The sequence below is a fragment of the Acinetobacter sp. YH16053 genome (genome assembly GCF_013417035.1).
In the GTDB taxonomy this organism is placed as follows: domain Bacteria; phylum Pseudomonadota; class Gammaproteobacteria; order Pseudomonadales; family Moraxellaceae; genus Acinetobacter; species Acinetobacter towneri.
Genome location: NZ_VPEP01000004.1, coordinates 115,344 through 173,014, shown reverse-complemented (window position 1 = coordinate 173,014; position 57,671 = coordinate 115,344). Strand labels below are relative to the sequence as shown.

The window sequence follows — 57,671 nt, the reverse complement described above, 5'->3', positions numbered from 1 at the left end:
TTGTGGATCATGAACGACGTGCCATGAGTACCGACCATCGACTGGATTCAGCTTGGTTCGGTGCAGGTGCAGGTCTTAAGCAACGTGGACTGGAACAGGCTTTATCTTTGATAGCCTAAGCTCATGTAATCCATCCAACCTTAACCCCGCAAGTCTCAACAATCGCTGAGTACAGCACACACGTAACTCTCTCTACTTACTACTCACAATCAACAATCTGAATCAGCATGCATATCGCCATACCCGACCTCGTGTCGGGTATGGCTTTTTATGCATTTCTTTTACAGAGATCAGAATTAATAAGGATAATTCCATGAATCAAATTGTACCTATTTCCCATCAGCCTACGACGGTAGGATCAAAGATCGTAGTCAATCCAACCGTCACCACCAAACGCTCAACAGCAGCCAAGCGACTAGTCAATACCAAAGGAATGGAATATCAGGACTGGCTTGAAGTTCGTAAACAAGGTATCGGTAGCAGTGATGCCGCGACTGCCTGTGGTCTTAATCCATATATGTCGATGCTGGAACTCTGGCTGATCAAAACCGGACGACAGGCTCAATCCATAGAAGATGAAAGCTCAGGTGTAGCACCGCTATATTGGGGTAAGCAGCTGGAACCTTTGGTGGCAGAGTTCTATAGCATGCACACTCATAACAAGGTGCGACGGATCAATGCAGTACTTCAGCATCCTGATCCCGATAAACACTTTATGTTAGCCAATCTGGATTACAGCGTGGTCGGCAGTGATGAAGTCCAAATTTTGGAATGCAAAACAGCAGGTGAGCATGGGGCTAAGCTTTGGCGTGATGGTGTGCCTTTATACGTGCTTTGTCAGGTGCAACATCAACTGGCGGTGACTGGTAAACAGGCAGCGCATGTTTGTGTCTTGATCTGTGGGCATGAAACCAAGATCTTCAAAGTGACACGATCAGAATCCGTGATTGAACATATTGTTAAAGCAGAACGATATTTCTGGGAATGCGTGGAAAAGGATACACCACCATCAGTCGATGCCAGTGAATCCGCAGCTAAAGCGATTCAACAACTCTATCCAGCGCATGTGCCTTTAACGGTAGAGGATCTTTCGCAAAATGAAAATGCCAATTTGATGTTCGACCAGCTCATCAAAATGAAGGAAGAGATTCAGCATCAGCAGGAACGCTTTGACCAGCTTAAACATGAAATCCAGATGATGATGCAAGACAAGGAAAGGGCAGTCTTTGCTCATGGCTCAGTAGTCTGGAAGAAAGCCAAGGATTCTATCAGCCTCAATACCAAAGCATTGCTTCAGCACCAGCCTGAACTCATTGAGCTTTATCCACTTGAAAAGCAGGGCAGTCGTCGATTCAACATCTATACCTACTAAGTCCTATTTACACAGCACCAAATCAAAAATTCACAAAAATCGCTCCCCGCTCTCTACCCTTCGGTAGAGAGCAAATCGGTCGCGATCTCTGTAGCACTTTATCTGGCTCTACATTCTTTGGGTAACTTATTTGGTCATTGTTCCGACCTACATATATAGACCCAAATTTGTAAGGTAATACATTAAGGAATATCAACATGATTAAAGGTTTAGCAATTACTCCTCCAATACTCGGACGGATCAGTATTGGTCGGATGGTTGAAAAGAATGGCAAACGCCTACCGGAAAAGGATGACCAGTTCACCATTACTTCCCAGATTCAAAGCAAAGAAGGCTGGGTTAAACATCCACTGGATGATCAGCTGCGAGCGAATGCTCCGAATCAGAAGCTACGTTCAATCCCTGTCAGAATGATCTTTAATGATCCTGATTTAAACCTGCGTGCAGAATACAGCCTGTTTGACCGACAGACTGGAAGACCTATCTGTGTCGGTAATGGAGAAACCTGCCAGCGTTTAACCAATCAAGGGGTCGAGCAACATCCCTGCCCATCCCCTGATTTATGTCCATTGGCTCAAGGTGGCAACTGCAAACCTTATGGACGTTTACATGTGAACTTAGATGAATCGGATGAGTTTGGCACCTTCATCTTTAGAACTACAGGCTTTAATAGTATTCGGACTTTGGCTGCACGGCTGAGTTATTACCATGCAGCATCAAATGGCTTGTTGTCATGTCTACCCTTGCAGTTGATATTGCGGGGCAAGAGTACGACACAAAGTTATCGTCAGCCTGTGTATTACGTGGATCTGACTTTAAGAGAAGGGATTAGCTTGAATGAGGCGATTATTCAGGCGAAGCAAATTGATGAGCAGAGTAAGCAGGCGGGGTTTTATCAGGAGGCTTTAGACTTTACCGCAAGGAAGGGTTTTGCCAATGCACGGTTTGAAACGGATATAGAGGAAGGGTTAGAGGTGCTGGAGGAATACTACCCTGAACAAGAACAAAACCGTTCGGTGGAGCAACAAGCTTCGCCTGAAGGGTTTGTGCAGGATATTCAGCAAGGGTTGCAGCGATCAGTCAGACCCGTCAATTAATCGATTGGTTGGAAAAGAGCAACTTTCTAGGTTGCTCTTTTTTTACGACATTATAAGACGTAGCAGTTGTTAAAGGACTATATTCGCTATGGTTATCTCGTTAAAATGACAAGCCTGAATTAATTCCTAATTTTTTTGTTAAGTGCATGACTTTTAATAAGTCATAGATATGCTAACTTAGCAACATTGTTTAACATTAAGTATAAAACCAAAGCGGTTGATCGTGGATTGAGGAAATAAAATGCATTCATTGGAACAAAAATTTCTAAATGACTTAGATGACAAGCTTTGGAAAGCCGCCGATAAATTACGCAGCAGTCTAGATGCAGCCAATTATAAGCATATTGTTTTAGGACTGATTTTCTTAAAGTACGTATCAGATGCTTTTGATGAACGGCAATCTGAACTCAAAGAATTGTTTGCACAAAAAGACGACCACAACATCTATTACATGCCGCGTGATCAGTACGACAGCGAAGAAGAATACCAACAGGCTATTGCTGATGAACTAGAAATACTGGATTACTACCAAGAAAAAAACGTATTTTGGGTGCCCAAAGCAGCACGTTGGTTAAGTATCCGTAATGCAGCAGCACAAGCGATTGGCTCTATCATTTGGCAGGATGAACAAGGGCAAGATGTCAAACTACGCTCTGTATCCTGGCTGATTGACAATGCCTTTGATGAAATTGAAAAAGCCAATCCAAAACTTAAGGGCATTCTGAATCGCATTGGTCAGTACCAGCTGGACAATGACAAGCTACTTGATCTGATCAATACTTTTTCTGACACCAGTTTTACTAATCCAGAATATAACGGTGAGCAACTCAGTCTGCACAGTAAAGATATCCTTGGGCACGTCTACGAATACTTTTTGGGACAGTTTGCCTTGGCTGAAGGGAAGCAAGGTGGGCAGTACTACACGCCTAAAAGCATCGTCACCTTAATCGTTGAAATGTTGCAGCCTTATAAAGGGCGAGTGTATGACCCTGCAATGGGTTCAGGTGGATTCTTTGTATCCAGTGAAAAGTTTATTGAACAACATGCTCAGGAAAAGCATTACAAAGCCTCCGAACAGAAAAAGCATATTTCTATTTATGGGCAGGAAAGCAACCCGACCACATGGAAACTGGCCGCCATGAACATGGCAATTCGTGGGATTGATTTTAATTTCGGTAAGAAAAATGCTGACAGCTTTTTAGAGGATCAGCATCCAGACTTGCGTGCTGACTTTGTCATGGCCAATCCGCCTTTTAATATCAAGGATTGGTGGCATGCTTCTCTAGAAAGTGATGTGCGTTGGAAGTATGGTACACCGCCACAAGGCAATGCTAACTTTGCTTGGATGCAGCACATGCTGCACCATCTATCACCTACAGGCAGTATGGCATTGTTACTTGCCAATGGTTCAATGAGTTCCAATACCAACAATGAAGGTGAGATCCGTAAAAACTTGATCGAAGCCGATCTGGTGGAATGTATTGTTGCATTACCAGGACAACTGTTCACCAACACGCAAATTCCAGCCTGTATCTGGTTTCTAACCAAGGACAAAAAGAATGGCTTGTCTTTAGATAAAAAGAAAGCCAACCGTGAAGGCAAGACTCTGTTCATCGATGCCCGTAATTTGGGCTATATGAAAGATCGCGTACTGCGTGACTTTACCGATGCAGATATTGCTAAAATCACCAATGCTTTACATGCTTGGCAACAAGGCGAAAATTTTGAAGGCGAAGCGTATCAAGATGAGAAAGGTTTCTGCTTCTCTGCTGAGTTAAAAGATATTCAGAAGCACGACTATGTATTGACCCCAGGGCGTTATGTAGGTGCAGTCGAGCAGGAAGATGATGGCGAACCATTTGCTGAGAAAATGCTACGTTTGACTGCTCAGCTCAAAGAGCAATTTGCTGAAAGTGCGGTCTTGGAAAGTGAGATTAAAAAGAACCTAAAGGGCTTGGGTTATGAGTTCTGATCATCCTTTATTGCAAGAAATTCAGAAGGGTGAAAGTCAAACCCTTGAATTTAAAGAGCAGTTACCGAAAGGGCAACAGGTCGCAAAGACCCTGATTGCTTTTGCCAATACCAGTGGTGGTAAATTGGTAGTGGGTGTAAGTGATGATCGCCAACTCGTAGGTATTCAAGATGATATTTTTGAGTTGCAAGATCAGATCACTTCGATGATCAATGAGCTGTGTGCGCCTAATATTCTGCCTTACATTTATATCGAGAATATCCAAGGCATTGAGTTGCTGGTGATTGAAGTCAGCCGTGGTTCATTATTGCCTTATTATCTCAAGCCGCAAGGCAAGGCACAGGGAACCTATATCCGTTTAGGTGCAAGCAATCGTGTGGCATCGCCTGAATATATTCAGCAACTTGAATTGCAGCGTCTGAACCAGACCTTTGATGAGCAACCGAATCCACAATACAGTTTAGATGACATAGATTTACAGCCTTTAAAGCAAGCCTTTGCTGAGGTGGGTAAAGAGCTGTCTTTGCAGAAAATGCGTAATCTTAAATTGATCATTCAGCAGAATGGACAGGATTACCCAAGTCATGGGTTACTCATTTTGTTGGGGCTTTATGAGCAGGTTGAGATTAAATGTAGCCGCTTTAAAGGTACGACCATGACGGTGTTTTTGGATAAAAAAGAATACCGTGGCGACTTGTTTAGCCAGTTGAAGCAAACTGAGCAATTCATCAAGAATCATCTACATCTACGGGCAGAAATTTTAGGGTTACAACGTACAGAAAGCTATGAAATCCCCATTCCTGCAATTCGTGAAGCCTTGGTGAATGCAGTGTTACATCGTGACTATAGCAATGCAGGGCGTGATATTAAGGTTGGCATTTATGATGACATTCTGAATATCGTATCGCCAGGTGGATTGCCAAATGGACTGACTGAAGAAGATTTGGCACAAGGTCGTTCTGAGATTCGTAACCGTGTCTTGGCTCGTGTGTTTAAAGAGCTGGGTTATATCGAGCAGTGGGGCAGTGGTATTGCTCGTATCAAAGACCTTTGTTTACAGGCAGGCAATGCAGAACCTCAACTGAAAGCCCAAGGTGATTTTGTGGATTGGGAGTTTTACCGTCCTTCGACTGAGAAAATAGGTGGCTCAATAGGTGGCTCAATAGGTGGCTCAATCCAAGAAGATATGCTGACAGATCGGCACAAAGAGATTTTAGTTTTGATTCAACAGAACCCGAAAGTTTCCTATCGTTCTATGGCAGAGCAGCTTGGGATTAATGAGTCAGCGGTGAAAAAGCATTTGAACAACTTAAAAGATGCAGGTTGGCTTGAGCGTGTGGGTGGAACTCGTGGTTATTGGATGATTAGGAAAGAATTTGGGGGTGAGGTGTGAGTGATGATTGGAAAATATATAGACTAGGACAAATAACGGATTGGTTTTCTGGTGGGACACCAAGAAAAAATATTGATAGATATTGGAATGGTGATATTCCTTGGATTAGTGCCTCTTCAATGTCAAATAATAGAATTTCCACATCAGATATGAAGATCACAAATGAAGGATTAAAGTCTGGTTCTAAATTAGCAAACAAAGACGATATATTGTTGTTAGTTAGAGGAAGTATTTTACATCAAAAAATTCCTGTCGGAATTGTGATGAACGAGGTTTCGTATAATCAAGATGTTAAAAGAATTAAAGTTAAAGATAATTTAAATCCATGGTTTTTATTATATTGGTTCATAGGTAACGAAAAGACACTTTTACGAAAAGTGGATGTTACAGGAATAGGAGCCGGTAAGTTTGATACAGATTTTTTGCAAAATTATCCAATTAGTCTTCCATCTTTAAAAGAACAGAAAATAATTGTAGATATTGTTAAGAGTCTGGATGACAAAATCTACCTTAATAACCAAATCAACCAAACCCTTGAATCTATTGCTCAAGCCATGTTTAAAAGCTGGTTTATCGACTTTGAGCCCGTGCGTGCAAAAATTGCAGCCAAGCAAGAAGGGAAAAATTCTGAACTTGCTGCGATGTGTGCAATTAGCGGTACAAGTGAAGCAGAAATTGAGCAAATGGCTGAAGAAAATTTGGCTGAATTGCGAGCAACTGCTGCGCTGTTCCCTGATGAGTTGGTAGAGAGTGAGTTAGGGGAAGTGCCGAAGGGGTGGGAAGTTTCGACTGTTGGCGATCAAATTCAAACAGTTGGTGGTGCAACACCCTCAACTAAAAATGTTGAGTTTTGGGATAATGGGACACATCATTGGACGACACCTAAAGATTTATCCAATTTAACTGATAAAATTTTGTTAAATACGGACAGAAAAATAACTAATGCTGGGCTAAAAAAAATCAGTTCAGGTTTATTGCCAAAAGATACTGTATTGATGTCATCTCGTGCGCCAGTTGGTTATTTGGCTTTGGCGAAAATTGAAGTAGCCATTAACCAAGGTTATATAGCAATTTTGCCAAACACGAAATATTCGGCTGAATATTTAATTCAGTGGTGTGAGGCTAATATGGCTGAAATTAAAGGGCGTGCATCAGGTACGACCTTTCAGGAAATCAGTAAGAAAAATTTTAGAGAAATCAATTTTATTTGTCCTGATGAAAAAATAGTTGCTAGTTATACTAAAACAGTTAGAACGCTATATGATGAAATTGCTTTAAAGGCAAAGGAAAGCCAAAGTTTAGTTGATATTAGAGATACTTTATTGCCAAAGTTGTTATCGGGTGAGATTGATGTATCAGATCTAGGTAGTGAGACTGAATATGAGTATTCAACAGAATGAGACACTAGGTTTTATACGTGTAATGATGGTGTTAAGTAGCTTTTCACCATTATTTATTTTGTGGGCTTTACGTGGGAATCAAGAGGTATCTGATTTATATTTAACTTCCTTTTGTGTTTTATTTGTCATTATTCCTAATTTATTTTTATGGCGAAGAATTAATATTGCCAAGAAACAAAATGATAAACGCATAATAAAGGTTGGAACTGCAGATGATCATAAGGATCACATTTTAGTCTATTTATTTGCTACCTTATTGCCTTTTTATTCTGTTGGTATAGAGAGCTTAAGAGACATAGGGACTACATTAGTTGCTTTAATCTTTGTGATTTTTTTGTTTTTGCACTTAAATTTACATTACATGAATATTTTATTTGCAATGAAAGGCTATCGTATTTTTACAATTTGTCCGCCTGAAGATAATAATTCTATCAGTGGTAAAATACCTCAGGTACTTATTACAAAAAGAGCCATCGTGTTAAATGGCGATGAAATAGAAGCGTATAGATTAAGTAATACAGTTTATTTGGAGATTTAGTGTGGCTATAGATTTTGACTTTAGTAATATTAAGAATATTGAATTTGGGGTGGGGAGAGAGTCAGAAGATCAAAATCAACAGTTTTTTGAGGCTGTTCCTGTAGATGTGAACGTTCAGAAAGCATTAGTTGAGATGGCTAAGGCAACTGTTGAAATCATGAATAAAAGTAGTCCTAGCCCTGATTTATATCAACCGTCAGAAAAGCATGCTGGTATAGAGTATTTATATTTACCGATTTCTGACCAAATGGCACAAACAATGAAGGACTTGCATGAGGCTTTAAACCTACCGATAAATAGCAAGGTTTTAAAAAATCCAACAGAAATTTTCTGCTATTTCGCTAGGTTTTCTGATCAATCTGGGAAAAAGCTAACTGCCTTACGTAGAGCTATTCAGTTCAAAGGGGTATTGAAAAATAAACTCATTAGCCTATGTGATGACACATTAAAAATTGTTGAAGAAAAAGTATTTAAGCTAGATGCTGACTTTGATCTTTTAATTGATAATTCTAATATTCACATAATTCGACCAAGTGCTTTTGAATTTGCTGGGAGGTTACAAGAAGCTATTTTACAAGCTGTGCCTACAAACATTTCATCTATTGCAGCTGATCTAGGTTATGTCGATTTTACTAGCATACAGGCTTATGCTGAAAAAAGACCTCGTGCAGCTCGGTATATTGCATCTATTAAATCACAAGCTGAAACTAAGAATATTGATAAAGATCGTTTGAAACTGTTATGTGAACATACAGGGGTTTCCGTAAATATTCAGAATGGAAAAATTATTGTGAATGAAGGGTATGAACTAGGTTTCTTGGAGGTTTTAGATCGACGTCGTTACCGTTTAGAGTTAATCGACGGTCAAGCTGAGAATTTCAAAGCATCGAGCAGAAGTAAGTTATAAGAAAGGATTAAATAAACCATGAAAGAAACACAACTCGAAAACTTATGCCTAGATTGGTTCGCTGAAAATGGCTGGGAAGTCGTTCATGGTATTGATATTGCCCCTGAGAGCAGTAATCCTTTACGCAAAGACTATAAACAGATTTTATTGGAAGCTGATTTACAGGCGGCTTTTGAACGCTTAAATCCACATTTGCCTGCAAGCTGTTTTGAACAGGTTTGGCAAAAACTGAGCAAGCCTGAGAGTCTGGATTTAGTGACCAATAACCGTGCATTCCATCGTATGTTATTGGAAGGTGTACCTGTCACCTATAAAAAGCATGATGATTGGGTACACGACCATGCGTTCTTGGTGGACTTCAACCAAGTGCATCAAAACCGATTTGTTGCTATCAATCAATTTACCATTCTGGGTAGTAAGCAGCCACGACGCCCTGACATCATCTGTTTTATTAATGGTATTCCCTTTGCCATGTTGGAGTTAAAAAGCCCAACCGATGAAAATGCGGATATTTGGGATGCCTTTAACCAGCTGCAAACCTATAAAGAAGAAATCTCGGATCTGTTTGTTTTTAATGAAGCCTTGGTGGTGAGTGATGGCGTAACGGCTCGTGTGGGTTCACTGACTGCGAATCAGGAACGCTTTTTACCGTGGCGTACGATCAAGAATGAAGATGATAAACCCGCTTTAGAATGGGAGTTAGAGACAGTTGTTCGAGGTTTCTTTGATCGAGAATTGTTCCTAGATTACATTCGATTCTTTGTGTTGTTTGAAACAGATGGCGAAAAGACAATTAAGAAAATTGCAGGCTACCATCAGTTCCATGCGGTTAGGGAAGCGGTACAAGCGACCATTGCAGCAGCCAATCCGAATGGGGATAAGAAAGCAGGCGTTGTTTGGCATACCCAAGGCTCGGGTAAAAGTATTTCCATGTGCTGCTATGCAGGCAAACTCTTACAGCAGCCTGCCATGCACAACCCAACCTTGTTAATCGTAACCGACCGTAATGACTTGGATGGACAGCTCTTTGAAACCTTTAGCAATGCTCAAGAACTATTAAAACAAACCCCAGTACAAGCCAATACCCGTGATGAGCTGAGACAGCTTTTAGCTGAGCGTGAGTCTGGTGGCATCATCTTTACCACAGTACAAAAGTTTGCATTATTGGAAGGTGAGAGTGAGCATCCATTATTGAATGGACGCCACAATATTGTTGTGATGTCAGATGAAGCACATCGTAGCCAATATGGTTTGAAAGCAAAACTAAGCAATGATGGCACGTACAAGTTTGGATATGCCAAGCACATGCGTGATGCTTTAAAGAATGCTGCTTTTATTGGCTTTACTGGAACGCCGATTTCGAGTGAGGATAAAGACACCCGAGCTGTCTTTGGTGATTATGTTTCCATCTATGACATTCAGGATGCCGTCGATGATGGGGCAACTGTACCGATTTACTACGAATCACGTTTGGCAAAGCTAGATATTAATCAGGCTGAAATCGAAGAGCTGTCTGATCAAGTGGATGAGGTGGTGGAAGATGAGGAAGATGTTGGTAACCGAGAAAAGACCAAGAGTGAGTGGAGCCGACTAGAAAAACTGGTGGGTGCCACACCACGCCTGAAACAGATTGCTGCGGATTTAGTCGCACATTTTGAAGCACGTACCGAAACCACAGCAGGCAAAGGTATGATTGTGACCATGAGCCGGGAGATCTGTGTCCATCTTTACAATGAAATTGTTGCTTTGCGCCCAGATTGGCATGACCCTGATCCTGAAAAAGGCAAAATCAAAATTGTGATGACGGGTTCAGCTTCAGATAAACCATTGTTACAGCCACACATTTATAACAAGCAAGTCAAAAAACGTCTTGAGAAACGCTTTAAAGATGTGAATGATCCTTTGCAGTTAGTGATCGTGCGCGATATGTGGCTTACAGGTTTTGATGCACCATGCACGCATACCATGTATATCGACAAACCGATGAAGGGACACAACCTCATGCAGGCTATTGCACGTGTGAACCGTGTCTTTAAAGATAAGCAGGGTGGACTAGTTGTTGACTATATCGGCATTGCTAATGAATTGAAGCAAGCCTTAAAAACCTATACCGATGCCAAAGGTAAAGGTGAGCCGACTTTACGTGCAGAAGAAGCCTATGCAGTTCTTGCTGAAAAGATGGATGCCATACGAGGAATGTTTGCCAAAACCAATGAACAGGTAGGCATGGATTTAAGTGCTTACGAAACTCAGGCACACCGACTGATTATCCCCGCAGCTAACTATGTGCTGAGCTTGAAGGATGGTAAAAAGCGTTTTCTTGATTTAGTTCTGGCAATCAATAAAGCCTTCTCTTTATGCAGCACCTTGGATGAAGCGAAGAACCTGCACAAAGAAATTGCCTTTTACTCAGCCATTAAAGCGGTCATTAGCAAGCATACCTCTGTAGATCGTAAACTGTCGCAAGCTGAAAAGGACAGTACGCTAAAACAGATTCTGGATAATGCTGTCATTGCTGATGGCGTAACAGATGTCTTTGCAATGTGTGGTTTGGATAAACCCAACATTGGCTTGCTTTCAGATGAGTTCTTAGAAGATGTACGGCAGATGCCATACCGTAACTTGGCAGTTGAACTGTTGGAAAAGTTACTCAATGATGGCATTAAGGCAAAGACACGAAACAATGTGGTACAGGAAAAACGCTTCTCTGACCGTTTGCAGGAAACCTTGAGGAAATACAATAACCGAGCGATTGAAACTTCTCAGGTCATTGAAGAACTCATTCAAATGGCAAAAGAATTTCAGGCAGAGATGCAGCGTGAAGCTTCACTTGGTTTGAATCCTGATGAAATCGCTTTCTATGATGCTTTGGCAAACAATGAAAGTGCTGTCAGAGAGCTTGGAGACGATACGTTGAAACAGATCGCACGAGAGATTACCGAAAAGCTCAGGAAGTCAACGACCGTCGATTGGCAGGTTAGGGACAGTGTCCGTGCTCAGCTGAAAATATTAGTACGTCGTACTTTACAGCGTTGGAAGTATCCACCTGATAAAGCAGCTGAAGCGATTGAGTTGGTGATGAAGCAGGCTGAGCAATTGTCGAATGCTTGGACAAAATAAAGGAAGTGTATTAACTCTGCTGTGTTAGTACGCTAACTTTATTTTAACATTGGAAAATCAGAATCTGGAAGTTAATTGGTTTTACATGTGATAAAAGAATATATTTAAGTATCTGGAATTTAAGATTTAGTTTGATATTTCTAAATTTAAAAGAATTTATAGCTGAATAATTAATTTATCATCATACCTAAAACCATAGGAAATGGTGTTTTACAGATATTTTTATGTGCTGATTTTTTTAGAATTTAGCTATATTTAAACAGTTTAAAGCATAAATATTAAGTGGGGGGAATTATGATAATTGAACTTGAGATTAAAAAATGGCTATTAACACAAGCCGATTGGTTACAAGAAGCGGCGATACGAATACTTCAGAAAGGTCAGCTTGATGATAATGACTATCAGGATTTATGCATACTAATAAAAACTCCCGAAGGCAAAGCGGTAACAACTCACCGAACTTATGATGACTTGACTGGAAACCAAATCAAAAATGAATTGCGTCTAAAAGCTATCAATGAAGTTGTTGGTATAGAAAACTTAGCTCCTAAAAGCCCCTTAACATTTGGAAAAGGGAATTTAAGTGTAATTTATGGACATAATGGTTCAGGTAAGTCGAGCTATACACGTATATTAAAAAAAGTATCAGGAGTCCCAAGAGCACAGAATTTAAAATCAAATGTTTTTTTGCCGCCACCGGATCTTAGTCATTGTACATTTGTAATTGATATAGATGGGAGTGAGCAAGAAATTAAGTGGGGTGCTCATGAGTCATGTTTAGATGACCTCGTTTCAATTGATATTTTTGATAGTGAAGAAGCAAATTATTATTTAACCAAAGAGAGTACTGCTACATATACGCCTCCAGCAGTTACCTTGTTTGCAGAATTGGCAAAAGTTTGCTCAAAAGTAAAGGATATACTACAAACCGAGCAGGATACTCTTTTCAGTAAATTACCAAAGCTTCCTAGTCAATTCTATTCAACAGAAATAGCTACTAAGTTGAATGCATTAAATGACCAAACGAATGATAAATTCCTAGAGAGCTTTACTTTATGGTCTGAAAATGATCAACAGCAACTCAATAATTTGAATTTAAGGTTGAGTACAGATAATCCAACTGAACTTGCGAAGCAAAGAAGAAAAACAGCCTTACAAGTGAAGGAAATTATTAAAGCACTTGAAGGGGCACAACACTCGCTAAGCTCTTCAAATATCGAATTGCTTAGATTTCTTAAACAAGATGTAGTGCAAAAGCGCCAAGTTGCCTTAGATGCAGCAAAGAATATAGCTGGTGAATTAACTGGGGTAGGTGGTGATACTTGGCGAGCAATGTGGAGCGCTGCTAGAAAGTATTCTCAAGTGGTATATTCAGAACAAAAATTTCCAGTTACGGATGATGCAAAATGTTTACTTTGCCATCAAGAGCTTAATCTTGAGGCAAAAGAACGACTACAAAATTTTGAAAAATTTGTATGTAGTACTCTTGAACAAGATGCTGCAAATGCAGAAAAAACCTATAAAGCTAGCCTTGCCCAACTTCCTTTAGCTTTAACGGATCAACAAATAAGAACTCAATGTGAGGCTGCGGGAATCGGTACTGACGATTGGTTAAATTGTTTGGGGGGTATCTGGTTAAAAATTAAGAATAATAGTTTGGTTCTTAATGCTCATGAAGAGCAGGGGGTACTTAGCGATATTTCCGAAGTACAAAAAGTAATAGTTGATCTTAATGAATATACAGATCGATTAAATCGAGAGGCAAATCAATTTGATCAGGATGCTACAGAGTTTGATAGAGTTCTGGCTAATAAGCAAAAGTTAGAATTAGAAGCTAAGATGTGGGCCAGTCAGCAAGTTGAATCAATAAAGCAAGAAGTACTTAGATTAAGAAATCATAAGCAGTACGAGTTGTGGAAGTCACTAACAAATCCTAGACATATTTCCACTAAAGCCGCATCAATTTCTGAAAGAGCTATTACTGAAGCATATATTCGGCGTTTCAATGACGAATTACGATTATTGGGGGCACATCATTTAAAGGTTGAGTTAATAAAAGCGAGAACAGCGAGAGGGGAAGTTTTTCATAAAATTCAATTAAAGGGGGCAACTAATCAAAACTTACTACCAGAATCAGTTTTAAGTGAAGGGGAGCGTAGAATAATTTCTTTAGCAGCTTTCTTAGCAGATGTAGTCAATAAGCCTTATTTGGCTCCATTTATATTTGATGACCCAATTTCCTCCTTAGATCATGATTATGAATGGCATGTGGCCTCCCGTTTAGCAGATTTAGCCAAACAACGCCAAGTTATTATATTTACACATCGTCTATCACTTTTTGGCACAATGGAAGATGTATCTAAGAAAAATGGTGAACAATGGCATAAGGTCCATTTCTCGGCATTATGTATTGAGAGTTTTAATGGGAGTGTGGGACATCCTGCACATCAGCAAACTTGGAATTCTAATACAAAAACAGCTAATAATATTCTTCTAGATAGATTAAGGGATGCTTCTAAGATAGGCCAACAATCTGGAGTAGAAGTTTATCGACAATTAGCTCAAGCCATTTGTAGCGATTTTAGGAAATTATTAGAGAAAAGTGTTGAAGATGACTTATTGAATTCAATTGTAAGAAGACATCGTCGATCTATCACAACAGATAATAAAATACATTCTTTAGCATTGATTGAAAAAGATGATTGTATATTTATAGAACAATTGATGACTAAGTATTCATGCTTTGAACATAGTCAGTCAACAGAAATCCCAATACGTATTCCTGAAGAAAATGAGCTACGTTCAGATATTGAGAGTCTGATAAGATGGAGAAAAGAGCTTTCAGATAAGCGAAAAAGTGCTAGCTAGCAGTAATTGTTGTTTTTAAAAAAATTATGGATGGTGATACTCACTATCCATTTTTTATTATAACGGATATGTATTTTGTGACCCACTAAGTTATTTGATGTTTTCTTGAAAGGTTTATGATTTACACCAATTTTACGCCACAATATTTTTACATTAAACTAAATTATTGATAATAAATATTTAATTTTATTTGTATGTCCAATCCATCATCGGGGCAACCGAAATGCGAGGTTGTAAAGTTTGGATGGCACGTGTCATAACCCACCTGAATTGAAAAACAAAAGCACAAGACCGCGCATTATACGGGGTTTAAGTGAAAATCGACAGTATCCCCAACCCACATCCATTGGCATTAACTTTGTATTTATAACCATGAACAAAGCAGCGCAACCGTAGACGCTAAAGCGGAACTGCTCAGTATTTGTATGCGTAGCCGTTTTTTAGTATGTTGAAAAGATAAGGATAACGCAGCATAAGAGGGAGAATAAAATGTTGGTATTAGAAGAAATTTATCGCACTAAGAAAAATGAATTTTCAACGGCATTTAATTTACGCATGCAGCGCAGTTTAAGTTGGTGGAAAAAAGCCATTGAGTTTCATGATGATGTCGATATGCAATTTATGACAGCATGGGTGGCGTTGAGTGCCTTGTATGCGCAAGGTCAGACGGCAGAGCATACACAACAGACTTTGCAGCAATTTGTGCAGCGCATGTATCAAAAAGATGTCGATCAGCGCATGGCGAGAATCATTTGGGAAAAATATCCACAAAGTTTAGAGGTGTTGCTGACCAACCCTTATTTGTATCAAAGTTTTTGGGATTGGCGTAATCAAAAAATGACTGAAGCTGAATGGCGTGCAGATTATGAGGCAGAAAAACAGCAGATTATGCAGGCATTGCACATTCATGATTCGGTCACAATTTTGGCATGTTTGTTTAAGCGCTTATTGACGTTACAGCAGCAACTTTTACAAGGTGGTGCAACTTATAACAGTGCAATCAACCGCAAACAACTCAGCCATGCCAATACTTTATTGTGTGCGTTGATGCCGTGTTTTATCCAAATTTTATTGGAAAATTTAGAAAATGTGGAATTGAGTCAGCCATTTTACCCTGTGATGCAAATGTCTTAAGCGACTTGCTTGATTGTAATCGCAGCGTTTAAGGCATGGCGGTGTGTTGACGTTGATGCTGCCAGTCGAGTAGGGCAAAGCTCATTGCGGCGGTAACAAAACACAAACCAACTAGGCAACTCCATAACCATCCACCATGTTGCCATGCATAGATTCCCAAGGCAGAACCACAAGCACCGCCAGTAAAATAACTGGTCATATAAATTGAGTTAATCCGCGATTTGGCATCGGGGTGTAAACGGAAAATCACGTTTTGGTTGCTGCTGTGTACGGTGGCAAGCCCAAGGTTAATTAAGCCAAAACCAAGAATATAACTCCATAAGCTGAATTGTCCGTTGTATAGAAAGACCCAGCTAATTGCTAATAAAGCTAAACCACCCCAAGTCAGTGCTGTAACATAGCCGCGATCTGCAATTTTTCCCACATGTTTAGTCGAAAGAGCACCGAATACTCCCACCATTGCCACAATGCCCACCATAAAGTCGGCTAAGCCAAAACTGGATTTGAGTAATACTGCAATGGTAGAAAACAACACACTCATCGCTGCAAAAGCAAACGCACCGAGCAAGGCACGATAGACCAAACGACGTTCTTCTAAAATGAGTTTGCCCATAGACTGAAACACGGCCAAATAGCTGAGTTTGCTGGTTGAGATAAAGGGTAAGCGTGCTTTGAGGACTGCGGCAATGCATAGCATCAGCACGCCACTAATCAGGTAAATCACTTTCCAGTGGAATAAATTGGACAGCAAACCTGCCAAACTGGTCGAAAGTAAAATACCGACCAATAAACCGCTCATCAATAAACCAACCACTTCACCCATTTTTTCAGGTTTTACGGTCATGGTGGCAAAGGGAATTAAGACTTGTGCCGCCACAGAAAACAGCCCTGTGATAATCGTGCCAATCCATAGCATGCTTAAATTGCTGGAAAAGGCACATAAAAATAAGCCAATCGAGGCCAAAAACATCAATAGGGGAATGAATTTGGTTTTATTGACAATATCGCCCATAGGCACAATGAATAATAAACCCAGAGCATAAGACACTTGTGCAAAAGTCACCGTCAATGCCACTTGGGATTGCGGAATCTGGAAAGATTGATGAATCGAGTAAATCAGCGGTTGGCAATAATAATTCGCACCCGCGCATAGGCCACAGGCAATCGCCATCAACCAGAGCAGGGTTTTATCTTGGCTGATGTCGGGTGCAGTGTTCATAATTATCCTAAGGTCAATGGTAAAACGGGGTTGCAGTAGCTCAAAGATTGAATCCAATATTCAACTTCATTAGTGGCAGGATGTCGCCTTTAACTTAATGAGAGAACTTGTTTTTGGACAAGGTGATCATCATCACGCCTACAATATTGAGCATGCAGCCGAACCATTGTATGCCATTTAGATGTTCACCTAAAAATGCTGTGGCCAATAGAATCGTCAAGATGGGGCCAATTGAAGCAATCATGGCCGATTGTGCCGCACCTAAACGGGCGATACTGTGCGCCATGAGTAAGGTGGGCAAGACTGTGACAAATATCCCTAAAGCAATACCATAGCCTAGCACTTCTACAGGCAGTTGTTGCACCAGTCCCAGTGGATTCGGTGTGACCAAACTGTAATGCGTAAGCGTACCGATGCAGGCAATACTTAAAGCCAGACCTGTAAAATTCCAAGAGCCAAAATGCTGAATCAGGCTTTTGGTCAGCAATAAATAGCCTGCAAAACACACTGCACTGGCGAACACTAAACTACTGCCTAACCAAAAATACGTGTCATGCGGAGTATTGCTCTGTTCCTGTAACATCACAATCACTGTTCCGCCATAACTCAGAGCAATTGCAAACAGACTCAACCAGCTAAGTTTCTGCCGATACATCACACTCGAAGCCAAGACGGTGAGTGTTGGGTATAAAAACAGAATAATGCGTTCTAATGAGGCACTAATGAACATCAGCCCTAAAAAATCCAACCAACTGGAAAAATAATAGCCCATCAAACCTGCAAAGATCAGCAGCAGCCAATTGCGTGTAGAGATGTTGCGGCTGTGGTAGCGATTGAGCCAACAAATCAGTAGGAAGAAAGGCAGGGCACTTGCCATGCGCAAAGCCATGAGTACGGTTGCATCGACCAACGGTGAAAGTGCATAAGCTTGTTTAATAAAAATGGCTTTGGTACTAAACAAAAAGGCTGCAAATAAGGCAAAGATGGAGCCCCATTGTGTGGCGTTAAGTCTGATCATGAAAAATGCTGTCGAGCAAGGTGGATGCAAGAAAAGTGACACATGCCGCGCACACAAATACAAGTTGTATGATGGATAAAGACAGATGCGACTGCATGAATAAAGCTGTGTGCTGTATTTGAGTAAGCATAGCCGATTTTATGCAGATGGTCTGCTTGAGATGGCATAAATTTTGTGAAAAGTAGAGTAAATGAGCTTTGCACGATAATGGTGCAAATTAGCTAAAAATGTTGCAAAACAGAGAAAATCCATCATCAGACTAAATGACGCACAAAAAAAATGAAAAAAATAGCAGCACTTAACTTAGACCTGAGTTGAATAAATTCAAGCTTCTTTTAAAAGTTTTACTGTTTCAAATATTCGATTTTACTCATAAGGCAAAGGTAGGTTTTTCTAAGGTTTTCAGATGCGCAAAACACTTCTAAATTGAACCTTGTTGTGCGGTGTAAAAATTGTCAAAAAAGTCAATTTGGTGTTTAAGTTTTTGCTTTTAGCGCTTAAATGTATAGATATGCAATCTTTTAGCGCTAAGTCGGATTTTCCCAATTAAGTGAAATGCGTGTCAGAATGATCAATGCTTAATTCATTTAAATGTGGTCAACTGCAAGCTCAAAGCATCGCTTTTTTTCTTTTAGACACTTCAAATCGAAGTTTTGCTGAATAATTAGACTTATATTCAAGAAGCAAAACTTATCAATTATATCTCGCAACAATATTTTTATGAATCATCAGTTCAAAATATGGGTATTTATTAAATAAATATTGGGTGGTAATTTAAAAATGTTGCATTAGAATCCAAAAATTCAACAAAACTTATCCTGAGGGGAAAGCATCGTTATCCACGATGTTGACTTAAGAAAAACTAGCTTGAGGAACGCTCATGCAGATCGGAATTCCAACCGAAACTGTTGTCGGTGAAAATCGTGTCGCTGCGACGCCAGAAACAGTAAAGAAGTTGATTAGCGCGGGTCATAGCGTAGTCATTGAACGTGGTGCAGGCGTAAAAGCCGCTTATATCGACAGCGCTTATGAACAAGTAGGCGCGACCATGACAGATGATGCTTATCGCGGTAGCCAAATGATTTTGAAAGTTCGTGCCCCAAAGGGTGAAGAAATTCAAAAACTTGCACCGAACAGCACTGTGGTGGCGATGTTTGATCCTTACCGCAATACTGAATTAGACCAATTTGCTGCGGCTCAGGTGTCTGCATTTGCTTTAGAGCTTTTGCCACGTACCTTGTCGCGTGCGCAAAATATGGACGTGTTGTCATCACAAGCCAACTTGGCAGGTTATAAATCTGTGTTGTTGGCTGCAGCAGAATATCAACGCATGTTCCCAATGTTAATGACGGCAGCGGGTACTGTAAAACCTGCGCGTGTTGTGATCATGGGTGTGGGTGTTGCTGGTTTGCAAGCCATTGCAACAGCGAAGCGTTTAGGTGCTGTAGTCGAAGCAACTGACTTGCGTCCAACGGCAAAAGATCAGGTGGAATCTTTGGGTGGTAAGTGGTTAGACGTACCAATGTCTGAAGAAGAACAACAAAAAGCTGCTGATGCTGCCAAAAATGGTTATGGCTGGATGCCTGGTGAACAATACATTAAAGACCAAGCAGTGATTGTCGATAAAGCCGTTTCTAATGCGGATATCGTGATTACCACTGCGTTATTGCCGGGTCGTGATGCACCGCGTTTAATCAAAGCGGAAACTGTGGCAAAAATGAAGCCGGGTTCTGTGATTTTAGATATGGCAGTCGAAACGGGCGGTAACGTCGAAGGTTCACAATGCGGTGAAACTGTAGTGACTGCCAATGGTGTGAAAATTTTGGGTATTCCAAACATTCCATCGACTGTATCGACAGAAGCATCTGCACTATATGCGCGTAATGTGTTGAATTTTGTTGAAACATTATTTGATAACGACAAGAACTTCGCATTGAATCCTGAAGAAGAAATTCAGAAAGCGTTGCTGGTCACTCATAACGGTCAAGTGCTGTTAAAGCGTGGTTAAGGAGAATTCTCATGGTTGAAACAATTACGATTTTTGTCCTTGCCATCTTCGTAGGTTACTACGTGGTGTGGGGGGTAACACCTGCGTTACATACGCCATTAATGGCAGTAACCAATGCACTTTCTTCAATCATTATTGTCGGTGCGATGATTCAAACTGTTGGTCTACCAATCATGGGTGTAGAAGGCAGTGTCGATTTCCAAACCATTAATGTGGTGAGTGTACTGGGTGCGATTGCTGTGTTCTTGGCAAGCATCAATATTTTCGGTGGTTTTGCAGTGACTGCACGTATGCTGGAAATGTTCAAACCAAAAGCAAAGAAAAAAGAGGGCTAATGCATGGAATTTATTCGTGAATATGCAGACTGGTTCTATTTAATCGGGGCTGTGCTCTTTATCTTAACTTTACGTGGTTTGTCTGGGCCTAAAACTGCGATTGCGGGCAACCGTTACGGCATGATCGCAATGGCGATTGCAGTCTTGACTACATTCTTTGTGGCAGACAATCCAGTTGTGTGGATGATTCTGGCAGCTATGGCAGCAGGTGCGGTGGTGGGTATTGCCCGCGCACGTACGGTGCCAATGACTCAAATGCCTGAAACTGTAGCGTTAATGCACTCTTTAGTCGGTTTGGCTGCAGTTTTAATTGCGATTGCTGCGATTATTCATAACAACAAGTTAATCGAACTTGGTCCAGACTTGTTGGCTGCAAATGGCATTACTTTCCATGAAATGAGCAAAGTTCATTTATTTGAATTGTTTGTGGGCTGTTTCGTGGGGGCGATTACCTTTACTGCATCTGTTTTTGCATACGGTAAATTGGCGGCGAAGAAATGGGCAAAAACTATTTCGGGTGCATGGGTAAAACCTGTTCAGGCGTTAATTTTCCTTGCCATGCTCGGTTTTGGGATTCACTTCTTCCTGAGCGGCAACATGACTTCATTCTGGGCAATGACAGGTTTAGCATTGGCATTCGGTTGGGTATGGATTGCACCAGTGGGTGGTGGTGACATGCCAGTTGTGGTGTCATTGTTGAACTCGTTCTCAGGTTGGGCGGCAGCAGGTATTGGTTTCACACTTGAAAACAACATGCTGATTGTTGCAGGCTCATTGGTCGGTTCTTCAGGTGCGATTCTGTCTTACATCATGTGTAAAGCCATGAACCGTTCAATCATCAACGTATTGTTTGGTGGTGCGATGGGCGGTGCAGCAGCACCAACGGCAGCAGCGGGTGCACAAGTGCAACGTAACTACCGTTCAGGTTCTGCAGATGATGCTGGCTTCTTGATGTCAAATGCAGACAGCGTGGTGATTGTACCGGGCTATGGTATGGCGCAAGGTCGTGCACAGAATGCAGTCAAAGAATTGGCCAACTTGTTAAAAGAGCAAGGTGTAACTGTGCGTTTTGCGATTCACCCAGTGGCAGGTCGTATGCCGGGTCACATGAACGTATTGCTTGCAGAAGCTGACGTACCGTATGAAGACATCTTAGAAATGGACGAAATCAACTCAGATTTCCCTGCAACAGATGTGGTGTTGGTGATTGGTGCAAATGACGTAGTTAACCCTGCGGCAAAAGACGATCCAAACTCGCCAATTTACGGCATGCCAATTCTTGAAGCGCATAAAGCACGTACCATTATGGTCATCAAGCGCTCAATGGCAACAGGTTATGCGGGTCTAGACAACGACTTGTTCTATAACGACAAGACCATGATGATTTTTGGTGATGCCAAGAAAGTTGTGGAAGATATGACTAAATCAATCAACGGTACAGGTCACTAAGACACTGTTCCTAGAGATGAAACCGCCTTCGGGCGGTTTTTTTATGGCTGATGTAAAGTGGTTAATTGAGATCAGGCAGATTGAGTTCGGGCGAGTTTTATAGGATTGGTTTGAAGCAATGTATTGGGTAGGGGATGATATAAACCAATATTTGGTGGGTAGATTAATGCGATATAAAAATGATTAGGGATATGAGCTTCAAAAGATCTGCATTAAAAAAGCGACTTATTTGAAAGTCGCTTATTGTGTATCTTTAAGGCTGCTCAAGTGAGCTGTTGTATTAAGCAACAGACTCAGGCGTAGTGCGCCATAAGCTTTCTAGGTCGTAGAATTTACGCGCTGTTGGTAGCATGATGTGAACCACTACCATACCAAGATCGACCAAGATCCATTCTGCATCACGTTCACCTTCAATACCAATTGGGCGGAAGCCTGCTTTGCGCGCTTCTTCGGCAACATTGTCGGCAAGAGATTTTACGTGGCGAGTTGATGTACCGCTAGCAATCACAATGGCATCTGAAACATTGCTGATGCTGCTGACATCAAGTTCAACAATTTCTTTGGCTTTTACATCAAGGAGAGCTTCATGTACAACTTTAAGACAAGTTTGTACGTCATGCTTTTGGGTATTCATTGCAAGATCGTGAGAATTAGAAGCGCCGGGCGATGGTTCTAAATTCATGGGGTGTATAATTTCCTAAAATTATTCATCGTCTAATATAGCTGTTTTAGCCTGAAATTTCAAATCGGTTTAATTTTAACCACTTTGATTTGAGGGAAAGTATTTGTCTTTCCATGCAAATGATTGATTTGACGCAAGACTTGGGCGGTATTCTGCAGCGATATAGCCTGAATAAGCACTGTGCTGTAACCATTTGAAAATAGTAGTATAGTCTAGCTCGCCTGAATCGGGTTCATGGCGTCCTGGATTGTCGGCAAACTGGATATGACCAATATCCTGAATGTTTTCTTGCAATGCGCTCAGCACATCTTCACCCATCATCGCCATGTGATAACAGTCGTATTGCATTTTAAGAGCAGGATGTTTGACTGCTTCTAGCATCTCTTGAGCTTGCGCAATATTTTGTACTAAAAAGCGTGGCATGTCGGTGCCATTAATCATTTCAAAGACAGGCTGAATATGATGTTGAGTGAGCATCGAGCAGGCCAGTTTTAGGTTTTCTGCCAGTGTGTTTAAGCAAGGCAGTAAATCGGCATCGACAGGTTGTTTGCCTGCCAAAATATTGACGCTAGGGACATTTAATGCCGTGGCATAGCGGATGGCTAACTCTAAGGCATGATGAAATTCAATCTCTTTTCCGGGTACGCCCGCCAAACCATTGCCGCCTTGCATGAGGTCACCCGCAGGGACATTGATTAAACACAGGCTGAGTTGGTGGAGTGTGAGTTGGGTTTGAATCTGCTCAATACTCAGCTCATAGGGAAATTGAATTTCAACATGCTGAAAACCATGTTCGCGTGCAAGGGCAAAGCGTTCAATTAAAGGCACTTCGGTAAAAATCATCGACAGATTAACCGCCAGTTTAGACATGCAGGTGCTCCTTGCAGGCAAAGGTTGGATCAGGAATCAAGCCGATTAAGCTTCGACCTGATGAATAATGGTGGCTAAATCTGCTTCTGCAAAACCCTTGGCTTGATGGGCTTGCAGTTGTGAAAGGGCTTTTTCTGCCACAGGAATCTGTAACTGAAATTGCGCTGCCAGTTGTAAGGCATTGTTTAAATCTTTAGACAGGGTTTGGACTTTCCATTGCACAGGCTCAAAACTGTGAGTTGCCATGCGTGGCGTTAAAATCTGAAACGGTTTCGAGTCGGCAAAACCACCCGCCAAAGCAGGTGCAAGTAAACGGGTGTCTACGCCTGCCTGTCCTGCTAAGGCAACAGCTTCGGCAATTAGGGTGCTGTTGGCAGCAACAATCAGTTGGTTGCAGATTTTAGTGGCTTGTCCTGTGCCTGTTTCGCCCATACGGGTCACACGTTGTGACAGCACATCATAAATCGGGCTTAATTTTTCGATGGTGTTTGCATCACCCCCTGCAAAAATCACCAAACTACCTTGTTCGGCTCCCGCAGTGCCTCCCGATACAGGTGAGTCAATCCATGTGACCTGTTTGAGGTTGGCTTGCTGCGCTAGCTTTTGGGTTTGATCTACAGACAAACTGGAAAAATCGACAATGACTTGTTGAGCAGTCAAAAAAGGCTCAATTTGATCTAATACAGCTTGGACGGCATGATCATCGGCAAGGCAACTCAAGATCACTGGATATTGTTCGATCTCGCTCAATTGCAGCGGTTTTGCCCCCAGACTGAGCACAGATTCGCAAGCCGCAGGGCTACGATTCCACACCGCGACCTCAAAACCTGCCTGAACTAAGCGGGTTGCCATGCGCGTACCCATGAGTCCCATACCTAAAAAAGCGATTTTTGTGTCACGATCAAAATGCATAGCGCTGATTCTCCGTTTTTGCCTACAGTACAAGTCTGGCTTGAAATGTCAATTTAGCCTTTGGTCAAAGTCTGTTGTGTTTGAACTGAATCAAAACTGACGCGGTGCAAAGGTCACTTCAGGGTTCTTGTCCTTTTTACGTGCCAGTTGGCTATTTTTACCCAGCAATAATTTTAATTGCCAAATTTTTTCTAAACGTAAAGATTTATTTGGCGCATGTTCCATAGCATCCAGCACTTGTTTGGCTGCAGCCAATGCATCTGGGGAGCGTTGTGCAATTTCTTCAGCAAGGGCTTGTGCTTTTTGTAAGGGGGTTGCATCTAAATGCGTGACCAAACCAATTTCTTTGGCATAGTTGGCATCAAAAATACGCGCAGTTAAAGTCAGCTCTTTGGCAAGGTCTAGACCGATTAAACCTTTTAAAGAACGGCTTAGCCCCATATCAGGCACTAAGCCCCAACGGCTTTCCATAATCGACATTTGTGTGTCAGGATGCGCGATACGAATATCTGCGGCCAAGGCCAATTGCATCCCTGCACCAAAACAATACCCTTCAATTGCAGCAATTACAGGTACAGGCAATTGTTGCCAAACGAGAAATGCTTTTTGAAACAGGCTTTGCCCCGGCTTAATTAACTCCCAAGCCGCAAATGCACGGTTTTGTGGATTGTTGAGGTCGGCCAAGTCAATGCCTGCACTAAATACCTTTGCTTCGCCTGTTAAAATCACACAACGTAAGCTGCGGTCTTTTTTAAGTTTTTCGGCAGTCCGCACCAATTCTTTAAGTAGGGCAAAACTCATGGCATTGCGTTTGTCTGGGCGGTTCAGGGAAACTGTGGCGATGCCGTTATTTTTTTCGATACGAAGTAAGGTCATGATGTGAGCTCTTGTTTTTACTGGGCAAAGCATAACATGGGCAGCAGTGCGATAAATGACAGCAGAGTCACGGCAAAGCCTTGCGACCTTGCCTTTGATTACGTGACTTTTTTTTGTGAATAGTGCTGGGTGAGTCGTGCTTACAAACTGTATCTTCTCGTTGAGGCGTTCGCGGTGAATGTCACTTAGATGTTGGCTAACTTACCGCATTGTGTTTGGTAAAAATGTGTTCTGCCGCATGTTCAACTTGCTGTATACAGGTTTGTAATTCCTGATAACGGTTTAAGACCTCTTGCACAAATAGATCATCGGCTTTACGACGTTCTTTACGTAAGGTCGAAACAAACTGTTCAAATGAGCCTGTTACTTCTTGCAGGTTCGGTGTGCCAACATAGCGGGTCGCACCATACAGACGATGCAACACATGCTCGAGTTGTGGGAAATCTTCCAGTTCAATCAGCTGTTCAATTTCATGTAATTCTGTGGCAAAGCTATCCACTAGCATTTTCAGTAAATCCACTGCAAGGTCTTCTTTGTTGGCTGCCAGCATTAGGCTTTGTTGCCAATCCAACACCTGTGGATCTAGCGCTTCAATCACAATGGCTTTATCGACTGCAGGTGGCTTATTAAAACTTTGCGTGGTCCAATGGGTTAAAATTTGGATGATTTGTTCAATCTGAATTGGTTTGGTGACATAGTCATCCATACCGACTTTGAGTAATTTTTGCTTTTCATCGGCAAGAGCATGCGCGGTGAGGGCAATAATAGGTAAGCGTTTGTGATTTTCCAAAGTCGATTCTAAAGAACGAATCGCACGGGTGGTATCTACCCCCGACATCACAGGCATTTGAATATCCATAAAGATCAGGTCAAATGGTTGCTGTCCCTGCTCAATGCGTTGCTGCAAAATCCCCAAAGCTTCCTGACCACTTTGCGCTTTGGTGGTGGTCACATTCAGTTCGCCCAACAAGGCTTCGAGTACAATCAGGTTTGGTAGATGGTCATCCACCGCTAAAACGTGCAGGCCTTTACCATCAAATGATGCAGACTCCTGTTCATCAAAACTGTTTTCATTGTTGAGTAAGTCAATTAAGGCTGAACGACTGAGCGGTTGATACAAAGCGCGCGCACGATATTCATTTAACAGACTTGGGTCTAGCGCCATTTGATAGCCATACACTGCCAAGTTACCTTGATAACGGGTACGAATTTCTTTTAATAAAGCTTCGGTGTCGCCACTATGATCAACAATCAACCAAGTATTGTCTTGCAGGTCGGATACATCTTTTAAGCGGCTAAATAAATCTAAAATTGAAGCGGCTTCAATATGTCGCACCGCATAATTTTCAAGATAATGACGCAAGACATTCGCTGTGGCAGGGTGCGCCAAATACGACACCACCTGAATCTCTTTAAAGTTTGGATGCTGCTGTGCATGCGCTTCATCTACCGCAAACATGGCAGTAAACCAGAAGGTCGAGCCTTTTTCGGTTGGGGCGCGTTCCTGGTTGTCTTCAAAGCCAATTTGACCTTGCATCAAATGCACCAACTGTTTGGAAATGGCCAAACCTAAACCTGTACCACCAAATTGACGCGTGACCGAAGTATCACCTTGAGAGAAAGACTCAAACAATTTTTTACGGTCTGTACCGCTTAAGCCAATGCCACTGTCTTGGACGCTAAAGTGAATTAAGCATTGTCCAATATCGTCATGTTCTACCCGCGCCCGTACAATAATTTCACCATCGGGGGTGAATTTAATCGCATTGGAAATTAAATTGGTTAAAATTTGCTTGAAACGTAAAGCATCGCCCAGCACATATTGCGGCACGTTATCGGCAAAATAAAAGGCCATGTTGATGTGCTTTTGCGCAGCCAAAGGCGAGAGCATATCCATTACATCAAAAATGGCTTCTTCTAAATCAAAGGGTGCGGTATCCAGCTCCAGTTTGCCTGCATCAATTTTAGAAAAATCCAATACGTCATTAATGAGTGCTAAAAGATGCGCCGATGATTTACGAATAGTCTGTAAATACAAATTCTGCTCATTGCTTAGATTTTCTTGACGCAATAACAGGTGAATAAAGCCATCAATACTGTTTAACGGTGTTCTGAGTTCGTGGCTGATGTTAGCTAAAAATACCGATTTAGACTGGTTGGCAGAAATCGCTTGGTCACGTGCCTGACGATAAGTGATGTTTTGCACTTCCAAAGTATCGAGGGTGCGGCGCAAGTCATCTTCAGTTTGTTCGGTATGTTCTTTGAGTTCTAAAAAGCTGAAATGCAGGCGTTTTACCACATTGGCAATATCCCGCTGCAATAAGCGTAATTCGCCAGTGCTGTTAATGACCATGTGTTGATCGAGCGTATCGGCATTCAGGCGTTGTAGCTGCATGCGGATTTCATACATGGGTGCAATCCAGCGTCGTGAATAGAAATTCAGACACAGCAACAACAACAACAGGGTCAGCAAGCCTGTGGCAATTAATACAATCATGACCCGATAACGGGCAATTTGTAATGGCTGATTGTCCAGTTCAATCAGCAACCATGCAGGACGGTTGATGTCTTGCTGAATTTGCATGCCATACACATGATTATTTTTATACAGAATTGGGCCAAAAAAATCGGCATTTTTAGGGAATTTGGGCCATTCGGCTTGGTCTTGAAAGCCCATGCTTAAACGGCGTGTACCAGAAGCATCAATCAGTGCAGTACGAATCAAGTGCTTTTCGTTCATCATGTATTGCATAAAAGTACGTGCTTCTTCGTACTTCCACGGAAAGCTAGCCAGTTGATGCAAAGCTGCTTCAGATGGCAACTCAAAACGGGTCAAAATCGCAATTGCCATTTGTCGCTGCTGTGCTTTTGCGGCATTCGAGGTTTCAGATAAAACTAGCATCGTGCCGACGCATGCCAAAACCATAATTGGCACAAAAATAAGTGCAATCAGCTGTCCATAAGCATGATTTAAATGTAAGCGCTTAAATAACTTTTTATTGATATTTGACATGGTTAACGCAGTTTAATCCCTATGTTTGGCAGTTTAGCATGCTTTATCAAATGGAGCGTAAAACTCAGTCCTTCAGGTCAGAGATATAAGCGACACGACATGAAGTGTCGTTTGATTTAACTAAGGACTATTTTCCTTGAGTTTTGATTGTTAATATAAGTACATGAAAACCCTTAAATTACGTATAAAAGACAAACATTGCAAGGTGTTAGACCAACTAGCATCAGAAGTGAACTTCGTCTGGAATTATGTCAATGATTTAGGGTTTAGGCATTTGAAGCGGAAAGGTGAATTTCTCTCTGCTTTTGATATTGCCAAATATACGAAAGGCACATCCAAAGAATGTAATTTACATAGTCAAACCATTCAGGCTGTAACTGAAGAATTAGTCACCCGAAGAAAGCAATTTAAAAAGGCAAAGCTGAAATGGCGTGTCAGCAATAAAAAATCAGCAAGGCGCTCTTTGGGATGGGTTCCCTTTAAAAAGGTGGCTATCAAATATGCCACTGGATATGTCCAGTATGGAAAACACCAATTTAAGCTTTGGGATAGCTACGGTTTAAGCAAATACACGTTAAAAACAGGTTTATTTGTAGAGGATAGCCGTGGGCGTTGGTATGTATGTCTTGTTGTTTAATCGCCTAAGCAAGATAAATCGACAGCAACCAAATCGATTGGTATTGATCTAGGCTTAAAAGATATTGCCACCTGTTCTGATGGCACTGTAATTTCAAATCCAAAATTCTATCGAAAATATGAGCAGAAATTAGGTATTGCTCAGAGAGCCAGGAATAAGAAGCGTGTTCGTGCATTACACGCCAAGATTGCAAATAGTCGAAAAGATCATTTGCATAAAGCAAGCACCAAGCTTGTGAATGAAAATGCATTGATTATTGTAGGTGACTTGAGTGCTAAAAAATTAGTAAAAACCAAAATGGCAAAATCTGTTTTGGATACAGGATTTTCGGCACTAAAAACAATGCTCAAGTATAAATGCGAGAACGCAGGCGTATTGTTTGAAGAAGTCCAAGAAGCCTATACCACCCAAATCTGTTCGTGCTGCGGTGAGATCACCTCAAGTAGTCCCAAAGGTAGGACAGATCTTGGAATAAGAGAATGGGAGTGCATGAGCTGTGGTACAGTTCATGATCGAGATATAAACTCAGCTCTAAACATTCTTGCGCTTGGGCATAAGCGTCTAGCTGTAGGAATCACCCTCTTTTAAGGGGGGGAGGATGTCAATTCTCCTGACTGTGTTTTCATCTGTTTGGTGCGAGTGGTTCAGCTGCATCTCGCAATCAATCGGTGTGCATTTTTTTGCATCCATCCCGCAAAAGACAACCTGAAACTGTGTTCATCTTGCCTAGAATTGTGTAGGCGGTAAGTGATGCATAAATTGTCGGCAGACTATTGCTGTTTTGATAAAAAGCCTGTGAAAAACGTGCAGGAAGGTGCAAATTTTCATACAATAAGCCCACCTTGATATTGGTGCAGAGCATGCTTGATACCCAACCAGATTTCCAGAGTGATGAATTTTTGTTAGATCATTATGTGGGCAAAACCCCATTAGTGCGTTTGCAGCGTTTGGCAAGTCATACGCAGGCAACGGTTTTGGCAAAACTGGAAGGCAATAACCCTGCGGGTTCTGTTAAAGATCGTCCTGCCTACAACATGATTATGCAGGCAGAAAAACGCGGTGAAATTCAACCGGGCGATACTTTAATTGAGGCAACCAGTGGCAATACCGGCATTGCTTTGGCGATGGTTGCAGCTATGCGTGGCTATAAAATGCAGCTGATCATGCCTGACAATATGAGCCAAGAACGTAAAGATGCCATGCGTGCCTATGGTGCAGAATTGATTGAAGTGACTAAAGCACAAGGCATGGAAGGCGCGCGCGATTTGGCTTTGCAAATGCAACGCGAAGGCAAAGGCTTGGTGCTGAACCAATTTGGTAACCCAGATAATGTTGAAGCACATTACCTGACCACAGGGCCTGAAATTTGGCAGCAAACGGGCGGTAAAATTACCCACTTTGTCAGCTCTATGGGCACAACAGGCACCATTATGGGGGTGTCTAAATACTTAAAAGAACAAAATCCAGAGATTCAAATTATTGGTTTACAACCTTCAGATGGTTCAAGTATTGCAGGGATTCGCCGTTGGCCTGAAGCATATTTACCAACCATTTTTGACCGTAGTCGTGTTGATCGTATTATTGATATTCCGCAAATTGAAGCGGAAAAAACCATGCGTAAACTGGCGCAAAAAGAAGGCATCAGCGCAGGCACATCATCGGGCGGTGCGGTATGGGCAGCTTTAAAAATTGCCGAAGAAAATCCAGATGCAGTGATTGTTTGTATTGTTTGTGACCGTGGTGATCGTTATTTATCGACAGGTTTGTTCTCTGTTCAAGATACTGAATTGTGATATTCATTTTTCTATCACCCATTGAGTAAGATTTTATGCGTTTACCTGTGCTGATTTTCGATATAGAAACCGTTACCGATTTGAAGTCAGGCGCGCATTTATATCAACTCGATTTACCCGAAGCAGAGCTTGAACAAGCATTAATGAAGTTGCGTCGCCAAGAGGCAGGAACCGATTTTCAGCGTTTGCCTTTGCATGAAATTGTGTGTATTTCAGGCTTGTGGATTGATGAACACGGCATGAAGCTGTTTTCCTTTAGCCGTGAACACGACAGCGAAGCGACAATGCTGAAAAAGTTTTTGTCTATTTTTGATAAGCGTCATCCGACTTTGGTCAGTTGGAACGGTTCGCAGTTTGACTTGCCAGTGATTTTATTCCGCGCCATGTATCACGGGCTGTCTGCACCAAGTTTATTTGATCAGGGCGAGATTGATCAGCAAAAGCGCTATAACAATTATCAAAACCGTTACCATCAGCGTCATGTCGATTTAATGGATGTGATGGCAATGTTTAATGGTCGTCATTTTCAAAAGTTGGATGACATTGCGTATTTGCTAGGTTTTCCGGGTAAACGTGTAGATGCGGGCTATCATGTTCCTGCATTTATGCAAAGCGGCGAATGGTCAAGGCTGACGCGTTATTGTGAAGGCGATGTCTTAAATACTTGGTTGATTTATTTGCGTTGGCTGCTGCTCAAAGGGCAATTGCTGCTTGAAGAGCATACTTTATGGGTACAGCATACCATTCAATATTTGCATACTCAGCCGCAGCATGCAGACTTTTTAAGCGTGTGGCAGCACAGTTCGCAGCAAACTGAATTTACCCGTACAGATTTTCCTGAACAAAGTGTCACCACGCCTTCAAATGAATCCGTGATGCCTTTTCAATCTTCCCCATCTTCCGATATTTAGACTGATATGAAACATCGCAGTAAAAACCGTACCACGCAGCAGGCTGAATATTGCTTTCAGGTGGAATCGTTGTCACATGAAGGGCGCGGGATTGCACACTACACAGCTCAGTCGGGTCATCCAGCCGAGAAGCAGGGGAAAACAGTTTTTATAGAGGGCGCATTGCCTGGTGAAACAGTACGCGCCAAAATTACGCATAGTAACAAACGCTTAGAAGAAGCCGAGTGTCTAGAAGTGCTGGGTGAGCCTTCGACATTACGGGTTACGCCACAATGTCCACATTATCAGCGTTGCGGTGGTTGTAGCATGCAGCATATTCAGTTGGATGAGCAGATTCATCTCAAACAACAGGTGTTGCAGTCGCATCTGCAACATTTTGCGCAAATTCAGCCTGAAGAATGGTTAGCGCCTTTGCGTTCACAGCGTGAAGATTATCGCCGCAAAGCCCGTGTTGGGGTGCGTTATATTGCCAGTCAAGACAAATTGGTGGTCGGTTTTCGTGAGCGCAATAGCAATAAACTGACCTCAATTGACCGCTGTATGGTGTTGGATCAGGCATTTGGTTCGTTAACACGAATCAAGCAGCTACTCCAAAGTCTAACAGGCAAGGCCCATATTGGTCATATAGAATTGGCGATGGGAGATCAAGAGATTGCTTTGGTGGTGCGGCATACAGAACAACTATCTGCAGCCGATATCAACCAGTTACAGCAGTTTGCGTTACAGAAACACTGGCAATTGTATTTGCAGCCTGAAGGCCCAGACAGTTTGCATCGGGTTGATGATCCGCACGCAGCAATGCGTTTGCATTATCGTTTAGATGATTTTGATGTGAATTTTGGCTTTCATCCCCAAGACTTTACCCAAGTCAATTCTACAATTAATCCACAAATGGTTAAGCTGGCATGTGATTTGCTTAACTTAAAATCAGGTGATCGGGTGCTTGATCTGTTTTGTGGATTAGGCAACTTTTCATTGCCGCTTGCACGTTGTGTAGGTGCAACAGGAAAGGTGGTTGCTGTAGAGGGTTCAGAGCAAATGGTGCAGCGTGGTGCAGAAAATGCACAGCGCAATGATTTAGATCATGTTAGGTTTTATTCACAAGATTTAACAAAAGATTTTTCGCATCATTCTTGGGCAAATCAAGGATTTGAGGCATTATTAATTGACCCTCCGCGCTCAGGTGCAGAGGAGGTGATGCATTATGTGCCCAAATTTGGTGCAGATAGAATCGTTTATGTGTCGTGTAATCCAGCCACACTCGCAAGGGATGCAGGTGTATTGGTCAAGCAGGGCTATCAATTGAAAAAAGCAGGTGTGATGGACATGTTTACCCATACGGGTCACGTTGAATCCATTGCCTTGTTTCAGAAAGAAAAGCAAATAAACGATTTATAATATGAAGTACATAGAGGTAGGAGAAGGGTATGGTCACAGTACGTGAACAACTTCCTGGACGTTTAAATGAACTGTCTGAGGAAACGACTGTAGAACATGCCGAACAAGCACGACAAGATTTGGCAGAATGGCTAGATCGGGTACGTGATATTTATGATGGGGCGGCACTTGAACAATTAGAACACGTAGCCAATTACACCCTGAAAAAAGAGTTGGAAACTACAGTCAGTCATCGTTCCAATACTTTATATACTGGTATTGAGATGGCAGATATTTTGGCGCACTTGCATGTCGATGAAGACACCTTGTCGGCAGCTATGCTGTACCGTGGTGTGCGTGAAAATGTGATTCATTTAGATGAAGTACGTGAAGAATTTGGTGAAGCGGTATATGGCTTGATCAAAGGCACTTTATCTATGGGTAAACTGTCTGAACTGATTGAAAAAAATAAACGTCTGGAAGATCACTTTAATAACAATCAGCGTGAGCATTTAACAGGCATTTATAAAATGCTGATTTCCATGACGGAAGATGTGCGTGTTGTGCTGATTAAACTGGCAGAGCGTACCTATTCTTTACGTGAGCTAGCTACAGCTTCAAAAGAACGTCAGGAACGTGTTGCACGTGAAATTCTAACCATCTATTCGCCATTGGCACACCGTTTGGGTATTGCTCAACTGAAATGGGAGCTTGAAGACTTAGCTTTCCGTTATTTAGCACCAGATCGTTATAAAGAAATTGCCACACTACTTAATGAAAAGCGTTTAGAGCGTGAAAATTATATTCAAAGTGTGATTTCACAATTGCGTACAGAATTGGGCAACAACGGTATTCATGCTGAAATTAGTGGTCGGGTTAAACACATTTATTCGATTTATCGAAAAATGAAAAGTAAGAACCTGAGCTTTGATCAGTTATATGACATTCGTGCTGTACGGGTCTTGGTCAAAACCATTCCTGAGTGCTATCACTCATTGGGTATTGTGCATCAATTGTGGCGACATATTCCGCATCAGTTTGATGACTACATTACCAATCCGAAAGCCAATGGTTATCGCTCTTTACATACCGCAGTGATTGCAGAAAACAAATCACTGGAAGTGCAAATTCGTACCATGGATATGCACGAAGAAGCCGAGTTGGGGGTGTGTTCACACTTCAACTATAAAGAAGGCTCTAAGGCGACGGACCATTCGTTTAATCATCGTCTACATTCTTTACGTTCAGTGTTGGAACATTATCAGGAACGTAATGATGCCAGCGCACATAAAGATGATGATTCTGAAAACTTTGAGCAAATCCAAGAGTTTGAAGATTTTGAAAAAATTTATGTGTTCAGCCGTGATGGTGACATTAAAGAGTTGCCACGTGGCTCGACCGTACTGGATTTTGCTTACCATGTGCATACCGAAGTGGGTAACAAATGTTATGCCGCACGGGTGAACCAGCGTTATGTGCCGCTGACCTATACCCTAAAAACAGGTGAGCAGGTCGAAATTCTGACCAAAAAAGACCGTGAGCCAAACCGTGATTGGTTGGTACACTCTTTGGGTTATATCAAAACAGCACGTGCACGAGATAAGTTACGCCACTGGTTTAGACAGCAAGACCGCAGTAAAAATCTGGAAGTTGGGCGTGAAGTACTGAATAAAGAATTATCACGTTTGGCAATTCACCCGAAAAGTATTGATTTGAATGATTACTGTAATCATTTCAATGTCAAAACAGGTGAAGACATTTTGATTGGTTTGGTGAATGGCGATATTGGTCTGCATGCCTTAATCAATCAGGTTAACCGCCACATGCACTTGGATCAGGATGAGCCTGAGCTGGTGCTGAAACCAACGTTGAATCCACGCGCCAGCCACACACTTTCTGCACATGGTATTTTGATTGATGGTTTGGATAACGTCGAGTTGCACATTGCACAATGTTGTCAGCCTGTACATGGCGAGGCCATTGCGGGATATATCACCCTGAACCGTGGCGTGAGTATTCATAAAGTGGCGTGTTCGGACTATGTGCGTATGATTGGCAACGAACCTGAACGTGCGGTAGAAGCCGATTGGGAAATGCAGCCAACCCGTGGTCAAAGCGTGCAAATTGTGGTGGAAGCCTATGACCGCCGTGGTTTGCTCAAAGACTTAACCCAAGTGATTTTTGCCGATCAAATTAACATTCGTCAGGTGAATACTATTTCTGAAAGTGATGGTATCGCCAATATGAAATTGTTAATTGAGGTTAAAGGCTTGGCGCAACTTTCTCGTTTGTTGGCACGTTTAGAGCAGCAACCAGGGATTATCAGCGCACGTCGTTTGGTGCAAGGCAGCTAAGCGAGCACGCTTTAAAAAACCAGCATGTTTGCTGGTTTTTTTCTATCGTATTTCAGCCAAAATGGAGAAGGGCGGATGAATAAAACACCTAAAAAAATTTGTGTGAATGTTAGCCGCATTCAGCAGATTTTTAGTCCCGATCCAAGTGCTGTACGCAGTGAACAGATTCAACAGCAAAAACAGGCGATTTATCGGCATCGGAATCAATTGTTGTCTGGATACTTGGCACAAGATATTCAAAACAGCGATATTGAGCGTAACCTACATGGTAAACCATTTTTGACAGCATTCCCTCAATTGCAGTTTAACCATAGCCATAGCCGTCAACATTACGCTTTGGCAAGCAGCTTACAGGTGCAAGATCTAGGTATAGATGTTGAAGACTTAGAACGTAAGGTACGTTTTGATGCTTTGGCACAGCATGCGTTTCATCCCAATGAACTCAAATACTGGCAAGATTTGGAACACGATGCTGACTATTGGTTTCGAGTTTGGACCACCAAAGAAGCTGTGCTAAAAGCTTCGGGTTTAGGCATTCGTTTAAGTCTCAATGAGCTGGATACCCGTATGCATCCCAATGCACAGGGCGGCATTTGTCATCATCCACAGATTGGGCATTTTGCCTATCAAAACTTTCGTTTAGCAGATTGTATGCTGACCGTGGCATGGCGAGCAGCACCATCTTGCGCAGGCTTTCAATTTCCACAGATTCATATTATTCAGCATTAACATCGCAACGTCAGCGTAAATATTGCAATGCTAAGGCACAAAAAAGCCTATCCGAAGATAGGCTTGAATGTTGGTGTTAGCAGAAATGCATTATGGAATTTCTTGCTCTTCACCTTCAAATTCAGGTTTGACTTGAACAATAAAGTCCTGACGGTTCAGACCGCGCCATACGGCAAAGGCTGTACCAATATAAATAGATGAATATGTTCCGACAAATACACCCACAAACATCGCAATCGAGAACCATTTCAGACCATCACCACCCATGAGCATCATCGCGACTACAACCAATAATAGGGTCATAGAGGTGTGAATGGTACGACGTAAAGTTTCTGTCAGTGCAATGTTCACTACTTCAAGCGGTGTTGCACCACGGATTTTACGGAAGTTTTCACGAATACGGTCAGATACAACAATGTTATCGTTAAGTGAGAAGCCAATAATTGCCAATAACGCTGCCAATACAGTCAGGTCAAATGGCCATTGCATCATGGCAAAAATACCCAGTGTCACAATAATATCGTGGAACAATGACAGTACCGCACCCATTGCCAGTTTGAATTCAAAGCGAATGGTGACGTAAACCAGCATCAATAATAGCGCTAAAGCGACAGCGCCCGCAGAACGGACATATAGCTCATTACCGACTTGACCACCCACCACATCAACTTTAGGAACTGTTGCTGCATTATTTGGCAACTGTACCGCAGCGGTAATCGCTTTGGTTAGGTCTTCGGCTTCTACATCGTCTTGCACAGGCATACGCACCATGAGGTCGCGGTCAGAGCCCAGTGTTTGTACCACAGGGTCATTGAAGCCTGCTTTGATTAAAGCATTAGATACATCAGTCGCTTTGACAGGGTTACTATAATTAAGTTCTGCCGCAATACCCCCAGTAAAGTCCAAACCTAAGTTTAAACCTTTGGTGGCAATGAAGAAGATACTGGCAACCGTTAATAGAATAGAAAGCAATGCCGCAGGCAAAGCAATCTTCATAAACGGAATCACGCGCTCATCATCAGGGCGGCCATATTTTTTTGAAGGCAGTTGAGTATTCTCAGTCATCAGTGATCTCCTTAAATGCTCAACTTTTTCAAGTTACGTTTTTTGCCGTAGATGATTTGTACAATTGCACGGGTCACTGTAATTGCAGTAAACATCGAGCAGACAATACCAATCATGAGCGTCACAGCAAAGCCTTTGATTGGACCTGTACCAATCGCAAACAGAATGAATGCCACCAAGAATGTGGTTAAGTTCGAGTCGAAAATAGTGTTATACGCTCGGTCATAACCCGCCACAATGGCTTGTTTGGGCGAGGCCCCCCACTTAATTTCTTCTCGTATTCGCTCACAAATCAAGACGTTGGCATCCACCGCCATACCAATGGTGATGACGATACCCGCAATACCCGGCAAGGTGAGTGATGCACCAATCCAAGACATGACGGTTAAAATCATGGCTAAGTTAAACACTAAAGCGAAGTTGGCAATTAAACCAAACAGACGGAAGAACACCACCATCCAGATTGCAACCAAAATGAAGCCAATCTGAGTCGACAATACGCCTTTATCAATGTTTTCTTGACCCAAGCTTGGACCAATCACACGTTCTTCGACAAAGTACATTGGCGCTGCCAAGGCACCTGCACGAAGCATTAAGGCCAATTCAGAGGCTTCTTGTGGGGAATCTAGACCTGTAATACGGAACTGCGAACCCAATACCGCCTGAATGGTTGCAGCATTAATGACGACAGATTCGGTATATGGGGTGCGTACTTCAGTTTGTGTGCCAGTTTCATCGGTCACATAGCTAATACGTTGTTTGTTTTCAATAAACAATACCGCCATACGTTTACCCACAGCGTTACGTGTCGCATCTGCCATGAGTTTACCGCCCGCAGCATCAAGGGTAATGTTAACTTCTGCACCGCCTGTATCTTGGCTAAAGCCGCTTGACGCATTTTGAACACGCTCACCCGTTAAAATACGGCTACGGTTCAATAATAATTGGCGCCCACTGTCTAATGATTCAAAGGCAAAAGCTTCTGTGCCAGGTGGTACTGGACCTGTAACCTGACCTGTGTATGGATCAATATATTGATCATTTAAGTCAGACACCAAGCGGAATTCGAGGTTCGCAGTACGACCGAGTACACGCTTCGCTTCAGCCGTATCTTGTACGCCTGGCAATTCCACCACAATACGGTTGCTACCTTGGGTTTGTACCAAAGCCTCAGCCACACCTAACTCGTTAATACGGTTACGTAAAGTAGTTAAGTTCTGATTGACCGCATACGACTGAATTTCCTGTTTGCGAACATCGGTATAGTTCAAACGTAAGCTAGAACCTTCTGTGGTGGCTACAGCTTGCTGCGTGTACTCATTGCCGTTACGACGCAAGAAATCCATCACCGCATCACGGTCTGCATTATTGGCAAACTGTAGGGTGATCGTGTTGTTGTTCAGCGAAAGGCTATTAAATTTCAGCTTGTTGTCACGCAATTGACGGCGTAAATCTGTGGCTGAAGTTTCCATGCGTTGGCTGATGGCCTTGTCCATATCCACTTCTAATAAGAAGTGCACACCACCACGTAAGTCCAGACCGAGCTTCATTGGTTTTGCACCAATTTTTTGTAACCATTCTGGTGTGGTTGGCGCAAGGTTCAGCGCCACGACATAGTCATCACCTAAACCGCGACGTAAAGCTTCTTTAGCTTTGAGCTGGGCTTCTGAGGTGTCTAAACGCAACAATGCGGCATTGTTGGTAAAGCTGTTGTCATGACTGGCAATATTTTCTGATTGTAAAATTTGCTCTGCTTTTTGTATGATGCTTTGATCAATTTGGGTACCAGCTTTGGCACCTGAAATTTGAACAGCAGGTTCATCTGGATACAAGCTAGGCAGGGCATATAATGTACTCACCACAAGAACAACGAGGATGAGCAGATATTTCCATGCTGGGTAACGCATTTATTTTCTTCTTAAAATGAAAAAGTCGTGCGTGAGCACGACTCTTTTTGATTAGAGGTTGTTTAATGTGCCTTCAGGAAGAACTGAAATGACACTCGCGCGTTGTACTTTTACTTCTACACCACGGTTCAGCTCTACCACTGCAAAATCACCTTCAATTTTCGTGATTTTACCCATAAGACCACCTGCGAATACCACTTCACTGCCTACGCCCAAGCTTTCAATCAGTGTACGATGCTCTTTGGCACGCTTTGATTGTGGACGCCAAATCAGGAAGTAGAAAATTGCAATGAAGACTGCAATCATTAAAAGGTTAGCCACAAGGCTTGGTTGTTGTGCAGCTTCACCTGCTGCGTGAGCGGTCGAAATAAAAAGGCTCATTTCATTTTCCTAAACTAAAAACTGGCGATCAGTGATCTGATAATAAATTGGGTTTGTTCTGCAATTTACCTTGTCTTTTTACTCAGCGCAAATACTGAAAAGACTAATCTTCAGGACAAGGCGGTACTTCTAGGCCACGACGGGCATAAAAGTCCTGTACAAATTCATCGAAAGTGCCGTTATCTAAGGCATTGCGAATATCTTGGGTAAAGCGTTGGTAATAACGTAAGTTATGAATAGTGCCCAACATTGACCCCAACATTTCGCCACATTTTTCTAAATGAAACAAATAAGCGCGGGTAAAGTTCTTGCAAGTATAGCAATCACAATGCGGATCGAGCGGGCTTTGGTCATGACGATACTTACTGTTACGAATACGCACCAAGCCATCGGTTACAAAGTAATGACCATTGCGCGCATTACGGGTTGGCATCACGCAGTCGAACATATCGACGCCACGACGAATTGCTTCCACAATATCTTCTGGCTTGCCGACGCCCATCAAATAACGTGGTTTATCTTCTGGCATTTTAGCTGGCAAATAATCCAGTACTTTGATCATTTCTTCTTTCGGTTCACCCACCGAAAGACCGCCAATGGCATAACCATCAAAACCAATTTCAAGTAAGCCGTTTAAAGATTCAACACGTAAATCTTCGTACATACCGCCTTGAATAATCCCGAACAGCGCGTTGCTGTTTTGTAGTTCATCATGGTGATGGGTTTTACAGCGTTTTGCCCAGCGTAAAGACAATTGCAAAGATTTTTGCGCTTCTTCATGTGTTGCAGGATAAGGCGTACATTCGTCAAAAATCATCACGATGTCAGAGTTCAAAGTTTTTTGAATTTCCATCGAGATTTCAGGCGAAAGAAAAACCTTTGAGCCATCAATAGGCGAACGGAAGGTCACACCTTCTTCTTTAATTTTACGCATTGCGCCTAAGCTAAACACCTGAAAGCCACCAGAGTCAGTCAAAATAGGCTTATCCCATTTGATGAATTCATGTAGACCGCCGTGTTGCTGAATCACTTCTAGCCCTGGACGCAAATATAAATGAAAGGTATTGCCTAAAATAACCTGTGCCTGAATTTCTTCAATATCGCGTGGCAGCATGCCTTTGACTGTGCCATACGTCCCCACAGGCATAAACACAGGGGTTTCTACCACACCATGAGCAAGTGTTAAACGACCACGACGGGCGCGCCCCGACTGACCTAATTTCTCAAACTTCATATATGTTCCAAATCAAGGCGAAAAAACAGTTCGCTGATTGTTCATGCTAAAAGTGCACTATTTTCCTAGATTCTGCACGGAATTGCCAGTTGAGATACGTTTTCCTTGGTAAAAATTGCGAGTAAATATTTTGTTTAAATCCACTGCGTTTACATGGCGTAAAATTGCTGAATACGTTGGGTAATTTCTTCTTTATGTAAGGCAAACTCCCCTTGTTCATGGTTGTCCATTGCAGCAACGTGCTGAATTAAACGCTGAATATATAAATTACTGTCAATAAAACTCGGTTCTAATGTGAGCAAATAAGCTTCATGTGCAATGCTCAAATAATCATACGGTTCCACTTCTAAAAGTTGTGCCAGATCAATCAGCAAGTCTTTATCCACTTGTTGTAGTTTGAGCTTGGGTTGTGCGGTGGATTGTTCCATCGTGGTTTGAGGCGCTTTGTTGTGCAGGAATTCATCGAGCAAAGCACTTGGAGCGTTTAGAAATTGCGCTGAGTGGATTTCTACATCGACCTGTTTGGGCACATGAATAAAAAACAGAATTTGGCTTAAATCTAAGCCATAAGCGCCCGATAAAGATTGTTTAGCCTGCTGAAATATATCCAGTAAAAGTTCAAGATGGTTGTATTGCAGCGTGTCATTGGAATTCAGCAGAGGATTGCCATAGATATGTCGCTGTTTAAAATAATCTGCAAAAATATTTTTAAATTGATGCAGACCGCTAGAATTGTTGGCTTGAGTGCGATAACGCCATTTTTCTATATTCCATTTATTTACTTCAGATAAATATTGTGCTTCATCTTCCTGTTCATTAAACAGGCTGCGTTGGCTTGAAACAGCTAAATAATCGACCCCAAGATATTCATTAAAGACCAGTACACAGGCATAAATTTGGTCTTGTTCATATTGCTCATAGAGTTGGAAAAACTCTTGAATGAGGGTGTTTTTCAGGTTCTGAATATGTTCTAACATTTTATCGGCTTACTTTTTATTTTGGGATTTATGTTTTGAGCAATTGTTGTTTATATTTTGCTCAACCTCATGATTGTGTCAAAGCTGAGAAAAATGTCAATAAGACAAAACAAATTGTAGTCAAAGCTCACTTAAGTTGTTAAATTGTAATTAAAATCAATTCATAGAGGTGGGCTATGAGTGAATTAAACAGTGCACTAAAAGAAGACCAATTCTATAAAACACTTTTGGAAACCACGAATGCAATTCCGTGGCAGATTAACTGGAAAACCAAAGCTTTTAGCTATATTGGCCCACAAATTGAGTCTTTACTGGGTTGGACGCAAGACAGCTGGAAAACTGCACAAGATTGGATTGATCGGATGCATCCTGAAGATCGGGACAAGACCGTGAATATGTGTGTGAGTCTGTCCGATCAAGGCACAGACCACGAAGCGGATTATCGTGCCTTAACCGCTACAGGAGATTATGTCTGGATTCGTGATGTGGTGCATGTGATTCGTGAAAATAACGAAACTGTGGCGATTATTGGGTTTATGTTTGATATTTCTGCGCGTAAACAAATGGAGTTGGAACTCGAAGCGTTGAGTCGCAAAAATCTGGCTTTGAGCTTACAAGACCCGCTGACCTTGGTTGCCAATCGAAAGGCGCTCAGTGAGCGTATAGAAAACGAATTTAAACGTGCTGTGCGTCATCAACATGCATTGTCTCTCTTGTTTATCGACATCGACCATTTCAAGCCTTATAACGACAATTATGGACATTTACAGGGTGATCATTGTTTGATTAGTGTGGCGCAGTTGCTTAAACAACACTTTGCGCGTGCATCTGACTTTGTGGCTCGCTTTGGTGGTGAAGAGTTTGTGGTGCTATTGCCTGAAACACCATTGGCAGATGCTGTACAACTTGCTGAAAACTTTAGGCAGGCAGTATATGCGCTGGAAATTCCACATACCAAGACAGGGGAGATTACCCAAGTCACTGTGAGTATTGGCGTAAATAGCTATCATCAAAATCAGCAATATCACAATGTGGTCGACTTTCTGCATTCAGCCGATGAGTTGTTGTATCTAGCAAAAAACAAGGGACGCAATCAGGTGCAGTATTTGACACAGTCATGTGTTCAGTTGAAATCTGAAAAAAACAGCAAGCTTCGGTGCTTGCTGTTTTTATTTATGCGTTGAAAAATAATTTTAAATGAGCGGTTTAGCATTCAATGGCTTAAAAGTTTGGACGATAATCAAAACTTTGTGCTGCACCGTTGTCCCGAAAGGCACGCACAGGCTTTTTCGCTGTGGTTGCAGTGTTGATCATGTTGTTGGGAAAGACCTGAATATAGTTATTAAACAACTCGACATTGCGGTTATAAATAGTAATCGCAGCACCGACATTTTCGTTCTGCTCATCAATTTCATGCATCATTTTTAAATACAATTGGTCGGCTTTGAGTTCAGGATAATTTTCGACCACCACATTCAAGCTGCGCATCAATTCTTTGCTCAAGGCTTCAACACGTTGTAATTGGCTGACATCGGCATTGTTGATGTTTAGGTTCATAATATTTTGGCGCAGTTCAGTCACTTTTTCTAAAGTGCCTTTTTCCATACCTGCATATTGTTCGACCACTGGCGCAAGTTCTTCAAGCGTTTTTAACTTCTGTCGTTCAAAACTGGTCACATCTGCCCAAGCGCGGATGGTGGCGTTGTGGTGGCGTACGATGTTGTTACGAATCATGATGCCCAGCATCACCAAGACGATGACAACCAAAAGAAAAATTGCGATACCCATGTTTTGCCCCAAGACGATTTTCTTAGTCCAGAAAATCAATCAAATCTGTCTGTAATTGTTCTAAATAAGGTAATTTAAAAGTGCGTAAGTGTCCACGCAATGCGGAAATATCTTGAATATTTTTTGCTTTACTGGAAATTTCAAACAAGTTGCGATTACCTAAAAAACAGAGCGTGTTCCGCTCAGGGTGAAATAACAAATCACCTTGCTGATGCTGAAAAAAATCATCCAGTTTTAACACCATTGCAGGGCTGAGCGTACGCGCCAGTTGAATTGCATCACTGCCAAAAAAGTTGAGTTTTTGATTCAGACAAATATCACTGGTATGCCACGGCACATGATAAGGCGCACCAAAGGTTTTATTGTTTGAGGTAACGGCTAAACCTTGTAGCTGCACATCAAAGACAAATACGCCCGATAAATGTCGCACCACTTCACGTACTTTGTAGTCATTGCCATTTTGATCTTTAATGCGGGTTTCACTGACATAGCGATATTCAAATACCAAAACCTGATGCTGCTTGCCTTGTTGATCTTGCCAAACTGTACTGGCGTAGCGGCGAATTTCATTGGACAGATTCCCCAAATTAAATAAAGGGAACAGACTTTTTAAATGGGCAATCAAATAAACGGGTTGTAGGGTTCGGGCAAGATGTTGCGGTGGTTGCTGCCATGCCAGTTGATAGCGTTGAGCAATGCTTTCTTGTTCTAAAAAAGTGATGACTTCTTGAATGGGGTCGTCTTGTTCATAGGTAATAAATGCCCAGAAGATGCAGCCCAACCCAATCAGCAAGCAGAGTTGCAGCCAAATGTTACTCGGTTGAATCAAGAGCAATAAACAGAACAACACACCAATAATGCCAAGCAAAACAGGCAAAACATTTTCAAACTTGAGGGTGATGTCATCTTGCCAAGGGTGCAAGCCATCCAAAATATCTTGATGGCTTTGCGCTTTTTTTCCAATATCCCATAACCGCGCGATATTACGAAATACCCGCTGATTCTTCTTGCGTCGAATATGAATGGAGTGTTGCACGGTATCGAGCGGCATGGTGGTTTCTTTTACAGTTTGAAAATTAAGTTTGAGCTTGATCAATCAGCATGGCATCGCCATAACTAAAGAAACGATAGCGTTCAGCCACAGCATGTTGATACGCCCGCATGACATTTTCACGGCTTGAAAGCGCAGATACCAACATTAATAAGGTGGATTCAGGCAAGTGGAAATTGGTAATCAAACGATCCACCACTTTAAATTGATAACCTGGGTAGATAAAAATTTGCGTATCACCCGACCAAGCCGCAAGTTCGCCTGAATGGGCTTGAGCTGCACTTTCCACGGCACGGGTAGCAGTTGTACCCACTGAAATAACTTTATTACCTCGTGCTTTGGTTTCACGAATCAGCGCTACGGCAGCTTCAGAAACTTCACACCATTCACTGTGCATGATGTGATTGGCAATATCATCGGTACGTACAGGCAGGAATGTGCCTGCGCCCACATGCAAGGTCACAAAGGTTTTTTGAATGCCTTTATCTGCTAGCTGTTGCAGCAAGGCTTCATCAAAGTGTAAGCTGGCAGTGGGTGCGGCAACACTGGCGAGTTTTGTCGGGTCGTTAAATACGGTTTGATAACGCTCGGTATCAATCGCTTCTGCTTCACGGTTAAAGTAGGGTGGAATCGGTAACTGACCGTAGGCATCCAATACGTCTAAAATAGGCTGCGAAAACTCGACAATAAATAAGTTTTCATGGCGACCTTGTACGGTCACTTTTACAGCATCAGGCCCAATAAACAGTTCTGCACCTGCTTTTGGTGAGTTGCTGGCTTTAATATGGCAATGGGCAATAAATTGATCTTGCAGACGTTCTACCAAGACTTCCACTGCACCGCCTGTGGCACGTTTACCTTTAAGACGCGCTTTCATGACTTTGGTATCGTTAAGTACCAGTAAATCGCCCGCTTCGAGTAAATTCAGTAAGTCGGTAAATTGATGGTCATGATACTGACCTTGAGCATCAAGATGCAGCAGACGAGAGGCGCTACGACTTGCTAGTGGGTAACGAGCAATGAGTTCATCGGGGAGATTAAAATTAAAGTCAGAAAGCTGCATGATAAAAACAAGTTAGAACACTGGGAAAACTGCGCCTAGTATATGCTTTTTTAGGTTTTATGGATGAAATTGGTCGATTATAAATCAAAAAAATGACAGCTGATTTAATTTTAAACAATTGCAAAAAACTTGCGTTGACAAGCTGTCAAAAAAGTTTATTATACCCATCAACACCTACCCGAGGTGGTGAAATTGGTAGACGCGGCGGACTCAAAATCCGCTGTCAGAGATGACGTGTCGGTTCGAGTCCGACCCTCGGGACCATATAAAGGAAAAGCCCTCAAGCATATTAAGACTTGGGGGCTTTTTTATTGTCTGTATATTAATGGGTTGTGCCATTTTTTAGCTCCAGTCTTAATGATTCCATTAGCCACAATTCAGGTGGTCACTTTGGAAAATGAGTACCCAAATGAGTACCTGATTTTTCATTGGTACTCATGGTGGAATCAGATGCTAAGCTTAAATTATTAGATCAATACAATAATCAAATGTGATTGATCGGGTGTCTTATAGGGCTTGTAGTACTTAAAAGCTTTATTCACTATCTAAAGCTACTTTGATGACATCTGCAATTGTCTCAGTGGTGACGCCTCTTTTTCGAGCATTCTCAGAATGGAGCCAAGTTGCTAAGTCATTATTGCCTTTAGATGCATTGCAGCCAATACAGCACAATGCAATATTGGATAAGGTTGTAATTCTTATATCGTTGATAATGTGTTCCCAAGACTTCTTATTGGCTCTTTCAGTGCCAAACTTTTTGCCGCAATATACACAGCACAGGTCTCGCTCCAAGACCGCATCTTCTATGTGCTTTGGTATTCCCCACGAATTTGCCATTTTAGGTTTTCCTTATTTTATGGCTCTAGTTGAATGAAAAATCCTAACCTTTGATAACTCACATTCATAAAATTTAGATCTAAGCATTAAATGAAATAGTTGTCATAACACTATATAAATGAGGGTGTAAAAAAACCAGCACCGAAGCGCTGGTTTTTTACATCACTAACTTAGGTTAGTTTTGCATCAACTTATTGAGCTGCATCAAGAGCAGCATTGAATGTTGCGCTTGGACGCATTACTGCATTCACTTTAGCTTGATCTACTGCGTAGTAACCACCGATATCAACCGATTTACCTTGTACTTCCGCAAGTTCAGCAACAATTTTGTCTTCGTTTGCAGCTAAAGCTTGTGCAAGTGGTGCAAACTTCGCTTTCAACTCAGCATCTTCATCTTGAGCAGCAAGTGCTTCTGCCCAGAATTTTGCCAAGTAGAAGTGGCTGCCACGGTTGTCCAGTTCGCCAGTACGACGTGATGGAGACTTGTCGTTGTCCAGTAATTTGCTGGTCGCTTGATCAAGAGTTGATGCAAGTAATTTCGCACGAGTATTATCTTCTTTAATACCCATTTCTTCTAAAGAAGCAGCAAGCGCAAGGAACTCACCTAATGAATCCCAACGTAAGTGGTTTTCTTCAACAAGTTGTTGTACGTGTTTAGGCGCAGAACCACCCGCACCAGTTTCGTACATACCACCACCCGCCATTAACGGAACGATAGATAACATTTTCGCAGAAGTACCAAGCTCCATAATTGGGAACAAGTCAGTGAGGTAGTCACGTAAGATGTTACCTGTTACAGAAATGGTGTCTAAACCACGCGCAACACGCTCAAGTGTATAACGCATCGCACGAACTTGTGACATGATTTGAATATCTAAACCAGTCGTGTCGTGATCTTTTAAGTATTTTTGAACTTTCTTGATCACTTCGTTTTCGTGTGGACGGTACGGGTCTAACCAGAAAATTGCTGGCATACCAGAGTTACGTGCACGTGTTACTGCAAGTTTAACCCAGTCGCGAATAGGTGCATCTTTCACCTGACACATACGCCAGATGTCGCCTTCTTCTACGTTTTGAGTCATCAACACTTCACCAGTGTCAATATCAGTGATGTTTGCAACACCTGCAGCAGGAACTTCAAAAGTCTTGTCGTGTGAGCCGTATTCTTCAGCTTTTTGCGCCATCAAACCTACGTTTGGCACAGTACCCATCGTACGTGGGTCGAAGTTACCATTCCACTTACAGAAATTGATCATTTCTTGGTAAATACGCGCGAAAGTAGATTCAGGCATTACTGCTTTACAGTCGTAAGGTTTACCGTCAGCACCCCACATTTTACCGCCACCACGAATCATTGCAGGCATAGAAGCATCTACAATTACGTCGTTTGGAGAGTGGAAGTTGGTGATGCCTTTTGCAGAATCCACCATTGCAAGTGCAGGGCGGTGTTCTTGGCATGCGTGTAAATCTTCGATGATTTCTTCACGTAAAGAAGTTGGTAAGGTTTCGATCTTTTCATAAAGACCTGCCATACCGTTGTTGACGTTAATGCCAAGTTCTTCAAACAATTTACCGTGTTTTTCAAACGCTTCTTTATAGTAAATTTTCACACAGTGACCAAATACAATTGGGTGTGAAACTTTCATCATGGTCGCTTTTACGTGTAAAGAGAACAAAATGCCTGCTTCTTTACAATCATCCAATTCTTTTTCATAGAAGTCGCAAAGTGCTTTCTTGCTCATGAACATAGAATCGATGATTTCGCCATCAAGTAACGCTACTTTTTCTTTCAATACAATGGTTTCACCAGAATGAGTGATGAGTTCCATTTTTACATTACGTGCGCGGTCAAGCGTCATCGATTTTTCGCCATGGTAGAAGTCACCTTCATCCATGTGTGAAACGTGAGTTTGTGACCATTGCTTCCATTCACCCATAGAGTGAGGGTGTTTTTTTGCATAGTTTTTCACTGCAGCAGGTGCACGACGGTCAGAGTTACCTTCACGTAATACAGGGTTTACTGCTGAACCTAAGCATTTACCAAAACGAGCGAGTAAAGCTTTCTCTTCTTCAGTATCCGCATTTTCAGGATAGTCAGGAATTGCATAGCCTTTTGCTTGTAATTCCTTGATACATGCAATTAACTGAGCAACTGAAGCACTGATGTTCGGAAGTTTGATGATATTGGTATCTGGATCTTGCGTGAGACGTCCAAGCTCTGCGAGGTTGTCGGCTACCTTCTGTTCTTCGCTTAGGTATTCCGAGAATTCAGAGAGTACGCGTGCTGCGACAGAGATATCACTCTTGACAATCTCGATGCCAGCAGGCTTAGTAAAGGTCTCAATGATCGGCAGTAGAGAGTAGGTCGCCAACAATGGCGCCTCATCGGTCAGTGTATAAATGATTTTTGACTTTCCACCAGCCATATATAGCCCCTTGCTTTGATTGAGTTTTTTAGGAGCGAGATAATGACTCAGCCCCTGCGAACCGATTTGCCTAATTTAACCTTGAGAGTATCGACTCTCTATGCATTTCAGTCAACGTAATTACAGTGATGACGCCATTTCGCTACGAAATGATGTGTCGCATTTGTGCGAATCAAGACACGGTTTAATGTAAAAACGAGCCTATTTAAACCTAAAAATCGCCTTGAGTATTTAGTGTTGAAATACTAATCAAATCGTATGATGAAGATATGACATCAAAAATATATGTATATTTTATTATAAATTAACCAGTTGAGGGTTCGACTTAAGTCGAATGTTTGATAAATAACCGATGAAAATGATAGGTGAATATATTTATTCTATTTATTTTATATATTTATCAATATGTTGCTTCTATTTTTTACAGTATGAGGTAATGTAAATTCTTGTATAGAAGTTGAGATTTTCTTTAAAAACGGCTGCAAATCTACAGATAAAAAGCCTGATTGAGACTTTAAAAGTTTAGATCTATTTTTATGGTCTAAATTTTACAAAAATCGGCGTATTTTTTGGTGCTTTGAAGCAGTTCGATTCCTCTGAAAGCGTGGTTCATCATGATCTCAACTCTTATTCATACATAGATGAAAAAATCAAGTAGTAAAGAAGAAATGCCGAGTTGTTACGCAGTTTTTTAAATTAGTTTGAAAGCTTGTGTTTTGTGTTAAAGTTTGTAGGTTAACTCTGAATTCAGTGGATGAGTTTTGTAGACAAAATAATTCATAGGCGCGGCACACTTTAATTAACGAGGCAAAAATGAAAATACAGTTGCTGGAAATTGGTCCTGAAACGGAGCAACTCAGTGCTTGCACACTCTCGTTATTATTGGGTGTACATACGCCAAGTAACCAAATTGATGGTTTTTTGAAGTTTGCCCGTCAAATGCTGCAAGTCGATCATGCCATTTTGACTTTTAAAAATGAGCCGTACATCTGGTATTCCACCAATCAAGTTTTTAAAGCCTTTCGTGCCAACCCAAACGCACGGTTAGACGCTTTCTTTCAAGGTCAGCAACTGATTGAACCTCAACATCCTCAATATGCAAATTTTGTGCAGCACATCGCAAGTTTGGGGATAGAAGCCGCGCGCCTAATCGCACTGGATTTACTCAAAACCGATGGCGAGTCGATTGGGCAGTTGTTGTTATTTGATCATCGTGAAGAAGCGTTTAGTTTAGGTGCTTTGCCGACAGTGGCGGAGTTTGCTGCAGGTTTGGTGCGTTATATTGAATTAAAAGTTGATTATGCAAGCTTAAAAGAACTGTATGAACAGCAGTCTGCATTGAATTTTAGTAAAACCAAATTTTTCCAAATTATTGCGCATGATTTGCGCGCGCCATTTCATGGCTTATTGGGGTTTTCGGAAGTTTTAGCGCAAGAGCGCGAAACTTTGGATGATTCTAGTATTCAAAATATTGCCGACTATTTATTCGACACAGCACAATCGACCTATAACTTGCTAGAAAGTTTATTGAATTGGGCGATGGCAGAGGGTGGACGCTTTGTGTATCACCCAATTAATTTTGAGTTAAAGCAATCGACCAAAATTGTTTGCGATGTGTTGAAAAGTTTGGCAATCAAGAAAAATATTGAACTGATTGATCAAGTTGAAGAAGGCATTAAAGTTTATGCCGACATCAATATGATTACCTCGGTGATTCAAAATTTGGTGTCGAATGCGCTGAAATTTACCTTTACCGATGGCACAGGCAAAGTCATTTTACGTGCAGAGCAAACAGAAACCAGTGTGGATATTTATATTCAAGATACGGGTTTGGGCATGACTGCACAACAACTCGAAACGCTGTTCGAGCCTAAACTTACTGTTAGTTTTAAAGGCACTGCAGGTGAAAAGGGTATTGGTTTAGGTTTGGTGTTGTGTAAGCGTTTTGTCGATTTGAACCACGGGCAAATTGTGGTGGAATCGAAAGAAGGTGTGGGAACGACTTTTAAAGTCAGTTTGCCAATTGCGACCAGTAGCCATCAAGTATTAAGTAAAGAAGCGTTATTATCTGAGAAAACTTAATTTCAAAGTTTATATACAAAGCAAGCAAAAGCCTGTGGATGTTTAAAATCATCCACAGGCTTTTTTTATCGTGATCAATTTAGATCAACTCTTGCATTATTGAATGTTTTGAATCGGACTACCACCCAACGCTTGCAATAAAGTCACATAGGCGTTGTATTGGTTTTGCTTGGTCTGCAATAAACTTAAACGTGCATTGCGGGTGGTTTCTTGTGCATCTAGCAGGTTTTTTAAGGCAATCGCACCATGCCGATAACGCACCTCAGTTAATCGTTCAGTTTTCTCTGCCAGTGCTAAATTGCGGCTTTGCAGCGCGACTTGTTGATTCAGCGCGGTTCGTGCTGACAGTGCATTTTCGACATCGGCAAAGGCTTTATATAAAGTTTGTCGATATTGCACAATGGCTTTTTCATATTCCAAAGCATTCACTTTTAGATCGCGCTGCATATCATTCCATTGCAAAAATGGCAGGGTTAAACCTGCACCTAAAGTGGCAATTGGGTTTTTTAGGGCATCGCTTAAAGAGGTATGCGCGCCTGTACCGACACCTGTACTGAGTGTGCCTGTAAGACTGATGGATGGGTAATAACTGGCTCGATTGGCATCTTTATTGGCCAAGGCTTTACGTAAACGTAATTCGGCTGCACGTAAGTCGGGACGACGTGACAGCAGTTCTGCAGGTAAGCCAGCAGTAATATTCGGTAAACGAACAGCGGCTAAACTCTGTGGTTCATTGATATTCAACATTTGCACAGGTTGATGCAGTAAAACTGCCAAGGCGGTGCGTGTTTCAACTTTTTGCTGTGCAATTTGGCTCAAGGTTGATTTTTGACTTTGCAGGGCTTGTTCGGCTTGGTTTAAATCCAATCCTGAAACTGCACCCGCGCGATATTGCGCACTGACCAATTGATACGTTTTTTGCGTACTGGCAAGGTTTTGTTGTGCGACAACATAGCGTTCATTTAAATAACCCAATTGCCAATATAAATTGGCAGTGGTTGCAATCAGGCTTTGTGCGGTGGCTTGTAAGTCTTGTTCGGTGGCTAAGGCTTCCCAACGTGCAGCTTCAGTCTGATTGGCAAGTTTACCGAATAAGTCCAATTCATAGCTCAGTCCGGGATAATTCAGCGAAATCCCACGCGCTGTATCACCATTGCCCTCTAAACTAAATTGATGCCCTGTAGAAATACCTGCATTGCCAATCTGGACACCTTGCTGACTTTGGCTTTGTTTGGCTTGTAATCTGGCTTGTTGTAAATTCAGTCCTGCAACCGCGAGGTCACTGTTACGCGCCAAGACTTGTTCAACCAATTGATTTAAAGCAGCATCGTGAAAGAGTGTCCACCAACGGTCTGTATTTAGTTGTGCAAGGACTTGCTGGCTTTTTTGCTGCTGCTCAAACTGTTGAGGAATATTTACAGCAGGTGCCTGATAAGGTGTTTTGACTACGGCTGCACAACCCACTAAGCTGCTGCCAAGAAAAAGCGCAGTGACGAGTTGGCTGAATTGTCGTGACTTCTGGTTAAATCGCATCATCATTCCTTACTCTAATTCCTTATTCTCTAGATAGCGCATCGACAGGGTTCAGTTGGGCAGCATTACGTGCAGGAATAAAACCGAACACAATTCCAATCAGGCTTGAACAGACAAAAGCGGCTACAATCGAGGTGGTGGAGTACGCCATTTGAAAGGTTCCACCTGCCACATGATTAATCAATTGCCCAATTCCGAGTGCGAGCAAGACGCCAAGTACACCGCCTAAAATACACACTAAAATGGCTTCAATTAAAAATTGCTGCAAAATATCGCTTTGTCGTGCGCCGACTGCCATGCGTACCCCAATTTCTTGGGTGCGTTCTGTGACAGAGACCAACATGATGTTCATTACGCCAATTCCACCGACCACCAGTGAAATCACTGCAATAGCAGAAACCAGTAAGGTCATGGTGGCGGTAGTTTGTTGGATGGTTTCACGGATACTGTCGGCATTTTGAGTAAATACATCCTGCGCACCATGACGCTGTACCAACAGACTTAGGATGGCATTTTCTGCTGCAGCACTTGGATATTCATCTTTGACTCGTACAATAATGCTGCGCACATGGCTTTGGCCAAGCATGCGGCTCATTACCGTAGAGTAGGGCAAATACACATTTAAGCTGTCGGCATTGCCCATCATGCTTTTTTGTTCTTCGACCACGCCAATAATACGGCTGGGTACGCTGCCCAATAAAATTACTTGCCCGACAGGGTTGCTGCCATCACTAAAAAATGTATTTTTGGTGTTGTGATCAATCACCACATCTTGCGCTTGTTCCAGCACGCTGTGTTTGTCAAAAGGCTGACCCGACTGGAAGTTCATGCCGCGCACATAGAAAAAGTCTTCGCTCACACCATTGACTGTGGCAGAAGCCTCGGTGTCTTTAAAACGTACTGTGACGTTGCTATTGACCGATGGGCTGACCCCATCCACATAAGGTTGTTCTGCCAAAGCATCGGCATCGGCAGGAATTAGGGTTTTAAGCTGAGATGAGCGCGAGGTATCACCAAAACCACGCCCCTGAAACACGGTAATGGTGTTGGTACCTAAACTGCTGATGTTCTCTAAAATTTGTTTCTGTGAACCATTGCCAAGTGCCACAACAGATACAACCGAAGCGATCCCGATAATAATCCCGAGCATGGTTAAAAAGGTGCGCATGCGATGCGCATTCATCGCCAGTAGCGCCATGCGGAAGGCTTCACCTAAACGATCAAATACAGAACGCCAAGCTGAAGTTCTTTTTTGTGGTGAATGTTGCAAAGTTTGTTGGGTAATATCATCTTGATCGGCAGGTGTGTTGGGCTGATCAGAAATAATAAGCCCGTCACTGATTTCAATAATCCGTGTGGCATTTTTAGCGACATTATGGTCATGTGTGACCAAGATGATGGTGTGACCTTTGGTATTTAGCTCACGCAAAATCCGCATCACTTCAATACCGCTATTCTTGTCGAGTGCACCTGTGGGTTCATCGGCAAGAATCACATCGCCACCATTCATCAAGGCACGTGCAATGGATACACGTTGTTGTTGTCCACCTGAAAGCTGACTTGGGCGGTTTTGGGTTTTATCGGCTAGACCTAAGTCACTGAGCAGCGCAGTCGCGCGTGTTTGTCGCTCTTCAACATCGGCACCTGCATAAATTGCAGGCACTTCGACGTTGCCCGCAGCGCTTAAATCACCCAATAAGTGATAGCGCTGGAAAATAAAACCAAAATATTCACGACGTAGCTGTGCCAATTCATCGGCTTCAAGTTGTCGGGTTTCGCGTCCTTTGACTTTATAGCTGCCCGTGGTGGGTTGATCCAAACAGCCCAAAATATTCATGAGGGTGGATTTTCCCGAACCCGACTGACCTACAATCGCAACCAATTCACCTGGGTAAATCTTCAGGTCAATGCCTTTGAGAATCTGCACTGTAGATTCACCCGCAGGGAATTCACGGGTCAGATTGGTGACCTCTAACAGAGGTTGTGACTGACTCATCTTACATTCTCACTGATGGGCCAACACGACCACCACGCTTCGCCGCATCATTTGAGGTATCAGAACCATCGGCAATAATGACTTGATCGCCCAGTTTTAAGCCACGAATGACTTGTACCGTTGCACGGTTGTTTAAGCCAAGCAATACCGATTGTGGACGAGCTGAACCATCAGCTTGCAGTACACGTACCATACCTAAAGAGGCTTTACCTTGATCAATCAAGGCTTTTTCATTGGCAGTCAACTCCAAGCGGGCAGGGCGTTTGGCAGAGCTAGCATTGGTATTGTCGCGCTCAGCACGTACGTTGCTGTCTGAATTATTGCTGTTGCCACGACTGCGAGAACGGTTTGCACCTTGTACCGCAGCAGCAGGAATGGTCAGCACATTGCGTGCCTCTGCCAATACAATGGACACTTGTGCGGTCATATTGATGCGTAGCTTGCCGTCTTCATTTGGTACGTCAAATAAAGCGTTGTAGTACACGGCAGAACTTGAAGATGATGACGTATTGTTATTGCTTTCGGTATTGATGGATTTGGGTGCAGGTTCTACCTGACGTAAAGTAGCGTAATGTTTTTTCTCACTGTTGCCCAAGGTGGTGAAATAGACCGTTTGTCCCTCTTCGACCTTCATTACATCCGCTTCAGAAATTTCTGCTTTTACAGTCATGGTGTCAAGTTTGGCTAATTTAACAATCGTGGGCGCACTTTGATTGGCGTTCACGGTTTGACCTTCTTCGGTCACAATTGCGACGACAGTGCCATCCATTGGGGCAAGAATACGGGTATAACCTAAATTTTCTTTAGACGTGTCTAAAGTTAGGCGTGACTGTTCAATTTGAGCGTTAATGGCAGCAATTTCTGCTTGTGAAGTTTTATAGTTGGCTAAGGCAGTTTCAAGTTCAGCACGTGAGGTCGCATCTTGCGCATACATGGCTTGTTGACGCTGATATTCTGCTGCGACTTTAGCAAGATTAGCTTGTCGAACCGCCAATTGTGCCTGTTGGTTTTTAATGCTGGCTTGTGCTGTTTTAAACTCGTTTTCCTGTCGTACAGAGTCAATTTGGGCAATCAACTGTCCTTGTTTGACCTGATCGCCTAACTGAACATACATTTTTTTGACTTGACCCGAAACTTGCGCACCAACGCTGACCATTTTGGTGGCTTCAAGTACGCCTGTTGCCAACACCGCACTTTCAATATCTCCACGACTTACTTCGGCAGTAATGTATTGCGGTTGTTGTTCTTTCGGTTTTAAAAAATACCAAGCGGCAAGTGCCAGCATTAGCGCAATGATAATTCCCGCAATAAGTTTGGTCGATTTTATTTTTGGCATGAGTCAAAAAACAGAAAAAAAGAAATTAAAAGGATTATAGAAGTGAAATAAGGATAAATCGTGAATTTTTTAAAGAAATTGCAAATGAGAATTATTTATTAGTGGTTTGAGCTAGATTTAATACAGTCTGAGTACGGTATTACATCCATAAAAAAGTGAAAATAGCATCTGTTAACGAGGTGGGGGTAGTTTGTTTCATCTCTATGATAATTTTATGAATTTTTATGATAAATGCTGAAAAATACAACTATGGTCTAAGTTGCTTAAAAAACCTTATTTTCTATATGGATTTAAGAATTAAAAGCAGCTAGTATCAAATTCCATAAAATAATTATGGATTTAATCATTAGGATAATACGGCATCGGGACGATGCAATAAAACATGACTTTAAGCAAAAAATCTGAGGGGTAAATCATGGAGTGGAGTGAGAAATTTAATATCGGAATTGATGTGATTGACAATCAACATCGACAAATTCTGGACTATATTAATGCGCTGGAAAAAATTCGGGCGACAGGTGCGCGGGAGCAAATCAAAGAAGTCTTGGATGACTTGATTGACTATACGCAATCGCATTTTAGCTTTGAAGAAAACTTGTTGTCACAGGTCAATTATCAATACTTACCATCACATCGTGGTATTCACGAACTCTTTGTGAAGCGTTTGAATGATTGCCGTCAGCGTTTTGCCAATGGCGAATCGGTAGAACATGATTTGTATCGTTTGTTGTCTAAATGGTTGATTAACCATATTCAGCATGATGATCAGGATTATGTCGATGCAGTACGTGACAATATGCTGCATTATTTGCGTTCACAGGAACAGAAAAAAGGTAAAAGTTGGTTTGCACGTTTCTTTAGCTAATCCTCTGAAAAGCAGATGATTTTAAAAATTATTTGATGAAGTCTGCTAAATTAAGCCGAGTGAGAAGCGAACAGTGTTTTACCACAGAGTTCTGTAATGGCTTGTAGCACCAGATGTTCAGGGTTTTCCTTGGACATCCCTTTTATGGCGGCATCAATACGCAATAACAGGGCGGGCCATTGCAAGAAACTATTTGGATTTAAACGTCGCAAAGCTTGCTGATAAACACTGACTTTGTTTTTCCAAATACCCAGTTGCAAAGCATTTTGTGGTTGTTCAAATAATTGCATCAGTAAGCGCATTTCTTTGCTGATGCTCCACAAAATTAAACTCATGGCTTCACCCGAAGCCATGAGGTATTGAAAAATTTTCATGGCTTGCGCTAGATTTCCCGCCAGTAAAGCATCATTTAAATCGTAAGTGCTATAACGGGATTGATCTTGTAAACAGGCATGTAAATGTTCAATCTGAATCTGCTGAATTTCAGGAAAGGTGTCACTGACCCGCATTAAGCTATTTTTGGCAGCCAAAAGGTTGTGTTCATGATGTTGTTCCAACCATTGCCACGCATCATGTCCTAATTGAATGCCAAGCTTTTCTGCTTCCAAACCTAAAATCTGCTGCCGATCTTTAGGATAATTCGCCGTAAGCGCAACATTGACCCCATTGGCATCAATCAACTGAAAAAAACTGGATTTCAGACTATTGTTGTCTTGTTTCGGCATTACCACCAACAGCAAGTTTTGTTCATTGTGTTGAATATAACTTTTCAGTTGTTTTAGTGTGCTGGCATCAGGCTTGATATTGCCGTGTACTTCAACCGCCAATTGACTCGAAAATAGTGACAGACTGTTTAAGGCATTGAATACATTTTTCCAATCGCTAACGCTATTTAAATCATAACGCTGACGTTCAATATCCTGTTTTTGCCAACTGGCACGAAAAGCATCCAGCAAGTTTTGTTCGAGTAAGGGTTCTTGACCATGCAAAATCCATACGCCACGTGCTTCATCGACACGTTTGAGGGCTTGTAGATAGTCAAGTTTCATAAAAAATTCGCACTCGAAAACTTATTTAGGGGTTGAATACACAGGTGGGTTGACCAAAGGTAAACGGTTAGATGAAATTTGACGCACAATTTGCTGC

44 protein-coding genes, 1 tRNA gene and 1 pseudogene (2 of these 46 cut by a window edge) are annotated in these 57,671 nt (G+C 42.0%); 24 read left to right on the top strand and 22 right to left on the bottom strand.

Going from position 1 to position 57,671, the window contains the following annotated elements; translation table 11 throughout:
* From FTV43_RS05630 to FTV43_RS05580, 11 genes are all read left to right on the top strand, one after another.
* Nucleotides 1-119 carry the final stretch of a DUF932 domain-containing protein gene (locus tag FTV43_RS05630; RefSeq protein ID WP_179995068.1) on the top strand. The gene continues 913 nt to the left of window position 1, outside the view, so the window shows 119 of its 1,032 coding nt (coding positions 914-1,032); its start codon lies off the left edge, out of view; the stop codon is at nucleotides 117-119.
* 194 nt (nucleotides 120-313) lie between these two features.
* A complete protein-coding gene (locus FTV43_RS05625; protein ID WP_179995067.1) occupies nucleotides 314-1,372 on the top strand; it encodes a YqaJ viral recombinase family protein in 1,059 nt (352 codons plus the stop codon).
* A gap of 197 nt (nucleotides 1,373-1,569) precedes the next feature.
* A complete protein-coding gene (locus FTV43_RS05620; RefSeq protein ID WP_179995066.1) occupies nucleotides 1,570-2,469 on the top strand; it encodes a hydrolase or metal-binding protein in 900 nt (299 codons plus the stop codon).
* Between the two features lie 241 nt (nucleotides 2,470-2,710).
* Nucleotides 2,711-4,441 (top strand): class I SAM-dependent DNA methyltransferase, encoded by a 1,731-nt coding sequence (locus FTV43_RS05615; protein ID WP_002126071.1) that lies wholly within the window; start codon nucleotides 2,711-2,713, stop codon nucleotides 4,439-4,441.
* Entirely contained in the window at nucleotides 4,431-5,834 is a 1,404-nt protein-coding gene (locus tag FTV43_RS05610; protein WP_179995065.1) for a helix-turn-helix domain-containing protein, read from the top strand. Before FTV43_RS05615 ends, FTV43_RS05610 begins: the two co-directional genes overlap by 11 nt.
* Nucleotides 5,831-7,234, top strand: a complete 1,404-nt coding sequence (locus tag FTV43_RS16225; protein ID WP_179995064.1) for a restriction endonuclease subunit S — start codon at nucleotides 5,831-5,833, stop codon at nucleotides 7,232-7,234. Before FTV43_RS05610 ends, FTV43_RS16225 begins: the two co-directional genes overlap by 4 nt.
* Nucleotides 7,215-7,772, top strand: coding sequence for a hypothetical protein (locus tag FTV43_RS05600; protein WP_179995063.1), 558 nt, complete (start codon nucleotides 7,215-7,217; stop codon nucleotides 7,770-7,772). Before FTV43_RS16225 ends, FTV43_RS05600 begins: the two co-directional genes overlap by 20 nt.
* A gap of 1 nt (nucleotide 7,773) precedes the next feature.
* Nucleotides 7,774-8,679 (top strand): Kiwa anti-phage protein KwaB-like domain-containing protein, encoded by a 906-nt coding sequence (locus FTV43_RS05595; RefSeq protein ID WP_179995062.1) that lies wholly within the window; start codon nucleotides 7,774-7,776, stop codon nucleotides 8,677-8,679.
* An 18-nt stretch (nucleotides 8,680-8,697) separates the two neighbouring features.
* On the top strand, nucleotides 8,698-11,799 hold the full coding sequence (locus FTV43_RS05590; RefSeq protein WP_179995061.1) for a type I restriction endonuclease subunit R: 3,102 nt from the start codon (nucleotides 8,698-8,700) through the stop codon (nucleotides 11,797-11,799).
* Between the two features lie 294 nt (nucleotides 11,800-12,093).
* The gene (locus FTV43_RS05585) at nucleotides 12,094-14,667 is read left to right on the top strand and encodes an AAA family ATPase (protein WP_179990043.1); all 2,574 of its coding nucleotides are present in this window, start codon (nucleotides 12,094-12,096) and stop codon (nucleotides 14,665-14,667) included.
* A 489-nt stretch (nucleotides 14,668-15,156) separates the two neighbouring features.
* On the top strand, nucleotides 15,157-15,801 hold the full coding sequence (locus FTV43_RS05580) for a hypothetical protein (protein WP_179990044.1): 645 nt from the start codon (nucleotides 15,157-15,159) through the stop codon (nucleotides 15,799-15,801).
* Nucleotides 15,802-15,829: 28 nt separating this feature from the next.
* Here the strand turns inward: FTV43_RS05580 and FTV43_RS05575 are convergent, their stop codons facing one another.
* Both FTV43_RS05575 and FTV43_RS05570 read right to left on the bottom strand, forming a co-directional pair.
* Entirely contained in the window at nucleotides 15,830-17,020 is a 1,191-nt protein-coding gene (locus FTV43_RS05575) for an MFS transporter (protein WP_004974921.1), read from the bottom strand.
* Nucleotides 17,021-17,114: 94 nt separating this feature from the next.
* The gene (locus FTV43_RS05570; RefSeq protein WP_179995060.1) at nucleotides 17,115-18,038 is read right to left on the bottom strand and encodes a DMT family transporter; all 924 of its coding nucleotides are present in this window, start codon (nucleotides 18,036-18,038) and stop codon (nucleotides 17,115-17,117) included.
* Between the two features lie 880 nt (nucleotides 18,039-18,918).
* Here FTV43_RS05570 and FTV43_RS05565 point away from each other — a divergent pair.
* From FTV43_RS05565 to FTV43_RS05555, 3 genes are read left to right on the top strand one after another with little or no spacing between them, the layout of a single operon-like run.
* Nucleotides 18,919-20,046, top strand: a complete 1,128-nt coding sequence (locus FTV43_RS05565) for a Re/Si-specific NAD(P)(+) transhydrogenase subunit alpha (RefSeq protein WP_004974923.1) — start codon at nucleotides 18,919-18,921, stop codon at nucleotides 20,044-20,046.
* An 11-nt stretch (nucleotides 20,047-20,057) separates the two neighbouring features.
* Nucleotides 20,058-20,381, top strand: a complete 324-nt coding sequence (locus tag FTV43_RS05560) for a proton-translocating transhydrogenase family protein (protein WP_004974924.1) — start codon at nucleotides 20,058-20,060, stop codon at nucleotides 20,379-20,381.
* A 3-nt stretch (nucleotides 20,382-20,384) separates the two neighbouring features.
* Complete coding sequence (locus FTV43_RS05555; protein ID WP_004974925.1) at nucleotides 20,385-21,830, top strand: NAD(P)(+) transhydrogenase (Re/Si-specific) subunit beta; 1,446 nt, start codon at nucleotides 20,385-20,387, stop codon at nucleotides 21,828-21,830.
* 280 nt (nucleotides 21,831-22,110) lie between these two features.
* Here the strand turns inward: FTV43_RS05555 and rsfS are convergent, their stop codons facing one another.
* The 5 genes from rsfS to FTV43_RS05530 all read right to left on the bottom strand — a co-directional run bounded on the left by rsfS (nucleotide 22,111) and on the right by FTV43_RS05530 (nucleotide 28,183).
* Nucleotides 22,111-22,512: a ribosome silencing factor gene (gene rsfS / locus FTV43_RS05550; RefSeq protein WP_004974926.1), complete on the bottom strand. Its 402-nt coding sequence runs from the start codon at nucleotides 22,510-22,512 to the stop codon at nucleotides 22,111-22,113.
* A 75-nt stretch (nucleotides 22,513-22,587) separates the two neighbouring features.
* Complete coding sequence (locus FTV43_RS05545) at nucleotides 22,588-23,382, bottom strand: hydroxypyruvate isomerase family protein (RefSeq protein ID WP_096901402.1); 795 nt, start codon at nucleotides 23,380-23,382, stop codon at nucleotides 22,588-22,590.
* 45 nt (nucleotides 23,383-23,427) lie between these two features.
* On the bottom strand, nucleotides 23,428-24,294 hold the full coding sequence (locus tag FTV43_RS05540; protein WP_179995059.1) for an NAD(P)-dependent oxidoreductase: 867 nt from the start codon (nucleotides 24,292-24,294) through the stop codon (nucleotides 23,428-23,430).
* A 90-nt stretch (nucleotides 24,295-24,384) separates the two neighbouring features.
* A complete protein-coding gene (locus FTV43_RS05535) occupies nucleotides 24,385-25,170 on the bottom strand; it encodes a crotonase/enoyl-CoA hydratase family protein (RefSeq protein WP_004974929.1) in 786 nt (261 codons plus the stop codon).
* 196 nt (nucleotides 25,171-25,366) lie between these two features.
* Entirely contained in the window at nucleotides 25,367-28,183 is a 2,817-nt protein-coding gene (locus FTV43_RS05530; protein ID WP_179995058.1) for an ATP-binding protein, read from the bottom strand.
* A 163-nt stretch (nucleotides 28,184-28,346) separates the two neighbouring features.
* Here FTV43_RS05530 and FTV43_RS05525 point away from each other — a divergent pair.
* The 6 genes and pseudogenes from FTV43_RS05525 to FTV43_RS05500 all read left to right on the top strand — a co-directional run bounded on the left by FTV43_RS05525 (nucleotide 28,347) and on the right by FTV43_RS05500 (nucleotide 35,984).
* Nucleotides 28,347-29,408 (top strand): annotated as a pseudogene (locus tag FTV43_RS05525) (RNA-guided endonuclease InsQ/TnpB family protein).
* Between the two features lie 272 nt (nucleotides 29,409-29,680).
* The gene (cysM, locus tag FTV43_RS05520; RefSeq protein ID WP_179995057.1) at nucleotides 29,681-30,613 is read left to right on the top strand and encodes a cysteine synthase CysM; all 933 of its coding nucleotides are present in this window, start codon (nucleotides 29,681-29,683) and stop codon (nucleotides 30,611-30,613) included.
* A 35-nt stretch (nucleotides 30,614-30,648) separates the two neighbouring features.
* A complete protein-coding gene (locus FTV43_RS05515; protein ID WP_004974933.1) occupies nucleotides 30,649-31,524 on the top strand; it encodes a 3'-5' exonuclease in 876 nt (291 codons plus the stop codon).
* A gap of 6 nt (nucleotides 31,525-31,530) precedes the next feature.
* Complete coding sequence (rlmD, locus tag FTV43_RS05510; protein WP_179995056.1) at nucleotides 31,531-32,922, top strand: 23S rRNA (uracil(1939)-C(5))-methyltransferase RlmD; 1,392 nt, start codon at nucleotides 31,531-31,533, stop codon at nucleotides 32,920-32,922.
* A gap of 29 nt (nucleotides 32,923-32,951) precedes the next feature.
* A complete protein-coding gene (locus FTV43_RS05505) occupies nucleotides 32,952-35,255 on the top strand; it encodes a bifunctional (p)ppGpp synthetase/guanosine-3',5'-bis(diphosphate) 3'-pyrophosphohydrolase (protein ID WP_179995055.1) in 2,304 nt (767 codons plus the stop codon).
* Between the two features lie 75 nt (nucleotides 35,256-35,330).
* A complete protein-coding gene (locus FTV43_RS05500; protein WP_179995054.1) occupies nucleotides 35,331-35,984 on the top strand; it encodes a 4'-phosphopantetheinyl transferase superfamily protein in 654 nt (217 codons plus the stop codon).
* A 90-nt stretch (nucleotides 35,985-36,074) separates the two neighbouring features.
* Here the strand turns inward: FTV43_RS05500 and secF are convergent, their stop codons facing one another.
* From secF to FTV43_RS05475, 5 genes are all read right to left on the bottom strand, one after another.
* Nucleotides 36,075-37,052 carry a protein translocase subunit SecF gene (gene secF, locus FTV43_RS05495; protein WP_179995101.1) on the bottom strand — a complete coding sequence of 326 codons (978 nt, stop codon included), beginning with the start codon at nucleotides 37,050-37,052 and terminating at the stop codon, nucleotides 36,075-36,077.
* An 8-nt stretch (nucleotides 37,053-37,060) separates the two neighbouring features.
* Nucleotides 37,061-38,956, bottom strand: coding sequence for a protein translocase subunit SecD (secD, locus tag FTV43_RS05490; protein WP_179995053.1), 1,896 nt, complete (start codon nucleotides 38,954-38,956; stop codon nucleotides 37,061-37,063).
* 51 nt (nucleotides 38,957-39,007) lie between these two features.
* Nucleotides 39,008-39,337: a preprotein translocase subunit YajC gene (gene yajC / locus FTV43_RS05485; protein WP_004974939.1), complete on the bottom strand. Its 330-nt coding sequence runs from the start codon at nucleotides 39,335-39,337 to the stop codon at nucleotides 39,008-39,010.
* A gap of 103 nt (nucleotides 39,338-39,440) precedes the next feature.
* Nucleotides 39,441-40,571: a tRNA guanosine(34) transglycosylase Tgt gene (gene tgt, locus FTV43_RS05480; RefSeq protein ID WP_004974942.1), complete on the bottom strand. Its 1,131-nt coding sequence runs from the start codon at nucleotides 40,569-40,571 to the stop codon at nucleotides 39,441-39,443.
* 149 nt (nucleotides 40,572-40,720) lie between these two features.
* A complete protein-coding gene (locus FTV43_RS05475; protein ID WP_179995052.1) occupies nucleotides 40,721-41,548 on the bottom strand; it encodes a DUF4303 domain-containing protein in 828 nt (275 codons plus the stop codon).
* A 176-nt stretch (nucleotides 41,549-41,724) separates the two neighbouring features.
* On the opposite strand from FTV43_RS05475, the gene FTV43_RS05470 reads away from it, so the two are divergent.
* Nucleotides 41,725-42,732, top strand: coding sequence for a sensor domain-containing diguanylate cyclase (locus FTV43_RS05470; protein WP_179995051.1), 1,008 nt, complete (start codon nucleotides 41,725-41,727; stop codon nucleotides 42,730-42,732).
* 37 nt (nucleotides 42,733-42,769) lie between these two features.
* Here FTV43_RS05470 and FTV43_RS05465 read toward each other — a convergent pair whose 3' ends face one another.
* Genes FTV43_RS05465 through queA form a run of 3 tightly spaced genes read right to left on the bottom strand, consistent with a single transcriptional unit; the run spans nucleotide 42,770 to nucleotide 45,450 of the window.
* Entirely contained in the window at nucleotides 42,770-43,336 is a 567-nt protein-coding gene (locus FTV43_RS05465; RefSeq protein ID WP_154320335.1) for a LemA family protein, read from the bottom strand.
* A 22-nt stretch (nucleotides 43,337-43,358) separates the two neighbouring features.
* Entirely contained in the window at nucleotides 43,359-44,387 is a 1,029-nt protein-coding gene (locus FTV43_RS05460; RefSeq protein WP_179995050.1) for a hypothetical protein, read from the bottom strand.
* 25 nt (nucleotides 44,388-44,412) lie between these two features.
* Nucleotides 44,413-45,450 carry a tRNA preQ1(34) S-adenosylmethionine ribosyltransferase-isomerase QueA gene (queA, locus tag FTV43_RS05455; RefSeq protein WP_179995049.1) on the bottom strand — a complete coding sequence of 346 codons (1,038 nt, stop codon included), beginning with the start codon at nucleotides 45,448-45,450 and terminating at the stop codon, nucleotides 44,413-44,415.
* Nucleotides 45,451-45,627: 177 nt separating this feature from the next.
* Here queA and FTV43_RS05450 point away from each other — a divergent pair.
* Nucleotides 45,628-45,714, top strand: a tRNA-Leu gene (locus FTV43_RS05450).
* A gap of 270 nt (nucleotides 45,715-45,984) precedes the next feature.
* Here the strand turns inward: FTV43_RS05450 and FTV43_RS05445 are convergent.
* Together FTV43_RS05445 and FTV43_RS05440 are read right to left on the bottom strand one after the other, a co-directional pair.
* Nucleotides 45,985-46,287 carry an HNH endonuclease gene (locus tag FTV43_RS05445; RefSeq protein ID WP_179995048.1) on the bottom strand — a complete coding sequence of 101 codons (303 nt, stop codon included), beginning with the start codon at nucleotides 46,285-46,287 and terminating at the stop codon, nucleotides 45,985-45,987.
* A gap of 191 nt (nucleotides 46,288-46,478) precedes the next feature.
* Complete coding sequence (locus FTV43_RS05440) at nucleotides 46,479-48,713, bottom strand: NADP-dependent isocitrate dehydrogenase (RefSeq protein ID WP_167846287.1); 2,235 nt, start codon at nucleotides 48,711-48,713, stop codon at nucleotides 46,479-46,481.
* An 813-nt stretch (nucleotides 48,714-49,526) separates the two neighbouring features.
* On the opposite strand from FTV43_RS05440, the gene FTV43_RS05435 reads away from it, so the two are divergent.
* The gene (locus tag FTV43_RS05435) at nucleotides 49,527-50,795 is read left to right on the top strand and encodes a sensor histidine kinase KdpD (RefSeq protein WP_004974961.1); all 1,269 of its coding nucleotides are present in this window, start codon (nucleotides 49,527-49,529) and stop codon (nucleotides 50,793-50,795) included.
* Nucleotides 50,796-50,891: 96 nt separating this feature from the next.
* Here FTV43_RS05435 and FTV43_RS05430 read toward each other — a convergent pair whose 3' ends face one another.
* The 3 genes from FTV43_RS05430 to FTV43_RS05420 are packed head-to-tail and all read right to left on the bottom strand — an operon-like array spanning nucleotide 50,892 to nucleotide 55,660.
* Nucleotides 50,892-52,328, bottom strand: a complete 1,437-nt coding sequence (locus tag FTV43_RS05430; RefSeq protein ID WP_179995047.1) for an efflux transporter outer membrane subunit — start codon at nucleotides 52,326-52,328, stop codon at nucleotides 50,892-50,894.
* Nucleotides 52,329-52,350: 22 nt separating this feature from the next.
* Nucleotides 52,351-54,324 carry a MacB family efflux pump subunit gene (locus FTV43_RS05425; RefSeq protein ID WP_179995046.1) on the bottom strand — a complete coding sequence of 658 codons (1,974 nt, stop codon included), beginning with the start codon at nucleotides 54,322-54,324 and terminating at the stop codon, nucleotides 52,351-52,353.
* Nucleotide 54,325: 1 nt separating this feature from the next.
* Nucleotides 54,326-55,660, bottom strand: a complete 1,335-nt coding sequence (locus FTV43_RS05420) for an efflux RND transporter periplasmic adaptor subunit (protein WP_179995045.1) — start codon at nucleotides 55,658-55,660, stop codon at nucleotides 54,326-54,328.
* A 415-nt stretch (nucleotides 55,661-56,075) separates the two neighbouring features.
* Between FTV43_RS05420 and FTV43_RS05415 the strand changes: the two genes are divergently transcribed.
* A complete protein-coding gene (locus tag FTV43_RS05415) occupies nucleotides 56,076-56,525 on the top strand; it encodes a bacteriohemerythrin (RefSeq protein ID WP_004974971.1) in 450 nt (149 codons plus the stop codon).
* Between the two features lie 50 nt (nucleotides 56,526-56,575).
* Here FTV43_RS05415 and holA read toward each other — a convergent pair whose 3' ends face one another.
* Nucleotides 56,576-57,574, bottom strand: a complete 999-nt coding sequence (gene holA / locus FTV43_RS05410; RefSeq protein ID WP_096902625.1) for a DNA polymerase III subunit delta — start codon at nucleotides 57,572-57,574, stop codon at nucleotides 56,576-56,578.
* 21 nt (nucleotides 57,575-57,595) lie between these two features.
* Nucleotides 57,596-57,671: the end of an LPS assembly lipoprotein LptE gene (gene lptE / locus FTV43_RS05405; RefSeq protein WP_179995044.1), read on the bottom strand. The gene runs 455 nt beyond the window's last position; only the last 76 of its 531 coding nucleotides appear in the window; the start codon falls outside the window, past its right edge; the stop codon is at nucleotides 57,596-57,598.

Bases quoted from the DNA above. Each gene is read 5' to 3' on its own strand.
- FTV43_RS05435 (WP_004974961.1), top strand. From the start codon at position 49,527: ATGAAAATACAGTTGCTGGAAATTGGTCCTGAAACGGAGCAACTCAGT.
- rsfS (WP_004974926.1), bottom strand. From the start codon at position 22,512: ATGAATTTAGAACCATCGCCCGGCGCTTCTAATTCTCACGATCTTGCA.
- rlmD (WP_179995056.1), top strand. From the start codon at position 31,531: ATGAAACATCGCAGTAAAAACCGTACCACGCAGCAGGCTGAATATTGC.
- tgt (WP_004974942.1), bottom strand. From the start codon at position 40,571: ATGAAGTTTGAGAAATTAGGTCAGTCGGGGCGCGCCCGTCGTGGTCGT.
- FTV43_RS05465 (WP_154320335.1), bottom strand. From the start codon at position 43,336: ATGGGTATCGCAATTTTTCTTTTGGTTGTCATCGTCTTGGTGATGCTG.
- FTV43_RS05420 (WP_179995045.1), bottom strand. From the start codon at position 55,660: ATGCCAAAAATAAAATCGACCAAACTTATTGCGGGAATTATCATTGCG.
- FTV43_RS05565 (WP_004974923.1), top strand. From the start codon at position 18,919: ATGCAGATCGGAATTCCAACCGAAACTGTTGTCGGTGAAAATCGTGTC.
- FTV43_RS05560 (WP_004974924.1), top strand. From the start codon at position 20,058: ATGGTTGAAACAATTACGATTTTTGTCCTTGCCATCTTCGTAGGTTAC.
- FTV43_RS05500 (WP_179995054.1), top strand. From the start codon at position 35,331: ATGAATAAAACACCTAAAAAAATTTGTGTGAATGTTAGCCGCATTCAG.
- FTV43_RS05610 (WP_179995065.1), top strand. From the start codon at position 4,431: ATGAGTTCTGATCATCCTTTATTGCAAGAAATTCAGAAGGGTGAAAGT.
- FTV43_RS05585 (WP_179990043.1), top strand. From the start codon at position 12,094: ATGATAATTGAACTTGAGATTAAAAAATGGCTATTAACACAAGCCGAT.
- FTV43_RS05445 (WP_179995048.1), bottom strand. From the start codon at position 46,287: ATGGCAAATTCGTGGGGAATACCAAAGCACATAGAAGATGCGGTCTTG.
- FTV43_RS05615 (WP_002126071.1), top strand. From the start codon at position 2,711: ATGCATTCATTGGAACAAAAATTTCTAAATGACTTAGATGACAAGCTT.
- FTV43_RS05460 (WP_179995050.1), bottom strand. From the start codon at position 44,387: ATGCCGCTCGATACCGTGCAACACTCCATTCATATTCGACGCAAGAAG.
- FTV43_RS05475 (WP_179995052.1), bottom strand. From the start codon at position 41,548: ATGTTAGAACATATTCAGAACCTGAAAAACACCCTCATTCAAGAGTTT.
- FTV43_RS05540 (WP_179995059.1), bottom strand. From the start codon at position 24,294: ATGCATTTTGATCGTGACACAAAAATCGCTTTTTTAGGTATGGGACTC.
- FTV43_RS05575 (WP_004974921.1), bottom strand. From the start codon at position 17,020: ATGAACACTGCACCCGACATCAGCCAAGATAAAACCCTGCTCTGGTTG.
- FTV43_RS05535 (WP_004974929.1), bottom strand. From the start codon at position 25,170: ATGACCTTACTTCGTATCGAAAAAAATAACGGCATCGCCACAGTTTCC.
- FTV43_RS05430 (WP_179995047.1), bottom strand. From the start codon at position 52,328: ATGCGATTTAACCAGAAGTCACGACAATTCAGCCAACTCGTCACTGCG.
- queA (WP_179995049.1), bottom strand. From the start codon at position 45,450: ATGCAGCTTTCTGACTTTAATTTTAATCTCCCCGATGAACTCATTGCT.
- FTV43_RS05425 (WP_179995046.1), bottom strand. From the start codon at position 54,324: ATGAGTCAGTCACAACCTCTGTTAGAGGTCACCAATCTGACCCGTGAA.
- FTV43_RS05620 (WP_179995066.1), top strand. From the start codon at position 1,570: ATGATTAAAGGTTTAGCAATTACTCCTCCAATACTCGGACGGATCAGT.
- FTV43_RS05600 (WP_179995063.1), top strand. From the start codon at position 7,215: ATGAGTATTCAACAGAATGAGACACTAGGTTTTATACGTGTAATGATG.
- FTV43_RS05555 (WP_004974925.1), top strand. From the start codon at position 20,385: ATGGAATTTATTCGTGAATATGCAGACTGGTTCTATTTAATCGGGGCT.
- FTV43_RS05515 (WP_004974933.1), top strand. From the start codon at position 30,649: ATGCGTTTACCTGTGCTGATTTTCGATATAGAAACCGTTACCGATTTG.
- FTV43_RS05470 (WP_179995051.1), top strand. From the start codon at position 41,725: ATGAGTGAATTAAACAGTGCACTAAAAGAAGACCAATTCTATAAAACA.
- FTV43_RS05505 (WP_179995055.1), top strand. From the start codon at position 32,952: ATGGTCACAGTACGTGAACAACTTCCTGGACGTTTAAATGAACTGTCT.
- yajC (WP_004974939.1), bottom strand. From the start codon at position 39,337: ATGAGCCTTTTTATTTCGACCGCTCACGCAGCAGGTGAAGCTGCACAA.
- FTV43_RS05545 (WP_096901402.1), bottom strand. From the start codon at position 23,382: ATGTCTAAACTGGCGGTTAATCTGTCGATGATTTTTACCGAAGTGCCT.
- FTV43_RS05415 (WP_004974971.1), top strand. From the start codon at position 56,076: ATGGAGTGGAGTGAGAAATTTAATATCGGAATTGATGTGATTGACAAT.
- cysM (WP_179995057.1), top strand. From the start codon at position 29,681: ATGCTTGATACCCAACCAGATTTCCAGAGTGATGAATTTTTGTTAGAT.
- FTV43_RS05590 (WP_179995061.1), top strand. From the start codon at position 8,698: ATGAAAGAAACACAACTCGAAAACTTATGCCTAGATTGGTTCGCTGAA.
- FTV43_RS05625 (WP_179995067.1), top strand. From the start codon at position 314: ATGAATCAAATTGTACCTATTTCCCATCAGCCTACGACGGTAGGATCA.
- holA (WP_096902625.1), bottom strand. From the start codon at position 57,574: ATGAAACTTGACTATCTACAAGCCCTCAAACGTGTCGATGAAGCACGT.
- FTV43_RS05580 (WP_179990044.1), top strand. From the start codon at position 15,157: ATGTTGGTATTAGAAGAAATTTATCGCACTAAGAAAAATGAATTTTCA.
- FTV43_RS05530 (WP_179995058.1), bottom strand. From the start codon at position 28,183: ATGTCAAATATCAATAAAAAGTTATTTAAGCGCTTACATTTAAATCAT.
- secD (WP_179995053.1), bottom strand. From the start codon at position 38,956: ATGCGTTACCCAGCATGGAAATATCTGCTCATCCTCGTTGTTCTTGTG.
- FTV43_RS05440 (WP_167846287.1), bottom strand. From the start codon at position 48,713: ATGGCTGGTGGAAAGTCAAAAATCATTTATACACTGACCGATGAGGCG.
- FTV43_RS05570 (WP_179995060.1), bottom strand. From the start codon at position 18,038: ATGATCAGACTTAACGCCACACAATGGGGCTCCATCTTTGCCTTATTT.